Source organism: Pseudomonas sp. BC42 (genome assembly GCF_021560055.1).
GTDB lineage: Bacteria > Pseudomonadota > Gammaproteobacteria > Pseudomonadales > Pseudomonadaceae > Aquipseudomonas.
Genome location: NZ_CP091067.1, coordinates 3,441,406 through 3,499,076 on the forward strand (window position 1 = coordinate 3,441,406; position 57,671 = coordinate 3,499,076).

13 protein-coding genes (2 of these 13 only partly in view) are annotated in these 57,671 nt (G+C 66.8%); 3 read left to right on the plus strand and 10 right to left on the minus strand.

The genetic code is table 11. The features are described from left to right. On the minus strand, positions 1–948 hold the 5' portion of the coding sequence (locus L1O02_RS15800) for a sensor domain-containing diguanylate cyclase (RefSeq protein ID WP_235758233.1). The gene continues 585 nt to the left of window position 1, outside the view; only the first 948 of its 1,533 coding nucleotides appear in the window; the start codon lies at positions 946–948; its stop codon lies beyond the left edge, outside the window. A 176-nt stretch (positions 949–1,124) separates the two neighbouring features. Further along, the gene (locus L1O02_RS15805; protein WP_235758236.1) at positions 1,125–1,874 is read right to left on the minus strand and encodes a TIM barrel protein; all 750 of its coding nucleotides are present in this window, start codon (positions 1,872–1,874) and stop codon (positions 1,125–1,127) included. Positions 1,875–2,052: 178 nt separating this feature from the next. Between L1O02_RS15805 and L1O02_RS15810 the strand changes: the two genes are divergently transcribed. Continuing rightward, positions 2,053–2,943 (plus strand): LysR family transcriptional regulator, encoded by an 891-nt coding sequence (locus tag L1O02_RS15810; RefSeq protein WP_235760252.1) that lies wholly within the window; start codon positions 2,053–2,055, stop codon positions 2,941–2,943. A 76-nt stretch (positions 2,944–3,019) separates the two neighbouring features. Here L1O02_RS15810 and L1O02_RS15815 read toward each other — a convergent pair whose 3' ends face one another. Next, complete coding sequence (locus tag L1O02_RS15815; RefSeq protein ID WP_235758238.1) at positions 3,020–3,643, minus strand: glutathione S-transferase family protein; 624 nt, start codon at positions 3,641–3,643, stop codon at positions 3,020–3,022. A gap of 232 nt (positions 3,644–3,875) precedes the next feature. Here L1O02_RS15815 and L1O02_RS15820 point away from each other — a divergent pair, with 232 nt between their 5' ends. Next, complete coding sequence (locus L1O02_RS15820; RefSeq protein WP_060839247.1) at positions 3,876–4,592, plus strand: YafY family protein; 717 nt, start codon at positions 3,876–3,878, stop codon at positions 4,590–4,592. A 137-nt stretch (positions 4,593–4,729) separates the two neighbouring features. On the opposite strand, the gene L1O02_RS15825 is transcribed toward L1O02_RS15820, so the two are convergent. Both L1O02_RS15825 and fabD read right to left on the minus strand, forming a co-directional pair. Continuing rightward, positions 4,730–11,704 (minus strand): beta-ketoacyl synthase N-terminal-like domain-containing protein, encoded by a 6,975-nt coding sequence (locus L1O02_RS15825; protein ID WP_235758240.1) that lies wholly within the window; start codon positions 11,702–11,704, stop codon positions 4,730–4,732. A gap of 26 nt (positions 11,705–11,730) precedes the next feature. Further along, complete coding sequence (fabD, locus tag L1O02_RS15830; RefSeq protein ID WP_129406090.1) at positions 11,731–13,707, minus strand: ACP S-malonyltransferase; 1,977 nt, start codon at positions 13,705–13,707, stop codon at positions 11,731–11,733. Between the two features lie 164 nt (positions 13,708–13,871). Between fabD and L1O02_RS15835 the strand changes: the two genes are divergently transcribed. After that, entirely contained in the window at positions 13,872–14,738 is an 867-nt protein-coding gene (locus L1O02_RS15835; RefSeq protein WP_108543691.1) for a class I SAM-dependent methyltransferase, read from the plus strand. 37 nt (positions 14,739–14,775) lie between these two features. Here the strand turns inward: L1O02_RS15835 and L1O02_RS15840 are convergent, their stop codons facing one another. The 5 genes from L1O02_RS15840 to L1O02_RS15860 all read right to left on the minus strand — a co-directional run. Further along, the gene (locus tag L1O02_RS15840) at positions 14,776–22,422 is read right to left on the minus strand and encodes an SDR family NAD(P)-dependent oxidoreductase (protein ID WP_235758242.1); all 7,647 of its coding nucleotides are present in this window, start codon (positions 22,420–22,422) and stop codon (positions 14,776–14,778) included. A 65-nt stretch (positions 22,423–22,487) separates the two neighbouring features. Next, positions 22,488–34,961 (minus strand): SDR family NAD(P)-dependent oxidoreductase, encoded by a 12,474-nt coding sequence (locus L1O02_RS15845; protein ID WP_235758245.1) that lies wholly within the window; start codon positions 34,959–34,961, stop codon positions 22,488–22,490. Between the two features lie 66 nt (positions 34,962–35,027). Next, complete coding sequence (locus L1O02_RS15850; RefSeq protein ID WP_235758247.1) at positions 35,028–36,437, minus strand: cytochrome P450; 1,410 nt, start codon at positions 36,435–36,437, stop codon at positions 35,028–35,030. Continuing rightward, entirely contained in the window at positions 36,434–48,514 is a 12,081-nt protein-coding gene (locus L1O02_RS15855) for an SDR family NAD(P)-dependent oxidoreductase (RefSeq protein ID WP_235758249.1), read from the minus strand. The genes L1O02_RS15850 and L1O02_RS15855 overlap by 4 nt, the downstream gene beginning before the upstream one ends. Then, positions 48,511–57,671 carry the 3' portion of an SDR family NAD(P)-dependent oxidoreductase gene (locus L1O02_RS15860; protein ID WP_235758251.1) on the minus strand. 5,716 nt of this gene lie beyond the right edge of the window, so only the last 9,161 of its 14,877 coding nucleotides appear in the window; the start codon falls outside the window, past its right edge; it ends in the stop codon at positions 48,511–48,513. Before L1O02_RS15860 ends, L1O02_RS15855 begins: the two co-directional genes overlap by 4 nt.

Sequence of the window (57,671 nt, forward strand, 5' to 3'; positions counted from 1 at the left end):
TGTTCCGAACACGACTATCAGGCTGATGGACAGGGTATAGCTGTTGGCGGCGAGAAATGTAGCGCCGGGTCGAAACTGGACCAGGTAATCCTGGTCGGCGACTTTCAGCAGCCGCTGCGCGTACAGCGCCGAAGGGGCTGCGGGAGCCAGGCTCTGATAGATGTCTTCCCCTTGCTGCTGGTTGTCGATCAATGAAAGCGTCACGTTCAATCGTTGCAGGCTGGGTAATGGAATGCCCTGTTCCATCAGGGACGCCAAGCGCACGCTGGAGACAACGAAGCCCTGCAAATCAGCATCGTGCAATGGCACCTCAGGCGGCGTCTTGAACACCGGTGCGACAAAGAAAACCCCCGATTGCCCATTGGTCATTTTCAAGGGTTCCGACACCACGATTTCGCCTGTTTCCCGGGCCTTGTTCATCAAGGCCTGGCGACCCGGGCGAGCCAGAATATCCATGCCGGGCAAGACCTTCACGTCATCGCGCTTCAATAAATAGAGCAATATCCAGTGCTCCGGCCGGCTGCTAAGCGGGACTCTGTCACCGCTGACGGGATCAATTTCATGATATGAAAAATCACCGGTGCCGTTGAGCAGCGCCTTGGCACGAAACCCTTGCAGATCCTTCTCGGGAATCCTGGCCACCCAGCTATAGGCTTCGTCCTCGCCAACCAGAGGCGTGACAAATCCCAGAAACTCCTTTTCAGTGACATCGTCGGCGTTGACAAAGAAACGCCGCACCACGTCCAGTTTCAAGACCTGAATATTAAAGCGTCGTTGCAGGCGACTGAATCTTTCGTCGACCTCCAGTTGAAAGGCAACGCTGACGGTACGCTGCTCTGCCCCGACAAACAGGATCAACACCAATAGCGTGATGGCCACCCCGGCCAGGCACACCAGGGCGCAAAGGGTCACGTCCGATGCTTTGAGCACATTCCCACGAGTAGACATTCGTTTGTGTTCCTTGCTCATCGCCAAAAACAGCATGCCGTGACCTGAAGTACTGTCGAAGTATCGGCATGCTTGTCGTGATCTTTATCAATCTGGCGTGAGAGCAAGGGGCTTGTTCTTCGGCTGATGCTGGCCGGTGCGGTCGTTCGCGACGGCCAGCCACCCGCCATCAAGTGCTAGGCATCGTGCAACTTGAGCCAATCCAAGCTTGCCGCAGTCGTGCTGGAAGGCCGGTATTCACAGCCGATCCATCCCGCGTATCCACGGTGTTCCAGGGCGGCAAACAATGACGCAAAGTCAACCATGCCGGTCCCCGGCTCATGGCGACCTGGGCAGTCCGCAACCTGTACGTGGACCGTTCGCTCATAAAACTGATCCAGAACAGTTGCGGCGTCGCCGGTCAAAAGCTGTGCATGGTACAGATCGAGAATCAGCCCCACACTCGGGAAGGTTTCCAGCACCTGGAGCGCCTTGCCGAAATCCGACAGGTAGTACCCCGGGATTTCCCTTGGGCTAATCACTTCGATCAGAGGCTGCAACCCCTGATCCTGAAAATAGCCGACGGCATATTCCAAGTTGCTCATGAAACGCGGCGCAGCCGAAACCTGTTCAGTAATCCCGGACATGACGTGCACCTTCGAGCAGCCCAAGACCTTTGCATACCTGGCGGCCAAGGCCAGACCCTCACGAAACTCTTCTTCCTTGCCTTGCAACGCAGCCAAGCCCTTGGTGACTCCGGCCGGGGCCGCGAACTGGATCAGGGGCAGGGAATATTGAGTCAAATGTGCGGCCAGTTGACTGGCTTCAAATGCATAGGGTGAAGGAAACTCCACCGCCTTGAATCCGGCCGCCGCTGCCGCTTCGATCCGCTGGAGAAAGGGCAAATCGTTGAACTGGAAGCCGAGATGAGCGTTGAACTTGAGCATTGAGTAAAAATCCGTTTTGAAAGAGGCAAGTCATCGGCCTGGGCGCGAGCCTCGAAAAGGCGTCAACACCGTTAGCGCCGGCATATTAGTCAGGCCCATCCATCACGAAAAATATTATGTTGTGATTGTTTTCATCACTGATTGTTATGCTTCGGCTTTCGATCCGAGCATGACTGGCATGAATCTCAAAGCGTTGATGTGCTGCGTAGAAGTTGCGCGGCAAGGCAGTTTCACCAAAGCCGCGCAGAGCCTGCACATTGCCCAACCGGCATTGAGCATGGCCGTTACTCGATTGGAAGAGGAACTGGGCGTTACCCTTTTCAACCGCGCAGCACGAAAAATCACCGTCACCGCTGAAGGCAAAAGCTTTCTCGCCCGTGTCGAAGTCGCTTTGCTGGAACTCGACATGGCCCGCCAGGAGCTGCGGGATCTGTCGCATTTGCAGCGTGGCGAGATTCGTCTCGGCGTGCCTCCCATGTACGGGATCAACTACATTCCGCAGGTACTCAACGCCTTTGGCAAAAGTTATCCAGGTATCGTCATGACGGTGGTCGAAGGCAGTGCGGATGACATCAGCCAACGCCTGGAAAACCGTGACATCGATGTCGCTCTGCTGGAGTCCCGTCGAGTGGCGAGCGGATGGGACTCGGTTGTGTTGGGCACCGACGAGATGGTCATGTGCATGAACGAAGACCACCCACTTGCGCGCGAGGCCTTTATCGAGGCCTCGCGTCTGCAAGATGAAAAAATGGTGCTTTTTGACCAGACCTTCCTGCAACGCCATATGTTCGATGCCTTCTGCGAAGCCGCCGGCACCCGCTATCGAATAGCATTGCAGAGCAATTTCGTCTCGCTGGTCATCCAGGCAACACTGGATGGAATGGGCGCCTCTACCCTGCTGCGCTCCATTCAACACTCCGTACCCGGCTTGCAGGGGGTTCCCTTCAAACCGGCACAGGTCATGAGTTTCGGTCTGTGCTGGCGAGCGGACGAATACCTGTCCGTGGCAAACCGGCGATTCGTCGAGTTTGCCCAGACAACCGGTTTCTTCGGTAAGGATCCCGCCTGACAGTCAATGGAGTTGCAACGCACCACGCCACCGAGAGGGGGTGCCAGCCCTCAAGCGCCCAGCGGACGCCTTGAGCTTACAGGGCTTGTGCTGCCGTCTGCTTCCAGGCATCAAGCGCCTGGACTTGCATGAACCAGCGCTGGAGATTGGGCAGATGCGTCACCGGGAACTTGGCCCGGTGCTGATCAGCCAGCGGTGCGGCTATCGCCAGGTCGGCCAGCGAAAGACCGCTGTCGCAAATCCATTGGCGATGACTGAGGTGCGCCTCAAGAATGTTTGCAGCCTCAGTCACCCCTTGTTCTGCGCGAGCGACCTCAACGGGATCGGGCGCCCCCATTCCAGCCAAGGACTTGTTCGAGTTCTCCCAGTTAAGAATGCCGATGCCCGGCATGAAGGACTGCGCGCACCAGAACAGCCAGCGGTTGACGTCTGCGCGGCCACGGGGTTCGCCGGGATAAAGGGTCTGACCAGGCACCAGATCCGCCAGGTACTGCATGATGGCGCAAGACTCCCAGAGTACCCATCCATCATGTTCGAGAACCGGAACCCGATGATTCGGGTTCAGTTGCAGAAACTCGGGAGCGTTCTGCTCCCCTTTGAACAGATCCACCTGCACCAGGTCGAGCTCGATTTCGAGGTCATGGGCGGCCATCAGCACTCGGCGGCTGCAGGTCGACGCTGGATGGTAGTGAAGACGCATGGTTCTAGCTCCTTTGGGGTGATCAACGCTGCCATTGTCTTTCTGCGCACTGACAGAAAATGGCAGCAGTGATGCCGTGCCTGGATCGGCGCTCATCAGGCGGCCAGGAACGTTGCTCCTGAAAGGTCGCTGCCGTTGAGCATCACCCACCGCGCGATGCAAACAGTGCTTTGAGTCACTGCCGGATAATGGCAGGATCTCGCGCAAATCACGCCGCCAGCTAAGCCTCGCCATGTCCCGCACCGAAAGATTATTTGCTCTGATCCAGACCCTGCGCAGCCATCGTTTTCCGGTGACGGGCCGTCAGTTGGCCAAAGAACTGGGGATCAGCCTTCGTACGCTGTACAGGGATATCGCAACACTGCAGGCGCAAGGAGCCAACATCGAAGGAGAGCCTGGGCTCGGTTACGTGTTGCGCCCCGGCTTTATGCTCCCGCCGCTGATGTTCACCGAGGAGGAAATAGAGGCCCTGGTCCTGGGTTCTCGCTGGGTGTCCGAGCGTGCCGACCTGCAACTGAGCAGCGCCGCAAAGGGCGCATTGGCAAAAATAGCCTCGGTGTTGCCCCAGGATCTGCGCACCGCGCTGGACGCCAACTCTCTGGTGGTGGGCAAAGGCGATCAGACACAAACAGAGGCCATCGATCTGTCGCAGATCCGAAGGGCCATTCGAGTCGAGCACAAGGTACTGATCCATTACCTGGATCTGAAAGGAACGCGTTCAGAGAGAACGATCTGGCCCGTTGCCCTGGGCTATTTTGACCGTGCTCGAATGCTGGCCGGGTGGTGCGAACTGCGGCAAGAGTTCCGTCACTTCAGGACGGATCGCATATCGGCATTGCAGGTAACGGCCGAGCGCTACCCGCGGCGCAGGCAAGCCCTGCTCAAAGAATGGCGCGAGGTGGACAGGCTCGAGCGACAACAACGGCCGCCGCTGCAGCAGGTGCCTTAGGATCGGAACCTCGGCCAGGCTCCGACAACCGATCCGCATTTCACCGAAACTCACGGACTCGCGCCCAGCCCCACAGGCCTTCAGGTCCGCAATCGGTCGAGCTCATTGCGCCCCCTGCCACGCCCTCTGCCTGGGCCTCATGAACCTGAATCAATGCCTGTCCACGCCCACACCCCCTCATCAACCGCCAGCCTCTCCAGTAACCGGCAATAGTCGCCAAACATCGCCTCCACCCGTTCCGGTGCCAGTCGGTCGGCTGCAAGGTCCCAGTGGATCAACAAGGTTTCCCGGGTCTCGATACCGAGGTTGTCCAGCGCCACGCCATGGGTGCGGCTGGCGCCTTTGACCAGCCTCGCGCCCGCCGGCAGGTCCAGCGCTCCCTGTGGATTGAGCCGGGTAAACACCACCGGAAAATCCAGCTTGCGTGGTCGCTGCTTGTCCGTGGCCATCTTGCGCAGCGCCTGCAGGCCGCTGGTGCCGCTGCGTTGCTGGTCTTCGCTGAAGATCCGATCGCAACGTCGGGCCTGCTCCAGGAGTGTCAGGGGCTCGCTGTCGAAATCGATCCAGCTCAAGGTGGTGAAGTCGCCCACCAGGGTATCGATCTGCGGATGCACCGGTGGCCGCGTCCACCCCGGGGCCACCAGGGTAAAGCCTGGCGTGGCGCCGTGTTTTGCCAGGCTCCAGGCATAGGCGCTGATCAGCAAGGCGTCGGCCGAGACGGCGGCTCGCTGCAGGCGCTCGCGCAGCGCTGGCCAACTGTCCAGGAGGTACTCGTATTCCAGGTACGGGCCATGGCCGTCCTGGCGCTCATGCACCTGCGGCCCCTGGGGCAGCCGGCGGAACTTTTCCTGCCAGTAAAGCGCGGCGTCCCGCGCTGCGGGCGAACGCTGGTACTGCCCCAGCGCTTCGATGTAGTCGGCGAAATGCAGGGTCAGCGCTGGCAGTGACTGGCCGTGGTACAGCGCGAGCAGTTGCCGGATCAACAGGTCCCGGCTGGGCAGGTCGACCAGCAGCAGGTCCACCCCCAGGTGCACCAGGCTATGGGCTTCATCCAGCCGGCTGACCTTGAGTTCGGCATGGGGCCAGTCGCCCAGCGCCGTCACCCGGCCGAGCATCGCGTCGGCGATCCGGGCACAACTGACGCCCTGCTCCAGGGTTTCCAGTGGCACCTCGGGCACTGTTTCCAGGGTCTGCTGGGTGCCATTGGGCAGAATCCGCGTGCGCAGCATCGGATGCCGCGCCACCAACTGTTGCCAGGCCCGGGCCAGCCGCGAAACATCGAGGGCCTCGATGCTGACCGCCAGGTAGAGATGCGAGCTGCCCTGCCCCCGGTGCAGCGCTCGGCTGAAGGCGTAGGCCTGCTGTTGATCGGTCAAGGCGAAGGGCTGTGCCGGCGCAGCAGCGGGCGTCAGATGAAAAGGCGCCGCAGCTGGCAATCCGCAGGCGCTGACCCCTCGCCAGTCGGCGTCTGCGTCCGCCAGGCTGACCAGCAACCGGCAATAGTCGGCAAACAGCTGCTCGATCAGGCCGTCGGGATAGCAGTCGATGGCCACGTCCCAGCTGAAGTTCAGTGCACCGCCCTGCTCCCGCATCTGGTGATCGAGATTGACCTGCGGCGTCTGGGTCACGCAGTAGTGCTGGGCATCGCCAAAGCTCGGCGCGCTGTCGATCAGCGGGTTGTTGAGCATCGAGGTGAAGACCACCTCGCCGCTGCACAAAGGCACTGCCGGGGCACCACGGCGGCGGACTTCCCGCAGCGCGGCGACGCCGCCGACGCTGGCGTGGTCCAGGTCCTCCAGCAACTGGCGCTGCACCCCTTGCGTCCAGTCGGCGAGGTTCGCATCCCCCGCAGCGGCAAAGGCAAAGAACTGCGTCGAGATCAACGGCCCGACCAGGCGCTCAATCCCCGGGTGCAGGGGAAATCGGCCATAGCTGGTGCAGATCAGGGAAAACCCCTGACCGGCATTGGCCTGCTGCAGGATCAAGCCGAACAGGCCAAGCAGCAGCGCAGTGCCGGACACCTGCAAGGCGGCGCCCTGCTCCTTGAGTCGCTGCCAGCGGTGGCGCTCCAGGCTCCAGGCCAGCCGTCGACGCTCGCGGCCCGCAGGACGCGATGCCTTGGGCAGCAGCAGGCCCGCAGGGGCCCGCGCCAGTTTGTCGAGCCAGTACTGCAGGTCGCGCCGGTAGCGCGGCGAGTCCTTGAACGCTTCCAGCGCCTGCTGATAGTCGCGGAACGTCACCCCCAGGTCCGGCAAGCCGGCAGCCGGGTCCTGATAGATCATCAGCCACTGCTGCAGCAGCACCTCCAGCGAAGTGGCATCGACAATCAGCTCGTCGATGCTCAGGTGCACCCGGCTGACTTGCCGGTCCAGCAGCGACACCGCGACCTCAAAGAGTCGGTCCTGGCCGACGTGGTAGACCTTGAGCGACATCGCGGCGCGAAGATCGGCCAGGGTGCGTTCGCGCTCCTCGGCGGTGCTGCGTCGCAAATCACGGGTCTTGAAGCGATAGCCAGCCCCTGGCGTGACCTGTTGACGGCCATCTTCCAGCAGCCTGAGCCGCAGTGCGTCGTGGTGCAGCACCAGGCGATTCCACGCCTGATTGAGCCGGTACAGGTCCAGGTTCGGCCAGTCGAACTCCAGGTAGATATGACACCCCACCCGTTCCGCCTCGGGTAGCAACTGGCGCCCCGACAGGAACGATTGCTGGATGTCGTTGAGTGCAAAAGGCTCTTGGGCAGCCTCGGGGGCCGGTTGCAACAGCGGCCCCTGCGCAGCCTCGTCATGCCGTGGGAGTGCCGACAGGCTGGCTTCCACCTCGGCAAGGCTCAAGTAAGGGCTCAACTGCGCCAGGGAGAGCGACAGGTGCAACTCCTGCTCGAGCCTGGCCTTGAGGCCCAAAGCCCCCAGGGAATTCAGGCCCAGGCTGGCCAGGCTGCGGGACGCGCAACCGGCGAGCGTCTGCGGATCACAGCCCAACACCTCGGCGAGTACCTGGCGCGGGCTGTTCTGCGACGGGCTGGCCTGTTTCAGGGCCTGGGCCTGGGCCTGGCGCGGGGCCAGCCAATGACGTTCCTGCGCGAAGGAGTATCCCGGCAGGCTCACTCGCTGGGGTTGATCCAGGCGCCGCAGCGCACGCCAGTCCAGGTTCGCACCTTGGCGCCAGGCATCGGCCAGCGTCGGCCAGTCGCGGTCCGCCAGGGCCCGGGCCACCGCGGCAGCGTCCTCTGGCACCGGCTCCGCCACCGGCAACAGCTCGTCCCCCACGCCCAGGGCCAGTTCATCGAGCCGTTGTTGCAGGCAGGCCCTGCTGTCCACCACGCAGGCCCAGCGGCACTGAAGGGCCGTGCGCCCCACTTGCAAGGTATGGGCGATGTCGGCCAGCGACAGCTCTGGACGCTGGTCGATCGCCTGGCTCAGGCGCCTCGCCTGCGCCCGCAGCCGTTGCCCATCCAGCGCCGACAGCAGGATCAGTTGCGGCCCGACAGCCGCCACAGCCTCCCGGGGACGAGCGACAAACTCCTCCACCACCAGGTGGGCATTGACGCCGCCGAAGCCATAACTGTTGATGCTCGCCCGACGCGGCAAGGGTTCACCTTGTGCATCCCGAAGCGCCGGCCAGGGGCGGTTTTCAGGCTCGAACGCCAGTAGCTGCGGATCGACGCTGATGGTCGGGCTGAGCTGCCGATAGCCGGGGATGCCCGGCAGATGCTGGCGTTTCATGGCATCGATCACCTTGAACAACGCCGCCATGCCGGACGCCAGTTCACAGTGCCCGATCAGTGGTTTCAGGCTGCTGATGTTCCAGGGCGCACCGGCTGGCGCGTCGCCGCTCAACAGGCGGCGCGCGGCCTGGATCGCGTCGACTTCAATGGCATCGCCCATCGTCGACCCGGTGCCATGGGCTTCCACATGGCTGACGGTGTGTGGCGCCACTCCAGCGGCGCGGTAGGCGGCGACCATCGCCGCCTGCATGCCGTGGTGATCCGGCGCGGTCAACGAAAGCCCGCGTCCGCCATGGCCCACGCCACTGCCGATGATCTTCAGGTGAATCCGATCACCGTCGCGCAGGGCATCGGCCAGGGGCTTGAGCAACAGCACGCCCACCCCTTCGGAACGCACATAGCCGTCGGCCCCGGCCTGGAACGACCGGGTCTGTGCCTGTTCACTGAGCAAGCCCATTTGCCGGTAGCCGGCGGTTTCAGCAGGCGACAGCAGCAGGTTGACCGCGCCAACCAGTGCCTGCCGGCACTCGCCGGCCCTGATTGCCTGCATGGCCCGATGCAGCGCCACCAGCGTCGATGAGCAAGCGCTGTTGCAGTATTCGCTGGGACCGCGCAGATCGAGGAACCAGGAAATCCGGTTGGCGTACATGCACGGCGCCGACGAGGTCAGTCGAAACGGGCTGGCCTGGGGCGCCTCGACGAGGTCGCGGTACTCGCTCGGCGCGGCGGCGATAAACACCCCCGTAGGATGACGGGCAAACTCCGGGGCGCTGATCGCGGCATCTTCGAGTGCCCACCAGGCGTGCTGCAACAGCAACCGTTGCTGTGGGTCCATCAGCGCCGCTTCCGCCGGCGAAAGGCCAAAGAAGCCGTGATCGAAATACTCGATGCCATCGAGATAGCCGCCCGGCGGCCCGTCCATCGCGCGTTCGGGCGGTATCGGCCGCAGCTGGCTGACGCCGTCGCCAATGGCGGCCCAGAACCCCTCCAGGTCGCCACCGGGAAAGGCCCCGCTGATGCCGATCACCGCCAATGCATGCTCCGCGCTGGCAGGCGTCGGCTCAGACGTGGCCGCCGGGGTCGCCTGGACCGCGATGGGGGCCGCCCCCTGGGGCGTTGCGAGGCGTTCCTGCAGCGCGGCGACGATCTTTTCGAAGTGGTTGTAGCGAAAGAAGAAGCTCGGCTCCAGGGCCAGACCCAAGCTCATGGCCAGTTGTTCACTGAGCGCCAGCAGATCGGCGGAATCCAGCCCCAGCTCCATCAGGCTGTGGCGTGGCGAAACCCGGCTGTCCAGGGCCAGGCCCAGGCAACGATTGACGCCCTGGCGAACCGCTTCGTCGATGGCCAGCGTCGGTGTGGCAGCCAGGGTCGGGGGCGGCGTCAGTTCCTGACGCTGGCGGCTGGCCAGGTCATAGCGCACCAGGACCCCGTGCCCGTGGTTGTCGGCATCGGCGGGACGATAACCGGGCACCAGGCGCTCGATGCGTGCACCGTGCAACTCGTGGAAGCGCAACACCGGGTCCAGCAGCACGCCGCGCTCGTCACGGCCATGGAGGTAGTCCGCCTGGGCCAGGTGCCGGTGCTTGGGATAGTCCTTGCAACGGGTGACGCCGACCACCGTGTCGACACCGTTGCGCAGGGTGCAGTATTGCAGCATGAACTCCAGCAACTGATCGCCATAGCCGCTGTATTGATGTTCCGGCAGGATGTTCAGGCTCTGGATCTGCACGGTACTGCCCTGGCCGTGAAACAGCTGGTCGACCGTGGCGAAGTTCACCGCGAACAGCTCCTCGATGCGGGCGATGCGCTGGGAGTAGATCACCCCGACCAACGCCCCCTGGAACTCCAGCGCCAGTTGCCCGGCGGGGTCCTGGCTCAAGCGGCGGCGCAGGATGGCCGCGTCCACCCGCCCGCCTTCGGGCCAGCAGGCCTGCTCCAGCGCCAGCAGTGCCGGCATGTCCGCCAGCGTCACCGGGCGCACACGGTAATCACGGGCCCGGTAGCAGCCACTGCTGGCCTCGCAGTCGATGCCGTCCAGGGGCCGCGGGTGCAAGCTCCCCGGGTCGGCAAACAACCCGGCGCCTGCCAGCGCCATCAGGTACTGCGCCGCCTCCACCGGGTAGTCACGGGCAAAGTGATCGGCCCGGGGCCCGTTCGGGCGCCAGTGCCGCTCGCTGAGCAGGATCGGTTGATCGCCGATCAGGCTCGCCAGTGCGTGGGCCGAAGCATCGAGGCTGCCAAGCACCTGGGCGCCTGTCAGCGGCTGGCCGTCGGCCCCCAGGTAAAAGCGCGACGGGGCCTGGGCCGTTGCTGGCGGCGAGCTCGGTTGCGGCGCTCGGCGGTTGAGCTGGCCAATGCCCAGCCACAGGATGCGCGCATCGGCCCCTACACCCGCATCCCGCAGCCGCTGGCGCAGCGCCGACGGATCGCCGGGCACGGCGTGCTCAAGCGTCAGCCATTGCAGGGGGTAGCTGTCCAGCGCCCGGCCCCGGGCCGTGTGTTGGCGCAGCCACTGGCGTAGTTCGTTCAAGCAAGTGCCGTCCTGGTCGCCGAGCTGGACGATCCAGTCCGGCTGTGCCGACAGCGGCTGGGCATCGAAGACCTTGCCCAGCAACTGTTCCAGCGCCGGCCGATCCCCCGGCCAGAGCAGCGACGCCCCTGCCCCCTCAAGCCAGTGCAGCACCTCGGTCCACGGCTGGCCCTGGCTGAACAGCAGGTCGTCGAGGATGGCGGGCAAGCTGGCGTAATACTCCAGGAACGGCGCGCTCAACCGCTCGGCCAGCAGCGCCCGCCGTTCGGGGTTGAGCACCAGGTGCCGTTCTTCCCGACGCACCCACTGCTGGCTGCGCAGGAAATCACTCAGCCGCCGGCTACCTTCGGCGTCGCTCTGCTGAACGTCGATGCGGCGCGGGTCGACCCGGCCCGTGCCGAGGTCCAACCCGCCGTTGAGTTGCAGCCGGTGCAGCAGCACCAGGGCCAGCAACTGGTTCAGGCCCTGAACAAAGGCCGGACAGTGCAGGTTCCAATCCAGCGCCGCGCACTCCAGGCAACGCCACAGGCCGGGCATGTCCTCGGTGCGCGGTAGCTGCTGCGGCGCCAACCGGGAAAACAGCTCGGCCACTTCCATGGGCAGGGTGCCGATGGCCGATGCCCGGCCGCTGAAGAAATACTCGTCCTCGGCGGGCTGGCTCAGCCAGCCAAACGCCTTCAGGCCATCAAAGGCCACCCGCAACGGGCCGTCGTTGATCGAGGCGGCGGCGACAAAAGGCGCAAAGCCGAACGGTCGGTTGATGCCTCGGCGCGAGATCAGTTGCCGGCTTTCCAGGCTCAGCACCGTGGCGATGAAAAACAGCTGATCGGTGAAGCTGGGGTGCAGGGGCTTTTCCATGACAGGGCCTCCAGTGGCGTGTGCCGTCACGAAAAGGCCGCGGTGCTTTGCACGCTCTTGACCAGTTTGGTCAGCACCTCACCCGGTCCGAGCTCCTCGAACTCGAACCGGCCCTGGCGCATCAGGTACTGCACGGTATCGAGCCAGCGCACCGAGCCGCAGATTTGTTGGGTCAGGGTCTCCACCAGCGCCTGGTCCCGATAAGGCGCGGCGTTGATGTTGGCGATCACCGGGGTGTGCAGCGGCGCATAGTCGAACATCGCGAGGTAGTCGCCAAAGGCCTGCATCGCACCTTGCATGTAGCGCGAATGGAAAGGCGCGCTGACCGGCAGCACCACGAAGGTGATGTCCAGCGCCTGGAAGATTTCCCTGGCTTCGCTGAGCGCCTCCACCGGTCCGGCGAGCACCACCTGGGATGGCGAGTTGTAGTTGGCAACGTCCAGTGCATCGAGCCCGTGCTGCGCCAGCAGCGAATGGACCTCATCGGGGCTGCGGCCAATCACCGCGGCCATGCTGCCGCCGGTGGCGAGGGCCATCAGTTCGCCGCGCTTCTTCACCAGTTTCAATCCGGTTTCGAAGGAGAACGCCCCCGCGGCAAACAGCGCGCAATATTCCCCCAGGCTGTGGCCGGCGAGAAAGTCGGCTTTACGCGGATCCGCCTGCTGCTTGGCGAGAAACGCCAGGGCACCGACGGTGTAGAGCGCCGGTTGGGTGAAGCGGGTGTTGGACAACTGCTGGTCGGGGTCCTCCAGGCACAGGGTCTTGAGGGAGTACCCCAGAATGGCGTCGGCTTGCGCCACGTGCTCGGGGAACTGCTCGAACAGCTCGGCGCCCATGCCCAGCCGCTGCGAGCCCTGGCCCGGAAACACATACACCCGTTTCGGCCCGGCCGGTGCTGGCGTGGCGGGACGCTGGACCAGCCGCGGCGTCGGCACCTCAACCGCTGGCACCGCCGCTGCGGCGGGCACGGCCTGTGGCACAGGGTTGGCCGGCAAGGGCTGCAAGGCTCGGCCGAGGGTCAGCACCTCGTCGAATTTCTCCAGGTCGCGGCCGAACGGGCTCAGCACCGAGACAATCGTCGGCAAGGCCCGATCGCGAATATTCTGTTTGATCAGGTTGGCCAACGTGCCGCTGGGGCCGAGGTCGAGGTAGATCATCGCCTCGCCGCGCTCGGCGGCCTCGGCCTCGATCCGCGCCAGGGTCTGGGAGAAACGGATCGGCTGGCGGATGCTCTGCCAGTAGTGGTCGCTGTCGAAGCGGTGCATGTCCGGGGTGTCCAGGCAGGAGATCACCGGGATCTGTGCCGGGTTGAAGCGGGTCTGGCCGAGCAGCGCCTCGACCTGGGGCTTGAGAAACTCGATATGCCGCGAATGAAAGGCCTGATTGACCGGCAGGCGCTGGAACACCACATCCTGCGCACTGAGCTGGCGCTCGGCCTCGGCAATGGCGCTGGACGGGCCGGCCACCACCATCAGCGACGGCGCATTGTAGGCGGCGATATCACAGTGCTGGTGCAGCGCCGGCAGTTGCTGATACAGCGATTGCGCGGCCAGGATCGCCAGCATCGCGCCCTCCCCCGAGGGGGCCTGCTGCTGGTGGAACAATTGCCCCTGGCGTACCGCCAGGCGGATCGCCTCAGGCAGCGACACGACCCCGGCCAGCGCCGCGGCGGCCAGTTCGCCGAGGCTGGCGCCCAGCAGATAGTCCGGGGTGATCCCGTGCTCGATCAGGGTCTTGCCCAGGGCGTATTCGATCATGAAGATCGCCGGGTGGCTCAGGCGCACATCATCGAACACCTTCGAACGCGGATTGTTGTCGTGATAGATCCCGGCGATCAGCGATTGCCCCAGCTCGGCGTGAACCAGGCTGTCGAGCTCGTTCATCCAGTGGTGGAAGCGCGAATTGTTCTGATAGAGCTCGCGGCCCATTTGATAGAACTGGCAGCCCTGGCCGGGAAACATGAACACCACGCAAGACGTCTGTCCCTGAAAAAGATACGGCATAAATTTCGTCCTGAAATGGATGGCTGACGTGACGGCTCGCAGTATAGGAGCCGATCTGAAACGGCCTGCGACGTCGACAAAAAAAATCTTCGGGGGCCTTCGCCCGCGCCCGCTATGCTCCTCGGGCGGCCACATCTGCAGTTATTTTTGACACGGAGGTAGACATGACGACAGCAGGAACCGAAACCGTATCGCCGATCAGTCAGTGGTACGACATGATGACCCGGATGTTTCCCGACAAGCGCCTGACCTTCCTCAACTACGGCTACCTGGGCCAAGACAGCGACTTCGACTGGATCAACGACGAAGACCTTGAGCAGAAGTGCTCGGCGAACCTGATTCGCACCTTGCTGGGCGATAGCGACCTGAGGGGCAAGAAGGTTCTGGAGATCGGCTCCGGACGCGGCGGCAATTGCGCCTACCTCATCCGCTATACCGGCGCGGCGTCCGTGACCGGGCTGGACTTCTGCCCGGCGCACATCGAGCTGTGCCAGCGGGTGCATCCACTGCACGGGCTGACCTTCGTCGATGGCGACGCCATGGCACTGCCCTTTGCCGATAACCAGTTCGACGCGGTCATCAACATCGAGTCGTCCCACTGCTACCCCGACCTCAACACCTTTGGTGAAGAGGTGCGCCGTGTGTTGAAGCAGGACGGCCGGTTTTTCTACGCCGACACCATGAAGGGCGACAACACCAGCGCCCTGTCCGAGCGCGACAGCATTGGTGTCGACTTCTTCAGCAACGTGCTGGAGCAGCACCAGGCAATGATTGAACACGCCGGCTTCAAGGTGGAGGAACATGCCGACATTTCCGATGGCGTGATCAGGGCCTTCGAAAGCGACCAGGGCCATCTCAAGCACCTGCTCAAGCAACTGGTGGCCGAGAAGAAACAGCAGAGTGAACCGCTGCCGCCCGAGGTCTGGCACGCCTTCGACACCATGCTGCACTTCTTCGACGACAGCGGGGTCAAGGCCTACCGCAATGGCCATCTGGCGTACAAACTCTGGCGTTTGAAAAAAGCCGCCTGAGCCCTTCACCCCAAGGGTGGAGAGATCGCTCGCGGCCCTATCCAACGGCATTCTCCACCCGCTTCTCGGCATACAGGGCCGCGCAGAACCGAGCGATCACCCTGAACACGTCCGGCTGGGTCAGCAACGTCATGTGGTTGGCCGAAGCCACCTCGATCATTTCGAAGTTCGGCAGTTGCCGCTGCCACGTCTGCCAATAGTCGGCGTGGTTGAAGGCGGCGAACTCCTGGCTGTCGGTGGAGAAAAACGGCTCCAGTTCGCCCATCCACAAGCCACTGGCGTTGCGGAAGTAGTAACAGGCCACTTCCGATGCCCTGGGCAGGGGCTCGATCCGATAGTGCTCGACCTGATACGCCTGCTGCAGCCGGGTGACTTGCGCCATCAGCTGCTGCAAGCGCTCGTCGCTGGCCTTCAGGCCGCGCTGGCGGGCCAGCGTGGTCAATTGCTGCAGATAGTCTGCCGGCGGCAGCGACAGGTCGATCGCGTCACGGTGGATCAACACCTCGGCGAAGCGCTCGGGGGTCTGGCCGATGGTCATCTGCAAGGACATGTTGACCGTCTGCAGCAACCGGGTCTTGTCGGCCAGGCGCGCGGTACGCTCACCGGTCACGTCCGGCGAGTCGAGCATCACCAGGCTGCTGACGGTATCCCCCAGCTCCTGCAACTGGCGGGTCACTTCATAAGCCAGCATGCCCCCCAGGGAGTACCCGCCCAGGTCATAGGGCCCCTGCTGCTGGACCGACTGGATGACCTGAACGTAATAGGCCGCCATCGCCTGGATCCCCTGCAACGGCGCGCGGTCGGTCATCCAGCCCCTGGCCTGGAGGCCGTAGAACGGGCGCTGAACATGCTGGGCCAGGCCCTGGTAGATTTCACAGCCCCCCAGGGCGCCATGGAACCAGAACACCGGCCGCCCCCCAGGCGCCGCATTGAGCCGTTGCAGCTCCGGAAAGCGTGAGCTCGAACCGCTCAACAGATCGAGGATCTGCGCAGGCAGCGCCGGGTCTGGGGCGCTGGCCGGCGTGGCGTGCCGGCCGAGCAATTGCAGGGCCTCGCCCAGGGTCGAGCACTGCTGGAGGTCGGCCAGGGCCACCCGCGGATCAATCCGGGTCTGCACCTGCATGGCCCACTGCAGCATCACGATGGAATCGGCACCGTAGGCGCTGAGGGGCTTGCCCGGTGACAGCTCCTTGGGTTGCATCCCCAACAGCTCGGCGAGCAGGCGCCGGCCCTGTTCGGCGGCGGTCTCGGAGGGGGCTCCCGTAACGTGCAAGGGGGTATCGGCCTCGGGCAGCGCATCCTGCTGGGCCTCGGGCGCGCCGGGTGGCTCCAGCCAGTAGCGCTTTCTGTCAAAGGCATAGGTGGGCAGCGCGATCAGGCGTGCCCCGCTGTTCTGCGCGAGCCTGTGCCACGGCACCTCGCCGCCCTGGGTCCAGAACAGCGCCAGCTGTTGCAGGTCTTGGGCGACGATCAGCCCCTCGCCCAGGGCCTCGCCCCCCGGGCCGCACAACAAGCTGGCCAGCGCCGCCGGCACCGCCTCGACATCGCCATAGGCCAGGGGCCAATCGGTTGCGGACAGGGCGGTCATGGGTTGCCCCGGCTCCAGCGTCCCCAGGATCTCGGCCAGCAGCTTGCGCAATTCGGCGCAACTGCCGACACGCAACGCCAGGCGCAGCGGCATCGCTTCACGTCCGCTTTGCAGGGTATGGGCCAGGTCCTTGAGCCGGACCTGGGGATGCCCGTCCAGGTGCTCCGCCAGGCGGACCAGGGCCTGCTGCAACGAAGCACTGCTGACGGCCGACAGCGGCACGATATGCACAGCGCCCTCCTCCTGGGCTGGCGGCTCGGGCGGGCTCGGGTATTCCTCGATGATCAGGTGGGCATTGGAGCCCCCGGCGCCAAATGCGCTGAGGGAGGCCCGGCGCGGCACGCGTTGCCGCACGCCATCGATGTCCAGCTCCGGCTGCGGCCAGTCGGCCAGCGTGCGTTGCAGCACGAACGGCGACTGTGCAAAGTCCAGCTTGGGGTTCAGAGGGCCCAGCAGCAGCGACGGCACCCACTGCCGGTGCTGCAGCTGCAGCACCAGCTTGCTCAGCGCCGACATGCCCGAGGCGGCTTCGGCATGGCCGATGTTGGACTTGACCGAACCCATGGCGCAGCTGTGGGGCGCGACCCCCGCCTCGCTGAACACCCGGTTCAGCGCACTCAGCTCGATCGCGTCGCCCATGGCCGAGCCATTGGCCGCCGACTCGACATAACTGACGGTGCGCGGGTCGATCCCGGCGCGCTCGAAGTTGCTGGCGATCAGCGCAGCCTGGACCTTGGCGCTGGGCACCGAAAAACCATGGGTATGGCCACCATGGTTGGTCGCGGTGGACTTGATGAGCGCCAGAATCGGGTCGCCATCGCGCTCGGCGTCGGCCCGGGTCTTGAGCAGGACCGCGCCCACGCCTTCGGCCGGCAGATAGCCGTCGCCGTCGGCGAAGCTGCGGCTGCCGGCATGACTGCCCAGGACCTGGCCAACGCTCAGGCCAATGTACTTTTTCGGGTGCAGGGTCAGGTTGACGCCGCCGGCGATCGCCAGCCGGCAGTCGCCATTGCGCAGCGCCTCGCCGGCGGCATGGATCGCCGAGATCGACGATGAGCACATGGTATCGATCGCCAGGCTCGGCCCTTGAAAGTCGAAGAAATAGGACACCCGGTTGGCAATGGCGCTGTAGGACGTCACCGAGACCAGGGATTCGCGCACCAGATCGGCCTCGAATGCCTGGTATTGCTGGTACATCACCCCGACAAACACCCCGACCTGCTGCTGATAGCGCTGCTTGACCTGCTGCCGGGTGATCCCGGCGCTTTCCAGCAGGTTCCAGCAGGTTTCCAGGAACAGCCGGTCATTGGGGTTGATGATCGGGGCCTCTCGCGGCGAGAGGTTGAAAAACAGCGGATCGAAATCCTCGACCCCGTCGAGAAAGCCGCCCCACTTGCAGTAGGTCTTGTCCAAGCGCTCGCGGGACGGGTCGAAGTACGCCTGGTGATCCCAGCGCGAGGCCGGCACCTCGCCGATCAGGTCCTCACCCGCGGCCAGCTTGCGCCAGAACACTTCCAGGTTTTCAGCCCCCGGAAAACGCCCGCTGATGCCGATGATCGCCAGGTCGCGGTGGTTGGCCGCCGACGGCGCCTGGCGTTGCTGGCGGCTGCGCTGCCGCTGCACTGCCGGGGTTGGGGTTGGGGTTGGGGTTGGGGTTGGGGTTGGTGCATGACGCGACGCCAGGCTGGCGTCCTCGGGCGTGCGGGGCGTGGCCCGCTCGGGCACCAGCAACTGGCGCAGGGCCTGCGGGTGCTGGCGGCTGAAGTAGGCGCTCAGCTCGCCCACCGTCTGGTACTCGTACAGCAGGCTGCTGGGCAGGGAGCCGAAGGTGCGCTCCAGTTGGCTGGTCAGCTCGGCCAGCATGATCGAGTCGGCCCCGTAGCGTTCGAACGACGCGTCGCGGTCGATCTTCTCCAGGGGCCGCTTGAGGGTGTTGCACAGCAGTTGCTTGAAATAGCACACCGCCAGCGCCTCCAGCTCATCCGGCATGGCCTGCGCCGCCGCTGGTGCTGGTGCTGGCACAGGGGCCACGGCTGCGGCGGCGGGCTCATCGAACAGGAGCGCTTGCGGCTCGTGCCAGCGCTCGGCAATGAAGTGCCTGATCCGGGCGATATCCCCCTCCAGCACCATCCAGCGTTCGGCGCCGCTGGTGTCGGCCAGCACCCGCTGCAGCAGGTCCAGGCCGCCACGGTCACTCAAGGGCTGGATGCCGGTCTGCTGGATCATCAGTTGTTCGCGTTGCCCGTCGATCTGCAGGCCGCCGTTGCGCCACAGCGGCCAGTTGATCGCCAGCGTGCGGCCCTGGCGGCGGCCGGCCTGTACCTGAGCGTTGCGCCAGCCGGTCCACTCGTCCATGAACGCGTTGGCCAGGGCATAGTCGCCCTGCCCCGGATTGCCGATCAGCGCGCTCACCGATGAAAACAGCACGAAACAATCCAGCGGCAGATGGCTGCTGGAGCGGTCCAGGTTCAGCACCCCCGCCACCTTGGGCGCCAACACCGCCGCCAGATCGGCCGCGCTCTTGTTCTGCAGCAGGCTGTCGCGGGTAATACCGGCGCAATGGAAAATCCCGTTGAGGCCGCCCGATGCCTGCTCGCACCGAGCAATCAAGGCTTCGACCGCGGCGGGGTCGGCGACGTCCAGGGTCTCCAGGCGCACGTTGCTGCCCAAGGCCTCGATTGCGGCGATTCGTCCGGCGGCCTCGGCCGACAATTGTCCGGCCGAACGGCTGGCCAGGATCAAGCTGATGCCCAGGCCTTGCTGCGCCATATGCTCGGCCAGCAACAATCCCAGGCCACCGGTGCCGCCGGTCACCAGGTAAACCCCGCCAGCACGCCATGCCGGGGCGGTTCCCCGGGCCGGCGAGGCCTGTTGCCAGGACGCCACCTGACGTTGGCCGTTGCGGTAGCGAATCCGCTCATCGTCCTCCCCGGCGTTGTCCACCAGCCACTGCGGGCTGAGGCTGCCCTGCAGCTCGATGACCTGGGCGGCGGCGATCAGGCCTTCGTTCTTCGCCGTTCTCAACAACGCCAGCAGCGCGGTGTGGCTCGCGGTGGCCTGCTCAGGGTCGACCAGCACCAGTTGCACCAGGGTGTCCGCCGGGCCGGCGCGCAAGCGCTCCAGCAGCCACCCGGCCAGGACCGGCAGCGCCTGCGCGGGGTCCTGCGCGACCGCCGGCAAGCACTCGATGCGGACCTGCCGGTCCGTGCCCGCCAGGGCCTGGCATTGCTCGGCCAATGGCACAAGGTCAAGGGAGGGGGCGGCGGCCAGCACCACCAGTTGCCGAGCCAGGTGATGTTGGGTGGGATTGGCCAGGGCCTTGTCGCGCCACAGCGGCGTCATCACCAGTTGGGGCACGCTGGCCGGTTCCAGTGTCCGTGACGAGAAACCTTGCAGGCGCAACGCGACGCGGCCCTGTTCATCGCAGATGTCCAGGTCGAGCTTGCTGATGCGCCCCGGCTGATGACTGGCGCTGTAGCGCACCCAGGCCCGGCAGGGCTGCTCCAGCAGTTGCAGGTCGCCAAGGATCATCCTGTCCAGTGCAAAGGGGACCAGCGGCTGGTGTGCGGAGTGCGCTTGATCCGGCTCCAGCAACGCCAGCCCCAGTGCCGCCTGCAAGGCGCTGTCGAGCAGGCCGGGAGGCATGCGGCACGGATCCCTGGCCGCTTGCCACTGCAACCGGGCCAGGACCTGGCCATTGCCCGCCTGCAAGCTGCCGAGCCGGCGAAAGGCCTCGCCATAGGCCAGTCCCATCTGCTCAAAGTGCGTGTAGCACTGCTCCGGCGCGATCCGCTGCTCCTGGGTGGCGGCTTCGATGGCATGAAGGTCCAGCGGCGTCAGGTTCTCGGCGCTGCCAACCAGGGCGACACCGGTGCAATAGCTCGGGCCGTCGGCCGTGGCGCCCCGAATCTCGAAGCGGATTTCGCCGTTATCCTGCTCGGTCAGCTCGATATCGATGTCCAGGTCGGCGCCGGCATGCCCCATGGGCTGGCGCCAGGCGATGTTTTTCAGGCTCACCAGCGCGCCCTCGGCGGCCAGTGACTGCTCAACCGCCGCCCTGGCCATTTCCAGGTACGCCACCCCCGGCAGGACCCTCAGGCCGTTGACCCGGTGTTCGCTGAAAAACCATTCGTTGCCGCTGAACCGGCTGCTGAAGCGCTGCCCCGAAAGGTCCGAGGTGTTGCGCTGCAGCAACGGATGCAAGGCCGCCGGCCCCCTGTGCTGCAGTGCTGCAGATGCACTGATCCAGTAGTGCTCGCGGCTGAACGGGTACGTCGGCAGCGAGAGGCGCCGTGGCAGCGGCTGCGAATAGAGCGACCGCCAGTCCACGCTCGCGCCCTGCTGCCAGAGCTTCAGCAAGGTGACCAGGTCCTGGCGTTGCAGGGCGTCAAGCACTTGCTGCGGTGCGATCTGGCCGACGGGGCTGGCGCCCTCGCCCGGGCCGCTGGCCCGCAGCTGGCTCAACAGGCTGTCGCGGCTGTGGGCGATGATCGCCAGCCGATACTCCATCGCCTCGCGGCCCAGCTGCAGGCTGGCGGCCAGCTCGGCCAGGGGCAGTTGCGGCTGGCGCTGCATCAGCTCGATCAACTGTTGGACCCGCGCCTGCAGGGCTTCGGCGGTTCTGGCGGACAGCACGAATGCGGTTGCCGCCACGCCCGGCTCCACCCCCGTGGTCGGCGCCGGCACCGCCTCCAGCACCACGTGGGCATTGGCCCCGCCAAAACCGAACGAGCTGACCCCGGCCCGGCGTGGCAGCGGCTGCCCGCGCTGGTCGGTCGCTGGCGGCCATTCCCGCCCGGTCTGCAACACCTCGAAGGGGCTGGCGCTCAGATCGATATAGGGATTGAGCTGCTCGCTGTGCAGGCTCTTGGGCAGGTACCCCTGCTTGAGGGCCAGCAGGGTCTTGATCACCCCCGCGACGCCGGCCGCCGATTCCAGGTGGCCGATATTGGTTTTCACCGAGCCCAGGTAACAGCGCTGCTCAGGCGCGGCCCCCAGCTCGGCGAACGCCTGCTTGAGCCCGCTGATTTCGATCGGATCGCCCAGGCGCGTGCCGGTGCCGTGGACTTCGATGTAGCCGATGCTGCTGATATCGATGCCGCGGCAAGCCTGCTTGATCAGCTCGGCCTGGGCCCTGGGGTTGGGGGCGGTCAGCGAGTTGGCATGGCCGCCATGGTTTTCCGCCGAGCCGATGATGGTCGCGACAATGGCGTCGCCGTCGGCCAGGGCCTGCTGATAATCCTTGAGGATCAGGATCCCGACGCCTTCGCCCCGGACATAGCCGTCGGCGTCGGCGGCGAAGGCCTTGCAGCGCCCCGTGGGGCTGAGCATGCCGGCCTTGAGCGCGCCAATGAACACCATGGGCTCGAAGCACAGGTTGACCCCGCCGGCGACCGCCAGGCTGCAGTCGCCGTTGAGGATCGCCTGCGCCGCCCGGTGTATCGCCACCAGCGAACTGGAGCAGGCGGTATCGATGGGGGCGCTGGGGCCATGGAAATCGAACAGGAAGGAAATGCGGTTGGCGATGATCGAATGGGCGTTGCCCGTGGCGTCATGGGTGCCGGCCTCGGCACGGGCCAGCAGCCCGTTGTAGTCGGCGGACGACACACCGATGAACACCCCGGTGTTGCTGCCGCGCAAGGCGTGCGGGCAGAGGCCGGCGTCTTCGAACGCGGCCCAGGTCTGCTCCAGCACCAGCCGGTGCTGGGGGTCCATGGCCTCGGCTTCACGGGCGGAAATCTTGAAGAAGTCGGCATCGAAAGCGCTGGGATCGTTGATGAAACCGCCGGGGCAACTGAAGGTTTCGCGCAGGTGCGCGCGCTCGGCGATGCCCGGCAGGTGCCAGTACGGCAATTCGCTGATGGCGCAACGCTCCTCCATCAGCAACTGCCAGAATTGCTCGGCATTGTCGGCGCCGGGAAAGCGCCCGGAAAAGCCGACAATCGCTACTCGCGGCGTCTGTGCGGGCGCCGCGTCCCGGGGTCCGTCACCGATCTGTCGCCGCGGTCGTGGCGCCGACGTAGCCGATGCTCGCTGGGCCGGCCGCTGATTGGGCAGGCGGATGTCCTGTGTAGCCTTCGCTGGGGTGATATCCATTGTTCTGAATGTCCTTACCGTCCTGGTTTACCCGGCGGCGTGTCCCGCCGGGTCAATGTTTCAGATCAATGCAATGGCGCCTGGACGGCTTGCAGCTTGGCCGCCAGTTCGCCCAGGGGTTGCTGTTCATAAAACAGGTCGGGCATCAGCTTGGTGCCGAAGCGCTTGTTAATGCTGTCCGTCAGTTGCATCACCATGATCGAGTCCAGGCCCAGGTCGTGGACCTGGACCGAGTGGCCGATCTCCTGGGGTGCAAACCCCAGCTTGTGCTGCAACTCCTGCTGGATGAACGCCAGGATCCGTTGGCCGAGGGCGGCCTCGGTTGGGGCGTTCGGCTCCTGGGGTGTGGCGTCCAGCGGCTGGCCCATGGGCAAGGCCGTCCGGGGTACAGCGGGGGCGTCAGCCCCGGCCAGCCACGGGTGATGCCGATGGACAGCGGCCCGTTCCTGTTGGTCCAGGTACAGGCTGACCCGATCGGCCTTGAGGCACACCCGCGCTTGCGGGTCCAGCACCAGCAGGCAGAACGACAACCCGTCGTCGTCGAGGCCGATCCGGGTCAGGACCACCGAGAACACCCCCGCAGGCTGCTCGTAGCAACACAGCTGCTCGATATTGCGCACGATGACCTGTGCCTGGGGCAGCCCCAGCTCGGCGAGCAACAGGTAGATCGCCTTGTCCAGGGTGGTCGCCAGGTAAGGCGTCAGCAGCAGGTTGTCGGCGTGGTGATTGTGCCGGTTGATCGGTGGCCGGCCTTCGAGCAGCAAGCCATGGGCACTGATGACCCGCTGGCCCTGGTTGTCCAGGTAGGGCAGGAAATCGTAGCCGGCCTCGGCCAGTCGCTGGCTCACGGCGGCGGCGCCCAGGTGGCTGTCTCCCGGGCTGGATGCACGGTTCAGCAGCTCGCTGGCAGCGTCCAGCACCGACTGGGCCAGTACCGGCTCGTTGCCGGTCAGTGGGTTGACCAGGGCAAACCCCAGGTTCAGCGACGGCTGGCCCTGGCGCTGGACATCGAAGTCAAGCTCCAGTTGCCCCTCATCCACCTCCAGCAGGCGATACGCCAGGGCGCTGACCGTCGCCCAGTCGGCGATGAAGTGCTCGAACGCACAGGACACCGACAGCGTGCAGCCGGCGAACCGCGAGACCAACCCCGGCATCGCCAGTGCGACATCGGCCAGATTGAAGGCACTGATGCGTTGCCCGCCCGGCGCCCGGTACAGGTAATCGAGCAATTGCGCCGCCACGAAATCGGTGCGAAACAGCGCCCCCGCTTGCGTTGTCGAGCAGTTCTCGGCCACCAGCGGGTGCAGTTTGCCGGTGAACATCAGCGGGTTGATGATCGCCGACTCATAGCCCGGCGCGGTGTACCAGCAACGATTCTTTTCGAACCCGTAGGCCGGCAGGCTGATGCGCTGCGGCTGGCGCTCATACAGGCCGGCCCAGTCCGGCAGGTTCTCGCCCTGCAGCCACTGGTTCAGCAGGGACGCCACAGGATCATGCGCCGTGGGCAACTGCGCGGCATCGGTTTCCTGAAAGCGATAGAACGCCGCGTCGTGGTCTTGCCCGTTGATGCAAGCGGTCAGCGCCTCCAGCAGCGTCTGGCGGTTGGCACAGCGGATCGCCAGCCGATTGCGCAGGTTGTTCTTGCCCACCTGCAGGGTGTAGGCGATCTGTGCCAGCGACGCCTGGCTGGTGGCCAGCCAGTCGCGGAAACGGCTGAGGTTGTCCGCCAGCACCGACAGTTTGTGCACCGAGAACACAAACACCAGGCGTTCATCGGCAATCTGTCCGGCAGGGTCTTCGAGCTGCGGGTACTCCTCGACGATCAGGTGAGCGTTCATGCCACCGGCGGCGATCGAAGTCAGTCCGGCCCGCCGTGGAAAGTGCTGCATCCGGCCGTCGACCAGCCGCTGCGGGCGATGCCAGGGGGTCAACTGCTGCGGCACCTTGAAGGGGCTGTCGGCAAAGTCGATGTCCTGGTTGAGCTGGCCCGAGTGGATCGACGGCGCGATCTGCCCATGCTTGAGCTGCAACAGGGTCTTGGTCAGCCCGGCCACCCCCGAGGCGGCCAGCAGGTGGCCGATATTGGACTTGATCGAGCCCAGGTAGCAGAACTGCTTGTCGTCGGTGGCGCCGGCAAAGGCGTTCTTGAGCCCCAGCACCTCGATCGGGTCGCCCAGGCGGGTGCCGGACCCATGGCCTTCGACATAGGAAATCGACGCCGGGTGCACCTGGGCCTGCTCCATGGCCTGACGGATCGCCAGGGTCTGCAGGTCCGGGTTGGGCACGTTGAAGCCGTTGCGTTCGCCGGCATTGGTGATGGCCGAGCCCTTGATCACCCCGTAGATCTGATCGCGATCGGCAACCGCCCGGTCCAGGCGCTTGAGCAGCACCGCCCCGACGCCCTCGCCGATCACCGTACCGTCGGCGCCGATGCCATAGCTGTTGACCGATTCGGAGGTGATCGAGGTGAAGTTGCCCTGTGAGGTGTTGACCACCGTGTACGGGTGGTACATCAGGTTCAGGCCGCCGGCCAGCACCATCATGGTTTCGTCGTGGCGCAGCATGTGGAAGGCCGTGTGGATACAGGTCGAGGACGACGAGCACATGGTGTCGATAAACAGGCTCGGGCCGGTCAATCCGTAGAAATAGGACACCGTCATCGGGATGGTGGCCATGCCCGAACCCGAGGCGATGGCGCCTTCGGCCAGATTGTGTTCGAAACCGTAGTAGTGATAGTCGTTGCTCATGGCCCCCATCAAAACCCCGACATTGCCGCCATAGCGGCTCTGCAGGGTTTCCCGGGAATAGCCGGCGTCTTCGAAGGTGTGCACCGCCGCCTGCAGGAACAGCCGGACTTCCGGCGACATGTGGTCGGCGTAGACCTTGGGCATCTTGAAATAGCTGTAGTCGAACTTGTCCACGTCCTGGATGAAGGAGCCGTTGAGGCAGGTGGTCTTGCCCAGCACCTCACGATTCTTGTAGTACAGCTTGCTGTGGTCCCAGCGCTCGGCGGGGAAATCGCTCATGCAGTCGACGCCGTTGGCCAGGTTCTGCCACAGCTGGTCGATGCTTTGCGCACCGGGGTAATAGCCCCCCAGGCCGATCACCGCCACGTACTGCGCCAGGTCACTGTCCGGCTCCGGCTTCGGGGCAGCCTCCAGGACTGGCGGCGTGGGCGCAGCAACGGCCGCCTGAGCTGCGTCCGGCGCCGCGCTCCAGGGCGCCGCGGCCACGGCGGGCGCCGGCGGTTGCCCGTCCCCCGCCAGGATCGCCATGAAGCGTTGGCGATACTTCACCGCGAAGTGCTGCACCATGCCGGCAATGTTGACGTGTTCGAACAGCAGGGTCTTGGGCAGCGAGCCAAGGTGTTTTTCCAGCTCCTGGGTCACCCCCACCGCCATGATCGAATCAAAGCCGTAGGCTTCGAACTTTTCCGCCGGATGGATTTTCGCCGCATCGATCTGGGTCACCTTGGCAATGATCCGGGTGACGAACGCCTCGATGTGCTGCTTCAGGTCGCTGTCGCTGAGGCTGGCTGCCCCGGCGGTCTGCGGCGCTGGCGCGGTGTCCGGCCCGGGAACGGCGACGGGGGCCTGACCGATGCTCGCCAGCCGCGACCGCTCGCCATACACCACCCAGGCCTGCGCGCTGAGCGAATGACTCAACAGCTGGCACAAACTGGCCAGGCCCTCTTCCCGGGGCAGTGGCACGATGCCGAACTGTTCACGCATCTGCTGCTCGATCACCGGCGCCAGGCCCATGCCGCCGTCGCGCCACAACGGCCAGTTGATGCTCAGCGAACGGCCTTTGCGCTTGCCTTCGGCAGCCAGGTGCTGGCGGTAATGCATGTAGGCGTCCATCCAGGCATTGGCGCAGGCGTAGTCCGCCTGCCCCAGGTTGCCCAGCGCTGCCTGGGACGAGCAGCACACCAGGAAGTCCAGCGGCCGCTCGCCGATGGCCTGGTCCAGCGCCTCGATGCCGGCGACCTTCGCCGCCAGCACCTGGGCGAAGTCGTTGGCGGACTTGTGCATGATCAGGCTGTCGCGGATCACTCCAGCGCCGTGGATCACCCCGTGCAGTTCGCCCTGCTCGGCATAAATCCCATCGATCCACTGGCGGACGGCCCCCGCGTCGCTGACGTCCAGGGGCTGATAGAGCACCCGCGCGCCCAGGGCCTCCAGCGGCGCGAACAGCGCTGGCCCGGCGGCCCCCAGGACCGAGCGGCCGGCCAGATACAGCACCGGGTGACGGCAACGGCTGGCGATCTGTTGCGCGAACACCAGACCCAGGCCGCCGGCCCCTCCGGTGATGGCATAGACCCCGGCATCGCGAAATGGCTCGGGGCCGGGGCCGGGCGCCGGCGCCGCGGGCAGCTCGCGCCAGTGGCAGGCGTAAAGGCTGCCGCTGGCAAAGACCCGCACCCGCTGCCGATAGTGCAGGCGACTCTGCCGGGCAATCACCTGGCTCATCGCCGCGTCGCCCATCTCGGGGTCCAGCGCCACCAGCCGCGCCTGCAACTCGCAGTTCTCCAGCATGGCGCTGCTCAGCAAGGCATCCAGGGCACTCAGGCGCAGGTCATCCTGGCCCTGGCCGACATACAGCTGCAGATAGTCGCCGGCTTCGGGGTCCCGCTCCTGCAGGCACTGCAGCAGCGCCAGGGCCGCGCTCTGGTACAGCGCGGCGTCGGTCTGCCCGGGAGCTCCGGGCAACACCCGGACCTGGGCGCCGAACTCGCGGCGCACCTGGGCCACCACCGCCTCCGGCAGCCCCAACAACAGCAGTTGCGGCCGGGCATCGGCAGGCAACGCCTCACCGGGGCTGTCCAGGGGCTGCCAGAACGGGGTACGGATCAGGCGGCCGAGCGCTACACCCTCCGCCCGCGAGGGCGCTTCCGTTGCCGTAGCCGCTGCTGCGGTCCCTTGCGCGGCCGGAGCCGCTGCGGGGGCTTCGCCGACGGTACGCCGCGAGCTGAAGCCCTGCAGTTGCAACAGGCATTCACCGGCGCGGTTGTACACCTGCAGATCGACTTTCTCCAGGGCCGCGCCGCTCGCCCTTCCACGGCTGGCCACCACCGTCAGCGGGCCCTGGCGCAGGGCCTGTTGCAGCGAACCGTACAGACGCAGGCTGTCCAGGGCGAAGGGCAGTGCCGGGGCGGCGGTCTGTTGCCCGCCCCCCAGGGAGGCGGCGATGTGCAGCGCGCTGTCGAGAAGCCCCGGAGGCAGCGCCACGCCATCCATCTGCGGATCCGGTGCGGTGTCGGACAACTGCCCCAGCACCCGGTCGCGACCGATGAGGATCTGCCCGGCGGCGCGGAAGCTGCTGCCGTAATGCACCCCCATGGCCTCGAAATCTCGATACAGCGCGTCCTGGCTGCGCTCGCCCAGGTTGCACTCAGCCTCCAGCGGCGCCCGGTCAAGCACCGGCGGTGCGGGCTCGGCAGCATTTGCCAGGAGCGCGTCGCCCTGGGCGTGCAGGTGCTGCTTGGTGCCCTCGAGGCTGTAGATCTTGAATGACAGGCTGTCGCCCGCGTTGCCCGTCAGCTCACAGAACAGCTCGACCTCGCCGGCGTCTGCGGCCCGGGCAAAGGTCAGGGGCCGCAACCACACCATGTTGCGCAGCGTGACCTGCTGCATGGGCCGCTCGCTGGCCCGGACAATCGCTTCACGGGCCATTTCCAGGTAAGCGGTGGCGGGGAACACCCGTTGCTCGCCTATGCGGTGGTCGGCCAGGAACCGCTCCCGTCCGCTGAAGCGGCTGACAAAACACTGGCGTGCCAGGGTCGAGATATTGTCCTGCAGCAGCGGGTGGCGGTGCTGTGTGTGCGGCCCGGCAGCGGCCGCTGCAGACCGGCGGGCCTGGGGCCAATAGCGCTCGCGGGCGAACGGATAGCCCGGCAGCGAGACCCGGGCCGGGGGCTGGGCAAACAGCCGCCGGCCGTCGATGTCGTAGCCTTGGCGGTAGCAGTCCGCCAGCCCCGACAACAGTTCGCGAAGTTCGTCCTCATGCTCGCCCAGGCTGTCGTCCAGCAACTGCTCGATGTAGCGCAGCACGGTTTTGCGCGGGGCAAACTCGCGATCCACTTCACCGCCAAACAGGTTCGGCCGCTTCTCGCCGGCCAGGTACCGCTGCAAGCCGTAGCGCGCCTCCTCCAGGTCCGCCGCCACCAGTGCCAGACGATGGCGGAAGTGATGCCGGCCTTCGAGCAGCGTATGGCTGATCGCCGGCATCTGCTCGTCGCAGTACCCGCCCTGCTCCAGTGCCCGGTTCAGTTGTGCGGCTTTCTCCTGCAGGGCCTCGGCGGTCTTGGCCGATAGCACCAGCAGGTAGCAAGGGCGCCGCCGTCCAGTGCCTTCAGGCCGTTGGCTGTAGCTTTGCAGCACCACGTGGGCGTTGGTGCCGCTCATGCCAAAGGCGCTGACCGCGCCGATGCGTTGCTGTTCGCGCCCGGCCTGGGGCCAGGCCTTGTTGGCCTTGTTGACGTAGAACGGGCTCTGTTGCCACTGGATATAGTCGTTTTCCTGCTCGCAATGCAGGCTCGCCGGAATGGTTTCGTGGCGCATGGCCTGCAACAGGCTGATGACGCTGACCAGCCCCGAGGCGGCAAAGGTATGGCCCAGGTTGGTCTTGGTCGACGTCAGGGCGCAATGGCCGGCGCGGTTGCCGCGAAAGGCATCGTTGAGGGCATTGATCTCCACCGGGTCGCCCAGCTGGGTGCCGGTGCCGTGGGTGACGATGTAGTCCACCGCCTGGGTATCGATCCCGGCGCGGCGATAGACGTCTTCCAGCAAGCGTTGCTGGGCCAGCCCGCTGGGGGCGGTGATGCCGTTGGTCCGGCCGTCATAGTTCAGGCCGCTGGCGCGCAGGGTGCCGTAGATCCGGTCACCATCGGCCTCGGCCCGGGCCAGCGGCTTGAGCAGCACGCAGCACACCGCTTCCCCCGGCACCATGCCATTGGCCCGGTGATCGAAGGTGAAGCACTTGCCATCCGGCGAGAGCATCCCGGCCTGGGTCATGCCGATGAAGGCATCCGCCGAAAAGATCAGATTGACGCCGGCGGCGATGGCCATTTCGCATTCGTTGTTACGCAGGCTGGAGGCCGCCTGGTGCAGCGCCACCAGGGCCGACGAGCAGGCGGTGTTGATCGCCATGGTCGGCCCGGTGAGGTTGAGAAAGTACGCCAACCGTGAGGCCAGGATGCCGTTGTGGCTGGAGGTCAGGCTCTCGTCCCCGGCCAACCGCTGGAAGTCGCCCTCCTCGACCCCGACGAACATGCCGACCCGCTGGGTGGCCAGCTGACGGGGGCCAATCCCGGCGTCTTCCAGGACATTCCACGACTCCTGCAACAGCAGCCGCTGCCGGGGATCGAGGTGGGTCGCTTCACGGGGCGAAATCTCGAAGAACAGCGGGTCGAACTCGTCGATCCCCGGCAAGCTGGCCATCCAGATGCAGCGGGTCTTGGCCGGGTTCTCCCGGGGGTCGCCATAGTGCTCGCGCCAGTCATAGCGCTGGGCGGGAATCTCGTCCACCAGATCACGGCCCTCGGCTAGCACTTGCCACAGCTCATCCGGCGTGCGAGCGCCGGGAAAGCGCCCGCTGATGCCGATTATGGCGATGGTGTCCGTGGCCGGGCCCGCAGAGACGGCGTCGGTCGCTGCCGCTGGCTGCTCCTGCTCCTGCTCCTGCTCCTGCTCCGGCGCCGAGGTCACAGGCTGCAGGTAACAGGCTTCGACGGCCTGCCGGTGTTGGTCCAGCAGGTGCGTGGCGAGTTTTGCCAGGGTCGAATGGCTGAAAAACACCTCCGGGGTCAACTTCAGGCCAAAGTGCCGGCTCAGCAGCTCGGCATATTCCGCCAGGCTGATGGAGTCGAAACCGAAGTCGGCCAGGTTGCGCTGTTCGTCCAGGCTCTGCCGTTCGGCCTGCAGCGGCCGGCTCGCAAGCTCCCGCAGGTCCCATGCCAGCGCCTGTTCGAGGCTCAGGCCCTTGAGCTCGGGACGGCGATGGGCCGGCGCATGCGGGGCAACCGCCAAGGGCTGTACGGCCCTGGGGCGTGCGGTCGGTTGGTTGATCCCCGCGATGCACTGCTGCAGGCGCACCGGTTGCCCTGCCAGCACCAGCACCTGGGGGATATCACTGCTGACAATCCGGTCCAGCAAGGCCAGGCCCTCGGCACTTTCCAGCATCCGCTGGCCGCTGGACTTGAGGTAGAACTCGGTGGACTCGCGCTCGCCCAGCGCCATGCCGCCCTCGCGCCACAGTGGCCAGTTGATCGCCACCACGCGCCGGGCACGCCCGCCCTGGACATGGCGGGCATAGGCCTGCTGGAAGCGGTTGGCCATCGCATAGCTGCACGCGCCCATGTCCCCCAGCAGTGCCGAGCTGGAGGAAAAATGGCAGATCAGCGCCAGCGGTTGCTCCGCCAAGACCTCGTCCAACACCTGGGTCGCGGTGATCTTGGGCGCCAGCACCGCGGCAAATGCCTCGGGCGAGCTGGCCAGGACACTGCCGGCGGCCTTGAGGCCCGCGGCATGGATCAGGCCGTCGATGGGCCCGCTCTGCCCCAGGACGCGGGCCAATGCCGCCGTCAGTGCCTGACGATCGGCACAGTCGGCCTGCACGTGGAACACCCGGCAGCGCTCATGGTTCAGCGCAGCGACACGCGCCTGGGTGGCCGGTGACAAGGGGGACCGACCGTTGAGCAGCAGGTGCAACCGACCGCCGCGGCGCTGGCGTGCCCGCTCCGAGAGTTCGCCGGCCAGCAGCAGGCCCAGCTCGCCGAGCCCGCCAGTGATCAGCAAGGTGTCGAGCCGCTCCAGGGCCAGTGGCGCGACAGTGGCCTCGACCGGCACGGGCGCAAGGACGGGCCGCCGCACCTCGCGGTCCTGGTACAAGCGGCTGCCTGCCGGCTCACCGCTGAGCTGCAGCCATAAGCGCTGCAACCAGCGGTGCTGGTCGGCGGTGCCTTGGGGCACGTCGATCGCCACCTCGACGGGGCAGTCCAGCAGCGGGCCAAGGGAACGTTCGAAGCCGATCCACGACTCCAGGTGACAACGGGCCAGCCCATCCCCGGCGCGGCCCGCCAGCAGCAGTCGTTGCAGCGGCGCTGCCGTCACCGCCATGGCCTTGAGCAAGGCGACGATCGGGCCGCTGTCGCCGAGCCAGCGAGCGTCGTCCATGCTCCACAGATACAGGACCCGGGTGGTGGACTCGCCGGCCAGGACCTGTTGCAGCCCGGCCTGCAACTGCTGCGGATCATCGGCCGCAACCTGGTAATGGCCTTCCCGGTCGCGTTGGTTGGCCGCGCCCGCGGCGACAAACACCAGCTCGGTGTGCGGGCTCTGGGCGTGCACGGCACGGGCCCATTGCCGGCGCAGCTCGGGGTCGGCCAACAGGCAGACCACCCGCTGGGGGCCGCTGCCGCCGCGCGGTTCCTCGGCCTCCAGCCATCGTTCGGTGTAGGTGCCCAGTGCGCTGGCGGGCACCGCCTCTTCCGCCCCGACGGTGCCGCCTGGCGTCGGCGCCTCCAGCCAGTAGCGGTCCCTGGCAAAGGGGTACCCCGGCAAGCTGATGCGTGCGGGATGAGGCCCGCTGCCATAGAGCCCTGCCCAGTCGCTATCGGTTTCATCGTCCGTGGCGGCCAGCCACAGCGCCGCCAGTTGCTCCAGGTCGGCAGCGGCCAGGGCCTGTTCCCAGGTCATGCTCGGTGCGGCCAAGGCATCCATCCGCTGGCCATCGAGCCAGGCTTGCAGTTGCTGTTGCAGTTGCAGCTGGCTGTCGACGCGGAAAATCGCCCGGGCCGCCATGGCTTGCCGACCGGTCTGCAGGGTGTAGGCCAGTGCGGCAAGGTCCGGGCTGTGTTGCTTGATAAATTCCAGCAGGCGCAGCACCTGCTGTTGCAGGCGCTGCTCGTCGCGCGCGGACAAGGGCACCAGCAGCGGCTGGCCCTGGTGTGTGACGAACAGGCGCTGCTCGCGATACTCCTCCAGCACGGCGTGGGCGTTGGTGCCGGAAAAACCGAACGAGCTGACCCCGGCTCGGCGCGGTGCGCCGTGCTCCGGCCAGTCGCCGCCCTGTGTGTCGATCACCAGCGGCGAGTCTTCGAGCTTGATATGGGGGTTCTGCTGCGTGAAGTGCCCCAGTGCCGGCAGCTTTTTGTGTTTCATCTGCTGCAGCACCTTGAGCACCCCGGCAATGCCGGCTGCGCCCTCGGTATGGCCGATGTTGGCCTTGACCGAGCCGATATGGCAGAAGCCACGGTCGTCGGTATAGCGGGCAAAGGCGCGCTTGAGTGCATTGATCTCGATCGGATCGCCGAGCCGGGTGCCGGTGCCGTGGGCCTCGATGTAACTCAGGGTACGTGGATCGATCGCGGCGTTCTGCCAGGCCTGGACGATCACGTTCTCTTCCCCGGCCACGCTGGGCGCCGTCAGCGACGGTGTGTAACCGCCATGCAGCGCCGCCGACCCCTTGATCACGCCGTGGATCGGATCCCCCTCGGCCAACGCCTGGGCCAGGGGCTTGAGCAACAGCGTGGCCACGCATTCGCCCGGCACATAGCCGTCTGCACGGGCGTCGAAGCTGTGGCAGCGGCCCGTGGGCGACAGCGCCCGGATGGCCGAGAAATAGCGGTAGTGCCAGGACGACAGCAGCAAGTTGCTGCCGCCGACGAACGCCATCGCGCACTCGCCGTTGCGCAACGCCACGCAGGCCGCGTGCAACGCCACCAGCGACGAGGAACAGGCGGTGTTGAACATCAGGCTCGGACCTTTGAAGTCGAACCAGAAGGAAATCCGGTTGGCGGCGATGGTGCCGCTGCCGGTGGCGATGTAGGGGTCCATCGGCAGACCGAGTTCGCCGATCTTGTCGACGTACTCGTTGAAGCAGGAGCCGATGAACACCCCGGTGTCGCTGCCACGCAGGCGCGAGATCACCCCGGCATTCTCGGCACTCAGGTACGCGCTCTGCAGCAGCAGCCGCACTTGCGGGTCCATCCACTGGGCTTCGCGGCGGGACAGGTTGAAAAAACCGGCGTCGAACTTGTCGACATCGCTGATAAAGCTGCCCCAGCGGGAATAGGTCCGGTCCTTGGCTTGCGGGTCGGCGTCGAACCAGGGCGTGATGTCCCAGTGATCCGCCGGCACGGGCTTGATCAGTTCCAGGTCGTGCCAGATGTTGCGCCAGAACTGATCCAGGTCCTCGGCTTCAGCGAACTGCCCGTGCATACCGATGATGGCGATATCGCCCGGGGACTGCGGGTTCATCTGCAGCGTGGCCGGTACTTCGCGGCTCAATCCGGGCTCGGCCCGCGGGGCGGCTTCGGCCGGGCCCTGCTCTCCCAGCAACCGGGTGCACGCTGCGGGGTGCTCCTGCCAGAGGAAGGTCGCCAATTCGGCAAGGCTCGGGTACTCGAAAAACACCGTGGCTTCGAGCTCGATCTGCGCCGCACTGGCAATTTGCTTGGCCAGAGCGACCAGTTGCACGGACTCCAGCCCCAGGTCCATCAGGTTGCGCAGGCGTTGCTGGCTCCCCACTTGGAGGGCGCCAAGGGCGTGCAACTGGGCCAGCAGGAAGTCTTCCATTGCCGCGCTGCCGGCGGCGCGGATCACCGGCGACGCCGCCGCGGCCGTGAAGCGGGCGCCGCGCAGGCGCTTGAGCGAACAGCCCTGGAGCTGGGCAATCATGGCGCCGTCATCGTCGTACACGTCCGCGTCGAACAGCACCAGTTCGCCGGAGTTCTTCAGCAGTCGGGCATGGATCCAGGCGCTGGACGGCGCCTGGCGCCGATGCAAGGTCAGGGACTTGATGCCCATGGGAATGTAAGGGCTGGCCAGTCGCTCGGCGGCCAACAGCGGAACCAGGGTCAGAAAGGCGCTGTTGATCAGCAGCGGATGCACAGCGTAGTGGCGCTCATCATCCAGCACCACCCGCGACAACGTCTCGGCGCCACCGGCCTGCTGGTAGAGCGCCTGCAGGGTGCGATAGCTCGGGCCAATCTGCAGTTGCTCGCTGATCCGGTAGATCGACGCTGGCTCCAGCGCCGTCATGCCGGCAACAAGCCCGGCCGGCAGCGCCGGCGGGGGCTGGACCCGGACCGCCGACAATTCGCCGCTGGCCGCCACCTGCCAGGGCTCCAGCGGCGTGCGGCGGCACACGGCCTCGAAGCCGGGCGCGGCGGCACGGATCGCCACCTCAAGCTGCTCGCCTTCGGCCACGGCCACCGGTGCGGCAAAGGTCAGCGCGTTCAGGCGCAGCGCTTCGCCGTCGGCGAGCTGGCCCAGCCCCTGTTCCAGCGCCAGGCTGGCGTAGGTCAGGCCGAGGAGGATCTGCTGGTGATCGAACTGATGATCGCGCAGGCACGGCTCGTCGTAGCGATACACCGCGGCCGCCTCCAGCCCGGCGCTGGCCGCGGGCACCTCGATCCGACGCGTCGCGCTCGCCTGCAGCAGGCTGGCCCTGAGGGCCTCGAATTCCAGCGCCGCTTGTTCGAGGCTGATTTCCTGCCGTTGGATCTTGCCATGCAGAACCCTGATTTTACTGTCCACTGCTCTCTCCAATCCCTGGTTCCGTGTGTGCCTGCAACAGCCCGTCAGGCTGTGTTCCCTGCCCGCTCAGGCGCCGCTGAGGTCGAGGAAGGCCTTGCTCGAGGGCCGTAGAAACGGCAGGTAGGCCGGCGGCGGCATCTTGCCGACCAAGCGCGGCACGATGCCCTTGGGCCCCAGTTCCCGCGCCAGCATGGCGATGAACAGGGTGATTTCCAGGGCGGCCACGTGCCGCCCGAGGCAGGCATGGGGACCACCGCCGAACTGGCAGGTCTCCACCTGGTTCAGCGCCCGGTCCAGGCCCAGCCAGCGCTGCGGCCGCCAAGTGTCGGGATCCGGGTAGCGCTCGGGGTTGCGCGACACATGCAGCAGGCTGACCCCGGCCATCACACCGGCGGGAATCCTGCGCCCCATCAGCTCGAACTCGGTGTGCACCTTGCGCATCTCGAAGGGGGCCGGCGGGTACAGGCGCATGGTTTCGCGGAAGATCCCTTCCGCCAGCGGCACCTGCCTGATCAGTTCTTCGTGGGTCACGGGCATCTCATCGAGCCCCGCCGCCTGCTCGCACAACGCCTGCCAGATGTCCGGATGCTGCGACAGCATCAGCGCGGACCAGGCCATCACCGCCGCGGTGGTTTCCGAGCCGGCGAACCCCAGGCCAAGGATGTTGTGCACCAGTTCCACTTCGGACATGCCGTTGCCGTGCTCGTCGCGGCCGAAGATCATCGCCCCCACCAGGCTGTCGTGGTCATTGTTGGCCCGGGTGGTCGCGACAATCTGCGCCACCCGCTGCTCCAGCCAGCCCCGCGCCTTGCGACAGCGCCACGCCGGAAAGCCGGGCAGATTGACCTTCAGCGGAATCATGCCGAGGAAGAATTCTTCGTACTGGTGGCGCCACAGCGCCAGCTCGTGGGTCTGGATGCCGAGGATGCGAAACACCACTTCCAGGGCGATGTCCTTGGTTTGCGGAAAGATCGCCAGCTGGTTTTCCCGGCTCCAGTGCTTGAGCCGCTGCTCGATGGTCTCGATGATGAACTGGCCCACCTGGGCCCGCGTCAGCCCCTTGGGGGTAAAGGCATCGGTGCTGGCCTTGCGCGCATTGCGGTGGCGCGGGCCATCGAAGGCGTTCATCGCCTCGCCGGTAATCACCGGCATCTGTTCGCGCAGGTAGGAATTGTCGGTGTACTTGTTCTGCAGGATCGCCAGGCCGGCCTCGTCCATGATCTGCAGCACCGGCAACTGGGTGCCGAAATAGGTCCAGAAGATCGGCCCGCACGCCGCTTCGGCCCGACGCAGTTCGCCGAGGGCGTCCCTACCGATCCGGTGCACGTGCCCGAGCAAGGGGATCTTGCCGGGCATGACCGCAAAGCCATCCTTGAGCTTGACCCCGGCCGCCAACGGCCGGGGCGCCTTGATCGCGGGCGCGGTGGCGTCGACATGCTCCGGCGCGGGCACCCTGGTGTCTTGAATCTGGCTCATAACATTCCCTGTTCGTTGGTTGAGCGGGTGAGCAACTGGGCAAATTGCCCGACGTCCAGCTCGCCGCCGCTGATGCGCCGGTACAGATCGCTGGAAAACAGCGCAGAAGAGCTTGAACCGGACTTCGGCGGTGTCAGTGGATGCTCGAATTCATAACCAGGCAGCGTCATGCGATTGCCGCCCTGCGGATACAGCGTCGAACTCTGCAGATCGGCACCGCGACACCAGGCCTGGCCTCTTTGTGCCAATGACCCCGAGGCGATTTGCGGCGCGATCTCTTCAATCCCGGTCGGCGCAGATAGCCAACAGCCATCGCCCGCCACACCGGTCAGCAACTGCGCCAGCCGTGCCCGTACTTGCTCCCTGTCCGTGGCCACCAGCGCGGCGCGGTGGGCCAGACGCTGTTCACGCAGGGCTAAACTGTAGGCCAGATCTGATAAATCGATAGGACAATTCCTATCGATAAAGGCTTGGAGTTTTTTCAGATAAGCCAACAGGCTGCCCCGGCTGGCCGCGGCGACGATCAGCAACTGCTCGCCGGCACTCCCGCGCAACCTAGGTCGAGTGTCCTGGTACTCCTCCAGCACCAGGCTGGCGTAGGTGCCGCCCGCGCCAAAGGAGTTGATCAGGCAACGGCGCGGCTGGCCGCTGTCGTCCGCGGCCCAGGGCGCGGCCTGTTGTTGCAGGTGGAAGGCACTGCCATCGAGGCGGATATGCGGGTTCAGCGGCTCGGCATTGATCGAGGGAGCCAGCTGCCGATGCTGCAGTTGCAACAGCACCTTGGTCAGCTGGGATATCCCCGACGCGGCCTCCAGGTGACCGATGTTGGATTTCACCGTGCCCAGCGCGCAACTGCCCGGAGGCAGCTCGGCAAAGACTTTTTTCAACGCCGCCACTTCTATCGGGTCGCCCAGCTCCGAGCCGTTGGCCGCCGCCTCCACGTAGTGGATCTGTGCCGGCAGCAGGCCCGCGCGCTGGATGGTCTCGGCGATCAGCCGGGCTTGCTGGCGGGTGTTGGGTGCCGAGTACTGCAGTTGCCCGCCGCCATGGTTGAGCCCGGTGCTCTTGATCACCCCGTGGATCCGGTCGCCGTCGGCCAGCGCCGCGGCCAGGGGCTTGAGCAGCACGGCACCGGCGCCCTCGCCCGGCAACATGCCGTCGCTCAGGCCGAAGCCGCGACTCAAGGGCGAACTGCCGAGAAACTGAGCCAGCTTGAGGGTCTGGTAGCGGGACGGGTCGAGGATCAGGTTGACCCCGCCGGCCATGGCCATGGTGCATTCGCCCTGCAACAGGCTCTGGCAGGCCAGGTGAATCGCCGACATCGAGCTGGCGCAGGCGGTGTTCACCGCCAGGCTCGGGCCCTTGAGATCGAAACAGTGGGAAATCCGGTTGGGCAGTTGCCAGTCGGTGACATTGGCCCGGATCGCCGCGTGTTCGCCAGCGCTGTCGCGCAACGATGAGGCGTTGTACATCGACCCGATGAAGACCCCGATGGCGCTCGTTGCGTCCTGCTGGAAACGGGCCAGGGCATCGCGGTTGTAGCCGGCGCTCTCGAACGTCAGCCACGCCACCTCGAGCATCTGCCGCAGCTCGGGCGAAAAGTGCCGGGCTTCGTCGTCGCTGATCCCGAACACCTGGTGATCAAAGGCCTCGACCTGTTCGAGGAAGCCGCCGTAATAGTCCGCATTTTCCTTCAAGGCACCTGACCAGCGCTGGCCGTCGGCCTGGGTGACGCAGTTGCGACCGCTGCGCAGGTTGTCCCAGAAGCGCTCCAGGTCCGCGGCCATCGGGTAACGGCCATTGACCCCGATGATCGCAATGTCTCGGTTCAGCGGCTGGGGCTGCGCCTCGACCCTGGCAGAGTGCGACGCTGTCGGCATGACCGGGTCCGGCCCCGCGGCGGCAGGCATGACCACGGGCGCCGGCGCCACCGGTGGCTGAGCCTGCACCGGGGCAAAATGGCCGACCAACGCCGCACGGTGTTCGGCCAGCAGGTAGCCGGTGAGCTGATTGACCGTGTTGTGTTCAAACAGAATGGTCCGCGACAGTTCGCCAATGCGTTGCTCCAGCGCCTGAATCAGGCTGATCTGCAAGATCGAATCGATGCCGTAGCGATCAAACGCGGTGTCGTGCTGCAACCGTTCGGGGGCCATGTTCAGCAGTTTCGACAGCACCTCGATGATCAACTGCCGGCATTGCCCGGCCAGCAGCTGATCGGCGCCCTCATCCGTGCCTTCGGCTTGCGCAACGGGGGCTGGGGCCTGGGGTTCAAGCGCCGTCGGCTCCTCGCTAGCCCTCCCGGGCAGGCAGACCACGCCGTCGCTGGCGGCGACGATGATCTGCTGCCCCAGCGAATGGCTGGCCGCCGCCGGGAAGGCAATGCCGTCGAAACCCTGGGCTTGCAGCAGCTGTCGCCAGCGCTCGGGGTACAGGCCGGGGCAGCCGGGAATGCGCAGGGCCGTGTCGTGGTGCAGCCACCAGCCTTCGAGCAGGCCGAAGGTCAAATGGGTGAACAGCGAGCGGTCGCTGATTTCATTGAGCAGTAACAGGCCGCCGTGGCGCAGCGCGGTCTTGGCGTTCTGCAGGGCGCGCCGCAGGTCGGGGGTGGCATGCAGCACATTGGTGGCGATCACCAGGTCATAGTGCTGCAGGGCAATGCCTTGCTCGGCGCAGGGTTTGCCGACATCGAAAATCGCCGTGCGCAGGTAAGGCGCCAGGGGCAGGAACTGCGTCTGGGCATGCTGCAGGAACGCCTGGGACAGGTCGGTGTAACAGTATTCGGCGATGTCCTGCTGCCACGGCCGCAGGCTCTCGATCAGCCCGGCAGTGGTGCCGCCGGTACCGGCGCCGATCTCCAGGATCCGCAGCGGCCTGCCGTTCTGCGCCTGGCGCCGGGCCACATCCACCACCACCTCGCCCAGCACCGCATTGAAGTAGTCGCTGACCCGGTTGTTCTTGTAGACGCCCTCCACCAGGGCCATCGAGCCGTTCGGGAACATCACCGCGGTGGCCGACTGCTCACCGCGCAGGATCGACGGCAGGGCCTGGACAAAGGTCTGCAGCAGTTGCACTTGCGCCTGCAGATCGGCGTCGCGGCGCCATTCTTCGCTGGCCTGCTGCCACTGTTGCGACAGCGCCGCCGGATCCGGCAGCGCCGACAGCACCCGGCCCTGTTCATCGATATCGGCGCTCTGCACCAGCAGCTCCAGGCTCGCGCGCAGCCAGCGGCGATAGAACGGCCGAGCCAGCAGATTGGCGGCCACCGCTGGGTCGGCGGCGATCCGCTGCTCCGTCAGCGGCCCGCCCGCCGCCAGTTCGCCGAGGCAGGCCAAGGTCTGCGCCAGCAACAGCCGGTTCATCTCGCCGGCCGCCGGGTGCTGCGCCGGCGCCGCACCAGCGCCCAGGGCCACCGGCGCCCAGCTGTCGCGGGCCAGTGACGGCTGCGCCGGGTAGCAATCGAGCTGCCACTGGCTGTGGATCCCGGCAATGGCCTGGGGCTCGCGCAACTTGATCAGCCCCAGCTGGGGCAAGGGGCTGGCCAGCAACCGGTCCAGCGCCGCCATGCCCTCCTCCGGTTCGATGGAACCCAGGCCCTGGGCCGCCATTCGCGCCCGGTAGCCAGGGTCGGCGACCACCCCCACCGAACCCCAGTAGCCCCAGTTGATGACCTTGACCGGGCAGCCGGTACGCTGATCGAGCGTGGCGGCCAGGGCGTCGGCAAAAGCGCAGCCGGCGGCGTAGTTGCCCTGGCCGGCAGCGCGGCTGAAGGCAATCATCGACGAGAAAAACAGCACGAAGTCCAGTGCCGGGTTGTCCGCCGCGGCACACACCTGCGCCAGGGCGATGCTGCTCAGGCGCTTGGCGTCGAAAACCGCGCTGAAGCGCGCCTCGTCCAGCTGCGCCAGCCGCCCATCGTCCAGCACCAGGGCCGAATGCACCCAGCCATTGATCGGCCCACAGGCCTCCTGCACCTGCTGCCGGGCCCGGGTCAGTTGCCCGATGTCCGTGGCGTCGGCCTGGATGTAGCGCGGCGGTGCGGCATGGTGCTGCCGGGCCAGCGAGGCCAGCTCCGCGAGGGCCTGATCGATCCGCTCGTCCGCGGCGCGGCGGCCGAGCCAGACCACCTGCGCACGCCAGTGGCGGATAAGGTGGCGTGTCCACACCTGGCCGATCCCTCCGGCGCCGCCGATCACCACGTACACCCCGCCTTCGCGGTAAGCCACCGCGCCAGGCGCTGCCGGTCCAGGCTCGGCCAGCGGCAACAGGCGTTGGCAGAACCACTCGCCGTCGCGCCAGGCCAGGCACTCGCCCGCCAGCTCCGGCTCGGGCAGGGCCTGGGGCAGCGCCGGTGCGCCCGGCGGCAGGTCCAGCAGTTCAACCCGCCACAGGGCCTGCTCTTTGGCCAGGGCACCGGCCAGCCCGTGGCAGGCGGCCTGCTCGGGGTCCAGGGGCTCATCGGCGCGCAGCGCGACGCTGGCGTTGAACAGCAGTTGCAGCTGCAAGGGCTGTTGGCCAAGCTCCCGTTGCAACAGCGCCTTGATCAAGCGCAACAGCGTCAGGCTGGCGTGTTCGGCCGGGGCCAGCCAGATCAGGCGCTGGAATGCGGCACAGGCGCCCAATTGGGCGGCGATGCCTGGCACGCTGCCAGCCAGCGGCTCCATGAACTCGATCTGCGGGTACAGCGCGGCCAGCCATTGGCGGTACTCGCCGGACGCGCCGATGGCCAGGGTCGGTACGTCTTCCAGCGTCCGCGGCGAACGCTCGGCAATCAGCCATTGCGCTGCCAGCAGGCTCAAGCCGGCGGGCAACCGCTGATCGTTGCCGGCCAGCAACGGCGCGGCGCGCCCCTCGCGCAGGGGCCGCGAGCTGAATCCATGCAGCGCCACGGCCACCTGGCCCTGGGCGTCGCACACCTGGATATCGATGCGCTGTACGGCGCTGCCCGGGTGACGGCTGTCGAGGCTGATCAGGGCCCACATCGACGGCTGGCAGCGCCCATGGATGTTCAGTTGCTCAAGGGCAAAGGGCAGCAGCGTCTCCCCCGTGGCCTCACGCTGCAGCAGCAGGCCGATGGAGGCCTGTACGGCGCAATCGAGCATGCCGGGATGCAACACCCAATCGCCCTCCAGCCGCTCTGGCGCCAGTTCCAACCGGGCCAGCACCCGGCCTTCGCCGAGCCACAGCTGGGACACACCGCGGTGGCCGGGACCGTAGTCGATGCCCAGCGCCTGGAACCGCGCGTACAGCTCGGCGGCGTCGACGCTGCGTTGCCAGGGCCCGGCGCACAGGGTGGCCAGGTCCAGCGCCGCCACAGCACTGGCCGCCCCCGCCTGGGCACTGCCCTTGCAGTGCTCAAGCTCCACGCCCTCGGCCCGGGAGTAGATCCTGAAGTCGAGCTGCGACGCCTGCAGCGTCAGGTCGATGTGCAGTTCGCCGTGGGGCGCTGTCGGTGTGTAAGGCGTCAACCAGACGATGTTGCGCAACTGCAGCAAGGCGCTGTCCGCCGCCTGCCCGGGCAGCGCCCGGGCGATCGCCGCCCGGGCCATTTCCAGGTACGCGACCCCGGGCAAGGTGCCCTGGCCCTTGACCCGATGGTCGGCAAACCAGCTCTCGTCGCCCTGCCAGCGACTGCTGAAACGCTGCTGATGCAAGTCCGAGGTGTTGCGTTCGAGCAGCGGGTGCAACCAGGCCGCCGCCGGGCCCTGGCTGGCTTGCGGCGCCGCGGCCAGGTCGGTGACCCAGTAACGCTCCTCGGCAAAGGGATAACCCGGCAGGCTGAGGCGGCGCATCGGACGCTCCACGGGGTAGAAGCGCCGCCATTCGATGTTCAACCCCCGGGCCCAGAGTTCGAGCAATTTGGGGTACTTGCGCTGCTCGATCCAGGCCGCCAGTACGGTGGCCATGTCCTCGTCCTGGCGAAACAGTGCCAGCGCCGGGTTGTCGCCCTCGCACGTACCGCGATAGAGCGCCTCGCCGCTGGTCGCGAACGCCTCGAGCTGGCGTTGCAGATCCCTCGGGGAGTCGCTCAGCAGCGCCAGTCGCTCCTGCATCGCCTCGCGGCCCACTTGCAGCGTGTAGGCCAGCTCATCGAGGTAGCGCTGGGCCTCCGGGCCGTGGGCGAGCGGCGCCGCAGCAAGGTGCCCGGCCAGGCGCCGGGCAGACTCTTGCAGTTGCTCCGGGGTCCTGGCCGACAGCAGGAACGCCCTGGCGCCCGGGGTCACGGGCGTCTGCGGCGCCTGGGGCGCGCGGTATTCCTCCAGCAGCACATGGGCATTGGCCCCGCCAAAGCCGAACGAGCTGACCCCGGCCCGGCGCGGCAACTCATTGCCCTGAGGGTCCTTGATGGCGGCCCATGGCCCCGTGTGCTGGACCACATAGAACGGGCTGTCGGCAAGTTCGATATAGGGATTGAGCTGCTCGCAATGCAGGCTCTTGAACAGGGTCTGGTGCTTGAGTTGCAGCAGCACCTTGACCACCCCGGCAATCCCCGCGGCCAGTTCCAGATGGCCCATGTTCGACTTCACCGAACCGACGCCGCAGTACCCCTGCCCCGGTGCCGCGCCGCCCAGCTCCTGGCTGAGTTCGGCGAAGGCCATTTTCAGGCCGTTGATTTCAATCGGGTCGCCCAACGCCGTACCGGTGCCATGGGCTTCGATGTAGCCAACGCTGCGCGGATCGACCCCTGCCTTGCGGTAGGCCGCCTTCAACAGCTCGGCCTGTGCCCGGGGGTTGGGCGCGGTCAGCGAGTTGGCCTTGCCGCCGTGGTTTTCCGCGGTGCTGCGCACCAGCGCGTAGATATGGTCGCCGTCGGCCTCGGCCTGGGCACGTTTCTTCAGCACGATCATGGCGACGCCTTCGCCCCGGGCGTAGCCGTTGGCCTGGGCCGAAAAGGTCTTGCTGCGCCCGTCCAGGGCCAGCATCCCGGCCTTGCTGAAGCTGATCTGCGCCTCGGGCGCGATCAGGGTGTTGACCCCGCCCACGACCGCCATGGCGCAATCACCGCTGCGCATCGCCTGAACCGCACGGTGGATCGCCACCAGTGACGACGAACAGGCGGTTTCCACCGGTTCGCTGGGGCCGTGGAAGTCCAGCAGGAAACTCATGCGATTGGGGCCGACCGAAGGCACCATCGCCGTGGCGCTGTAGCCTTCCACCGGTACTCCGGCCTTGGCGATCAGGCTGCTGTAGCCGGTCACTCCGGTGCCGACGAAAATCCCCGTGTCGCTGCCCGCCAGCTCAGAGGGGGCGTAGCCGGCGTCTTCGATGGCCAGCCAGACATAAGTCATCAGCAGGCGCTGCTGCGGGTCCATCAACTGCGCTTCCCGTGGCGAAATGGCGAAGAACAGCGGGTCGAAGTGATCGACGCCGTGGATGAACCCGCCCCACTTGACGTTGGTCTTGTCCACTTCGCGGTGCGGGTCGCCGTAGTACTCACGCCAGTCCCAGCGGTTGGCGGGAATCTCGCTGATGCAGTCGCGCCCGTCCTTTAGGTTGTGGAAAAACTGCTGGATGTCCTCGGCCATCGGAAAACGGCCACTGATGCCGATCACCGCGATCTCGTCATCCTCCAGGGTGGCGGGCGCTGTCGGCCGCGCCAGGGTGGCGTCGGGTTGCGGACGCGGGGCCGCCTGAGCCGATTGCGGCCGGGGCGGCGTGGTCGGCGTGGCGGTCGGCACAGCAAACCTGGCGGCCAGCGCCGCCGAGTGCTCGCGCTGCAGATAGGCCGCGAAACGCCCCAGCGTTGCGTGTTCAAAGAAGATCGTCGGCGCCAGGCTGAGCCGCCATTGCTGTTTCAGGGTGTTGGCCAGGGTGGTCAGGCTGATGGAGTCGAAACCGTACTGGCTGAACTCCACATCCGCACGGATATCGCCGGCAGGGATTTTCATCTGCGCCGACACCAGCTCGGTCAGTGCCCGCAACAGGGTGTCAGTCAAGGGCGCCGCCGGCGAGGCAGCGGCCACCGGCGCCAGCGAGGCCCGGGGAGCACCGGTCACCAGGGCGCTAATCGGCTCAGGCTGCCCGTGCATCACCAGCACCTGGGGCAATGCCAGCGCCACACATTGGCGCAAGGCATGAATCCCGGCGTTGCTGGGCATCGCCTGCAGGCCGGCGCTGTCAGCCATGTGCTGCGCGGTGGCGGCATCGACCTGCATGCCGCCGTCTTTCCACAGCGGCCAGTTGATCGCCAGGCTCAGGCCACGGCGCAGTCCCCGGGCGGTGAGCTGCTGGCGGTAAGCGGCGTAGCGGTCGATGAACCCGTTGGCGGCCGCGTAGTCCGCCTGGCCGACATTGCCGACCACGCCGGTGCCCGAGGAAAAGCCGATCCAGAAATCCAGTGCCAGGCCGGCGGTGGCGCGGTCGAGGTTGCAGGTCCCGGCCACCTTGGCGGCCATCACCTGCCGGAGTTCGTCGTCCTGCTTGTTGATCAGCAGGCTGTCGCGGATCACCCCGGCGCTGTGCAAGACGCCGTCAAGGCTCCGGTATTCGGCGACGATGGCGTCGATCAGGCGTTGGACCGCCGGTGCGTCGCTGACATCCAGTTGCCGGTACTCGATCCGGTTGCGCCCCGGATCCAGCCCGGCCAGGCTGTGCGCCGCCAGGGGCGAACGGCCGGTGAGGATCAAGGTGGCACCGCTGACACTGGCCGCGATGGCTTGGGCGAACAGCCGGCCGAGGCCGCCCAGGCCGCCGGTGATCAGGTACACCCCACGGTCCTTCCACGGCGCATCGATCGCCAGATCCACCGGCGGACAAGGCTGCCAGTGCTGCACCTGACGCCGGCCGTCCCGGTAGCGAATCCCCACCTCGGCGGCCGCGGCATTCTCCGTCAGGCGTTGCACCAGCGCCTGCTGGTCATCCAGTTCGAGCACCTGGCCCGTCACTTCCGGCAGCTCCAACTGCAGGCTGCGCAACATGGCCGCCAGGCCACCGACCAGCCGGTCACCGGCCGGGTCGTGCACCGCCAGCTGGAGCAAACGCCGGCCGCTGCCCGCCAGCAATGGACGGATGTGCTGCAACAGCAGCAGGGCCAGCTGTTGATAGTCCGCAGCGCAATCGGCCTCGACAGGCTCCAGCACCGTGCAACGGCACCTGGGGTCCTGGGCGGTCAGTTGCTGCTGCGCCTGGGCGGCGATCTGCGGGTCAAAGCCACTGAGCAGGATCAGGCGCTGGCCCACGTCCGCGGGCGCCCCCGCCGGTGCCGCCTGCTCCAGCCAGCGGGGCTGGAACAACAGGGTCTGCGGCGGCTCGGACGCGTTGTCGGCCGGGGCATCCACGGGGTTGAGCACCCGCGAGGTGAAGCCCTGCATCACCACGCAGGGGGTGCCGTGCTGATCCAGCAGCTCGATGTTCAAACGCTGCAAGCCGCTGTCGACCTGCTGGTCGGCGCGGCGCTCGGCATAGCTCACCCGCGCCCACATTCGTTCGCTGCAGCGCTCCAGGACCTGCAAGCCTTCCAGGGCAAACGGCAGGGTTGGCCGGGCCAGGGACGGCAAATGCTCGCGCTCGTCTTCGCTGAGCACCACCTCGGCGCCCAGGCTCAGGGCGATGGCGGCCTGCAGCGCCGAATCCATCAGCGCGGGGTGCAACACGTAGTCCGCCAGGCTGTCGCGCTGGCAGTCGGGCACTTGCAGTTGCGCCAGCACCTCGCCGTGGCCCAGGGCCACCGATTGCAGGCCCTGGTAGGCCGGACCGTGCTCAAAGGTCATCACCCGATAGGCGTCGTAGCACTGCCGGGCGCTGAGCTGGCCGCCGTTCATGCGTGCCTTGAGCGCCGCCAGATCGACCTGCGGCGGCTGCGGCGACGGGGCCAGACCGACCAGCCCCTGGCTGTGCAGCAAGGGCTCGCCGCTGGCCTGCCCGGAGAGCGGGTCCAACTCGCGGCTGGAGATTTCAAAACGCAGTTGCGCGTCCTCGTCCCGGATCAGCTCGATATCCACCTGCCGGGGCCGGGTGCCGATGATCAAGGGCCGCAGCCACACCACCTGGGTGAAGGACGCAGATTGCCCTCCCGTGGCCAACGCCACTGCCGCCCGGGCCATTTCCAGGTGGGCGACACCGGGGAAAATCCGTTGCCCGCCCACCACGTGCTGCTTGAGGAAAAACTCCTCGCCATCAAACACGCTGCTAAAGCGCTGGCAGCGGGAATCGGAAGTGTCGCGCCCGAGAAAGGGATGCAGGGGCCGGGGATCGGCCGTACTTGCGCTGCTGGCCGCGCCGCCTGCCGCGCCCCGTTGCGCCGGGGCGATCCAGAAGTTCTGCCGGGCAAACGGATAGACCGGCACATGCACTCGGCGGGCGTCGCCGGGGTGCTGACGATGCAACCCGGCCCAGTCGAGCGTGCCGCCCGCGGCCCAGGCCACAGCCAGCGATTGCAGGCTGTCCTGGTCGACGCTGGCCGGCAGCGCGATCTGCGCGCCGGGCCCCGCCTCCGCCTGCCCGACCCAGCAATGCCGGGAACTGCGGCCGTCCAGCCAATCATTCAGCAAGTGGCGCAGCTGGTCCTTGTCGGCACACAGGAATATCAGCCGCTGGGCCTGGGCCATTCGCCCGGTTTGCAGGGTGTAGGCCAGGTCCTTCAGGCGCAGCGCCGGATCCAGCAAGGCCTGGCGCACCCGCCGGGCATAGCGCTTGAGGCTCTCGGCGGTGCGGGCCGACAGGGGCACCAGGCAGGGTTGCGCGGCGTCGTCGAGCGCTGTCGCGACCGGGTCGGGGGCTTGGCGGATGACCATGTGCACATTGGTGCCGCTGTGGCCAAAGGAGTTCAGCGCGGCCATCTTCGGCGCGCTGGCGAGCCACGCCCGGGGCTCGCGATGGATATGGAACGCCGAGCCGGCCAGTTCGATCCGCGGGTTGAGCTGCTCGAAATTCAGCAGCCCCGGCAACTGCCCGTGCTTCATCGACAGCAGGATCTTGATCAGGCTGACCACCCCGGCCGCCGCCGACGCATGGCCGATGTGCGCCTTGGCGCTGCCCAGGGCGCAGAAGCCGGTGTCGCCGGTGAACTGGCGGAACGCCCGGACCAGGGCGTTGACTTCCACCGGATCGCCCAGTGGCGTGCCGGTGCCATGGGCCTCGACATAACTGATCTGCCGCGGGTCGATGGCGAAACGGCGGTACAGCTCGCTGATCAAGCGTTCCTGGGCCTGGCCGCTGGGGGCGGTGATGCCGTTGCTGGCACCGTCCTGGTTCATCCCCGAGGCGCAGATCACCCCGTGGATCGGATCGCCGTCGGCCAGGGCCCGGGACAGGCGCTTGAGGGTCAGCATGCCCACCGCTTCGGACAGCACAATGCCGTCACTGCGCTGATCGAAGGTATGGCAGCGGCCGCTGGGCGAGAGCATGTCCATTTGCGCCAGGCTGATCAGCCCGGGCTCGCCCAGGGTGGCGAACACCCCACCGGCCAGCGCCAGGTCGGCCTCCTGGTTGCGCAGGCTTTCACAGGCCAGGTGAATGGCCGTGGCCGAGGAGGAACAGCCGGTGTTGACCACCAGCGCCGGCCCCTTGAAGTCCAGGAAATAGGAGAGCCGCGAGGCAATGAGCGCGTCGGACGCGCCAATGAAAGTTTCGTGGAAATAACCGCTCGGCTCCGCCCCGACAAAGATTCCCACCGCCTGGTCGCGAAAGCTTTTCGGGTTGTAGCCGGCATCTTCCAGGGCTTTCCAGCTTTCCTGCAGGATCAGCCGCTGGTGGGGGTTCATCGACTCCGCATCCCGGGGCGAAATATTGAAGAACAGCGGATCGAAATCGTCGCGCTGCTCCAGGATGCCGCCCCACTTGCAGTAGGTCTTGCCGGGCTGGCGCTCGGCCGAATAGCTGCGTTGCAGGTCCAGATAGCGCTCGCCCAGCTCGCCCACGCCGTCGGCTCCGGTGCTCAGGTTGTGCCAGAAGCGCTCGACATTCTCGGCACCGGGAAATTGCCCCGACATGCCGATCACGGCAATGTCCTCGTGGGCCGGCGCGGTGGCGCTGGCCTGGGTCCGCGCCTTGAGCTGCTGCAGCAGCTGCCGAGCCTCGTCGGCGCTGATCTGGCCCTGTTGCAGCCGGGCAATGATGGATTGAAATGCTTGGCTGCTCATGAGTGTCCTTTCCTGGCTGTGGCCTGTGCGCTGCCGTGGCTGGCCGCGGTGCTGTGGTTGACGAGGGTCAGCAATTCTTCGATTGCCAGTTCGCCGCTGAGAAACGCGGCCTCCAGTTGCTGCCCGGATGGCACGGGCATGGCGGCCACCGGGGGCGCTGCACCTGCGCCCAGGCGTGCGCACTGCGCCGGGTACTGCTCCAGCAGATAGCCCACCAGGCTCTCCAGCGATGGATAGTCGAACAGCAAGGCGGTGTTCAGCGACGTCTCCAGCGCCTCGCCAATGTGGCTGACAAAGCTCACCCCGAGGATGGAATCGATGCCGTAGTCGGCAAAGGGCTGATCGGCCTGGATCCGTCCGGGCTCCAGCTGCAGTGTCTTGGCCAGGCCATCGAGCACCAGGGCGTTGAGCACCTCGCGCCCCTCGCCGCCAGCAACAACGGGCACCGGGCACGGGGCCTGGGGCATGGCCTGCGGCGCTTCGGCCGCAGCCGGCAGCATCAGGCCTGCGGAGCCATCGCGCTGGGCCACGACAATCTGCTGGCCCAGGCCGTGGGCGCATTGCGCCGGAAAGGTCACGCCGTGGAAGCCGCTCTCGCCCAGCACCCGGGCCCAGCTCTGCGGATACAGGGCCGGGGTGCCGGGGATGCGCAGCTCGGGGTCTTCATACAGCCACCAGCCCTTGAGCAGGCCGAATGTCAGGTGGGCGAACAGCGACCTGTCGCTGATTTCATTGAGCAGCAGCACCCCGCCGCTGCGCAGCAATGCCGCGGCATGGGCCAGGGTGCGCCGAATGCTGCTGGTGGCGTGCAGCACGTTGGCGGCAATCACGATGTCGTAGCTGCCCGGCTCCAGCCCCTGGGCCTGGGGCGACTGTTCGACGTTCCACAGCTGATAGCGCAGGAACGGATGGGCCGGGCCATAGGTTTTCCTGGCGTACATCAGGAACGCCTGGGAGATGTCGGTGTAGCAGTATTCGGCGATCCGCTCACGCCAGGGGTGCAGGGCCGGCAGCACGATGGAACTGGTGCCACCGGTGCCGGCGCCGATTTCCAGGATGCGGATCGGCCGCTGCGGCTCGCGGCCGGACAAGGCCGCCAGGTGTTGCTGCACCACACCGGCCAGCACTTGGTTGAAGTAGTCGGACAAGGCGTTGTGGCGATAGACGCCCTCGACCTTGTCCATCGAACCGTTGGGGAACATCACATCGGTGGCCTGGGTCCGCCCGCCGAGTATCGCCGGCAGCTGTTGCAGGCAGGCGTCGACCAGTTCCACCTGGGCCCGGCGTTGCGGCTCGGCGAGCAACCGATCCCTGAGCTCGCACCAGCATTGCTCCAGTGGCTCCAGGTCCGGCGTCTCGCTCACCGCCACCTGGGTGCCCTGGCGTTGCACCAGCCCCTGCTCGTGCAGGAGGTCCAGGCTGGTGGTCCACCAGCGACCATAGGCCTCGCCGATACCGGCCTGACGGCGCAGCGCCTGGCTGTCGGCAAACTGCCCGGGCTGGCTGAACAGGCCCATGCGCTGCAGTTGCACCAGGGTCATGGCCGCCAGGGCGCGGTCGAACGGCAACGGGTCGTGGGCCGCCAGCAGGGGCGCTGCCGCCTCGCGGTAGGCGGCACAACCGTCGTCGTCAGTGGCGGGCTCGCCGCTGCGGCCAAGGACCACGGGGCGGGGTTGCAGTTGCATCAGTTGCTGGACGGGCGCCGAGGCGGCCATGCACAGCACCTGATCGAGCTGGCCGTGGCGCAGGGCCTCGACAAAGCGCGCAAAGCACTCGAAGCCTTCGCGGTCCTCCAGCGCCCCGGCGTGGCGGCTCATGGGCTGCGCAGTCGGGTCCAGCGCCTGTTGCTCGGTCAGCGACGACAGCCAGAACCCCCAGTTGATCGCCCCTACCGGGAATGCCGCCTGCTGTCGCAGGCTGCGCACCAGGGTGTCGCCGAAGGTGATCCCGGCAGCATAGGCCCCCAGCCGTGCCGCGCCGGAGAAGGCAAAGCTCTGCCCGGACGAGAAGTAGCAGAGGAAATCCAGCGGCTCCCGGGCCAGGGCCCGGTAGAACTCGATGCCGCCGCGGCTTTTTACCTGCAGGATGGCGTCGAACTGCGCTTCGGGAATGCGGCTGATGGGGTCTTCATGGTTGAACACCACGGCGGAATAGATCGCCCCGCTGATCGCCCCGTGCTGCTGCTTGATCTCGGCCACCGCCCGTTGCAGCGACGCCGGATCGTTGGCGTCGGCCTGCAGGTAGTGCAACTGCCCCGCCCCGCCCTGGCCCTGCGGCAGGCAGCGGGCAAGCCGCTGCTGCACCTTGGGATCGGCGGCATCACTGCGCCCGAGCCAGATGACCCGGGCCTGATAGTCGGCCAGCAAATAGCGGCTGATGATGCTGCCCACCGTGCCGCCGCCCCCGAGAATCACATAGACACCGCCCTGCTTGAGCGCCGCAGTGACAAAGCGGCCGTCGGCCAGCGGCGGCTGGGGCTGCCAGTTCAACGGGAAAATGCGCTGGCGATAGCGCACGCCGTCACGCAGGCCCAGCACCTCGCCCCGGGCCAGCCCGCCCTCCTCCTGCAACTGTTGCAGCAGGCGCGGGCGACGGCGGTTGTCGGCCAGTTCAGCGCTGGCGACGTCCAGGTTGCGCACCCGGAAGCGGTGTTCGCCCTGGGCAAGCGCATAGGCCATGCCCGTCAGGCCGCCGCCCATGGCATTCACCGTTTCACCGCTGATGTCGAAGTTGTCCTGGCTGACGATGTAACTGTCGATGGCCTGGCATGTGCTGTGCGCCTTGAGCCACTTGATCAGGCGCAGCAGCAGGCGTTCATGGGTGATCGGGCTGTCGAGCTGGGCCTGCCAGTGATCGGCTGCGGCGTGATCGCCGAAGAAATACAGGCAGTCGATGGCCGTGCAGGCGCCCAGGCATTGCTCCAGCGCCTGTTCGTCAGAGGCGTCCAGTGACCAGTGATCCGGCGCCAGACGGAGCGTTTGCGTACCCGGTTCCAGGCGGATCACCCGGCCTGCGCCGGTGACAAAACCGGCGCTGAGCAGGTAGTGCGCGGTGAGCGCCTCGGCCACCGGGCTCAGCGCCGCGGCGCCGACGATCAGCACGCAGCGGTGCTCGCTGCCTGCAAGGGACGCGGCCGGGGTCTCGCCCGCCTGCCCTTCGGCCTGCCAGCGAGCCACATAGCTCAGGCGGTCACTGGCGCTGGTGCCCGGCGCCGGGGCGTGCTCAGGCGCAACCACCGCTGTCGCTGCCGGCGGGGCCAGCGGCAACCAGAACCGTTCCCGGGCAAAGGGGTAGACCGGCACGCTGATCCGGTACGGCAGCGCCCCGCTGCGCCGGGCCAGGAGCTGCGACCAGTCGATGGCCTCGCCTGTGACCCAGGCCTGCAGCAGCGCCTGCAGTTCGCCGTTGCGGGCCCACTGCTCGTGCTCTGCCGCGCGCTCTGCCGCGCGCTCGGCATCGGCCCGGACGGCCGGGCGCTTGCCCTGCAGGTCGCCGCTGTACAGGCCGGGCTGCGAGGCGTCGGGGGCGTCGATGAAGCCGCGCAACCGGCTGGCCAGCGCGGCGGGGGAATCAACGATCAGGCCGAGTCGCGCCGTCATCATTTCCCGGCCGTGCTGCAGGGTGTACGCCAGGTTCGCCAGATCGGCGCCCGACAGCGCCGGCCGCGCCTGCACATAGGCCAACAGCGCCCGGGCATAGTCGACCAGGCGCGCCATGTCCCGGGCCGACAGCAGAATCACTTCGGCATCGCCGGCATCCGGCGGCTCGCGGTATTCGTCGTGTTCCTGGAGCAGCACGTGGGCGTTGGCGCCGCCGGCACCAAAGGACGACACCCCGGCAATACGCGGCCCGGCGCCTGGCGGGCACCAGTCGCCCAGGGTCTGTTGCAGGTAGAACGGCGTGGCCTCCAGCCGCAGGTTGGGGTTGAGGGTGGCGGCATGCAGGCTGGGCACCAGCTGCTTGTGCTTGAGCTGCAGCACGACCTTGCTGACCCCGGCGATGCCGGCGGCACCTTCCAGGTGGCCGATATTGGCTTTGACCGAACCCAGTGCACAGTGGCCCAGGGCCACGCCGTCCTGGGCGAACGCCTGGGTCAGGCCGCTGACTTCAATGGGGTCCCCCAGCTCGGTGCCGGTGCCATGGGCCTCGATGTAGCTGATCTGGCTGGCATCGAGCCCGGCCTGGTCGATGGCCAGGCGAATCACCCTGGCCTGGGCCTGGGGATTGGGCACGGTATAGCCGTTGGTCTTGCCGCCGTGGTTGACCGCCACGGCGCGGATCAGCGCATGGATGTTGTCGCGGTCGGCCAGGGCCTGGGACAAGGGCTTGAGCAGCACCGAGCCGACCCCCTCGCCCGGTACGAAGCCGTTGCCGCCTTCACCGAAGCTGCGGCAGCGGCCGTCCTTGGAGAGCATCTGCCCGGCGCTCAATTCCACGTAGTTGGACGGATGCAGGTACAGGTTAACCCCGCCGGCGAAGGCCATCCGGCACTCGCCCCGGCGCAGGCTTTCGCAGGCCCGGTGCAGCGCAGTCAGGGACGACGAACACATGGTGTCCACCGGTTCGCTGGGCCCGTTGAGGTCCAGCACGTAGGAAACCCGGTTGGCCGTGGAACTGAACGAGGTGCGCGGAAAGACCTGTTGGCCCTGCTCACGCAAGGCCGGCCCATAGAGGCCGTAGCCGGTCTTGGTGATCCCGGCAAACACCCCGACCTGGCCCTGATACTGTCGAGCCAGATCGGCCTTGGTGATCCCGGCGTCCTCCAGGCACTGCCAGCAGGACTGCAGGAACAGCCGCTCCTGAGGGTCCATGTTGACCGCCTCACGGGGCGAGATATTGAAAAACAGCGGATCGAAATCGGCAAAGCCGTCGATGAAACCGCCCCACTTGCTGTAGCTGCGGGCCTGCTTCAGCGCCTCGGCGACCGAGTCCACGTAGAAACCTTCGAGCGGCCAGCGCTGGGGCGGGATCTCGGTGATGCTGTCGCGGCCTTCCTTGAGGTTGTGCCAGTACTGGTCGAGATCGGCCGCCTGCGGATAGCGCCCACTGATCCCGATAATGGCGATGGGCTCGGCGGCGGCTGGAGCGGCTGGGGCTGGCGGCTGGGCCGGGGCCGACACGGCTTTGGGCTCCTGGCCGAGCCCGCTCCACACCAGGCAGGCACGGTGATGCTCGGCCACCAGGTAGGTGCTCAGCGCTTCCAGGCTGTGGTACTCGAAAAACAGCGTTTTCGACAGCAGGCGCTCTGCCGGACGCAGCGCCGGCATGCCGGCGAACACCTCCTCCAGCGCCCGGTTGAGGCGGATGATCATGATCGAGTCGATGCCGTACTGCTCCAGCGGCGCGTCGCTCTCGACCCGCTCCGGCGGCAGTTTGGTGACGGCACAGAACTGCGCCTTGAGTCGTTGCACAATCGCCGCTTTGAGCTGCCCACGGTCGACTGCCTGCTCCGGCACATCCGGTGCGGCCGCGGCCGCCAGCGCCTCGGTGGCGCCAAAGTGACTGCGAATCTGCGCCAGATCGCCTTCGATCACCAACAGCCGTGACAGGCCGGCCCTCAGCCCCTGTTGCAACGCCTGCAGGCCATGTACCGATTGCATCGGCACCATGCCGGTGTGGCGGCGGATATGGGCCTGGTCGGCGGCACTGACCTGCATGCCGCCATCGCGCCAGAGCGGGTAGTTCAGCGACAGGGTCTGGCCAAAGCGCAGGCCCTGTTCGACGCGCTGGTTGCGCAGCTCGGCAAACTGATCGAGGAAACCGTTGGCCGCGGCGTAATCGGCCTGGCCAATGCTGCCCAGTACCGCCGAGCAGGAGGAAAACAGCACGAAGAAGTCCAGATACAGGTGACGGCAGGCGCGGTCCAGCAGGTCGGTGCCCAGCACCTTGGCGGCGAACACCTCGACCATGTCCTGCGGGGTCTTGAGGGCCAGCAACCGGTCGCGGTTGACGCCGGCGCCGTGGAACACGCCGTTGAGGCCACCGTGGGCCGTGCAGATGCCGGCGATCAGCTGTTCCAGCGCTTCGGCGTCGGTCAGGTCGAGCGGGTGATAGGCCACGCGGGCACCGGCGTCACGGATCGCCTGCAACTGCGCCTGCTGGCGCGCATCCAGCAGCGAGCGCCCCACCAGGATCAAGGTCGCCTCCCGGCATTGCTCGGCAATCGCCCGGGCCACGATCAGCCCCAGCCCCCCGGCGCCACCGGTGATCAGGTAGACCCCGCGGTCTTTGTACAGTGGGCGGGCGCCGGCATCGCCGGCGGCGACATCGTCCGCCAGTTCCTGCCATTGCAGCTCCTGGTGTTCCCCGAGCAGGCCGATGCGCTGCAATACCGAGCTGGCGCGCGAGTGGCGGGCCGCAAGGAGCGCCGGCAGCAACGCCAGTTGCGCGGCGGACAACCCTTGGCCGGGCTCGGCCCTGACCAGCAGGCAACGGGCACTGAGCGCCGGTTGTTCCAGGCACGCCGTCTTCAGCAGGCCGTCGAGGCCGGCGTAGAGCCGATCCTGCGGTGTCTGTTCGGCGATCATCAGTTCCACGTGGACCCGGCCCTTGAGGGCCTGCACCCGCAGCATCAGCGCCAGTGCCAGCGCCTGATAGCAGGCCGCCGGGCCACTCCCGGCGCCGGCCAGCACTTCGCCGCTGATGCCGGCGGCAGCGCTCAAGGCTTGCAACTGCGCCACTTGCGCCGGGTTGAAGCCGACCCACAACAGCAACGACTGGCCCACGTCAGCCTCGGCATCGACGCAGGTGCCGAGCGGTTCCTGCCAGACCGGGCGGGCCAGGAACAGCCCACTGGCGGGCAGCTGCAGCGGTGCTGCTGCGGGCGCGTCAGGCTGCAACAGCGCATGGGGCGTCTGCTCGACCCAGTAGCGCTCCTTGGCAAACGAGTAGGCCGGCAGATGAATACGCCGGGCCGAACCGGCCGGCCACAGCGCCGCCCAGTCGATAGCGGCACCGTCCACCCATTGCCTGGCCCACTGCCCGCTGGCGTCGGTGACCTGCGTCGGCGCCTGGCCGTTGGCCAGACGCTGCAGTTCGCTGCGCAACTGCCCCAGGTCGCTGACCACCAGCGCCGCCCTCACCCGCATCGGCTCCCGGGCGGTCTGCAGGGTAAAGGCAATATGGCTCAGCGGGGCGTCGCCGCGCTCCAGCCACTGGGCCAGGGCCTGGGCGTTGTCGCGCAGGCTCTCGGCGGTCTTGGCCGACAGGGGAATAACCCGGCTGACGGCGTCCGGCGCCGTGCTCGCCTGGGTGATCGGCGGGTTCGAGTATTGGCCGATCACCAGGTGCGCATTGGTACCGCTGTGGCCAAAGGAATTGAGCGCGGCGAGCAGGCGCGCGCCGCCCGGGGCCTGCCAGGCTTGGGCCTGACGGTTGATGTAGAACGGCGAATGTTCGAGATCGATCAGCGGGTTGATCTGCTGGAACCCCGGCATGGCCGGCAAGGTGCGGTGGCGGATCGACAGCAGCACCTTGATCAGGCCGATGACCCCGGCCGCTGCGGCCGCGTGGCCGAGGTTGGCCTTGGCGCTGCCCAGCGCGCAGTAGCCCTGGGCGTCGGTCGAGTCGCGGAACGCGCGGATCAGGGCGTTGGCTTCGACCGGGTCCCCCAGCCGGGTGCCGGTGCCATGGGCCTCGACATAGCTGATCTGCGCGGGGTCGATGCCGTACCTGTGCCAGGTGTCGCGCAACAATTGCTCTTGCGCCTCGCCATTGGGCGCGGTGATGCCGTTGCTGACCCCGTCCTGGTTGATCCCCGAAGCCTCGATCAGCGCGTAGATCGGGTCGCCGTCGGCCTCGGCGTCTTCCAGGCGCTTGAGTACCACCATGGCCACCCCTTCGGAAATCACCGTGCCGTCGGCCGCCGCGTCGAAGGCATGGCATTGGCCGCTGGGGCTGAGCATGTCAATGGCGCACAGGCTGATCAGCCCGCGCTGGTCCAGCAGCGCATAGACCCCGCCCGCCAGGGCCATGCGGCTTTCACCGTGGCGCAGGCTTTCACAGGCCTGGTGGATGGCTACCGCGGACGACGAGCAACCGGTGTTGATCACCATCGCCGGGCCTTTGAGGTCGAGAAAGTAGGACAGCCGCGAGGCGATGATGGCCTCGGAGCTGCCGGTGAAGGAGTCGTGGTGATAACCGCCCGGCTCGGCACCGACGTACAGGCTGACCGCCTGCCCGGCCAGTGCCATGGGGTTGTACCCGGCATCCTCCAGGGCCTTCCAGCTTTCCTGCAGCACCAGGCGCTGATGCGGGGTCATCGACTCCGCTTCGTGGGGGGTGAGGTTGAAGAACAGCGGATCGAAGCAGTCGCGATCCTCGAGTATGCCGGCGCGGTTGCAATAGCTTGTGCCCGGCCGTCTGTCGGCGCTGTAGGCATCGGCCCGCAGGTAGTCCGGCCCCAGTGCCTGCACGCTGTTCTTCCCGGCCAGCAGGTTGTCCCAGAGTTGCTCGACGTTTTCGGCGCCGGGGAACTGCCCAGCCATGCCGATCACCGCAATCGGCCCGCCACCCGGCGGCGCCAGTGGGCTTGGGGTGTCGCCGCCGGCCAGTGCCGCGGCCATCACCGGGTTGTCCAGCGTCGCGCTCATCGCGGCCTGGGGCGGGCTCGCAACGCTCGCCAGTGCCTGGGCAATCTGCGGGCCATGGGCCTGTTGCAGGTAGCGGTGGAGCTTGCTCACGGTGGCCTGCTCGAACAGGATCGCGCTGTTGAGCTTGATCCCCAGCCGGTTGCCCAGTTGCTTGACGAAGCCGACTCCGAGAATCGAGTCCACGCCGTAATCGGAAAACGGCGTGCGTACCCCGATGCCCTGGGCATCGGCCTTGAGGGTCTTGGCCAGGGCCTCGATGATCACCTGCTGCAGTCGGTCTGCAACGTCTTCGGGGGCTGGGGTGCCGCTGGCAGGATGCTCGTTCACTCTGGACTCCTTGTCGGGTGCCGGCGCGGCGGGCCGGGGCGGCGCAAAAGCGGGCAGCGCCAGGGCGTCGCCGTGGGCGGTGATGATCTGTTGCCCCAGGGCGACTGACGCCGGGACATGCAGCTGGACCTGCTCGAAGCCGCTGCTCCACAGCAGCTCGAGCCAGGTCGGCTCGGCAATCAGCGGCGAACCGGGGATGCGCAGCGCCGGGTCCTCGTACAGCCACCAGCCATCGAGCA

Excerpts from the sequence above, each read along its gene's own strand:
- L1O02_RS15810 (WP_235760252.1), top strand. The coding sequence starts at position 2,053 with ATGAATCTCAAAGCGTTGATGTGCTGCGTAGAAGTTGCGCGGCAAGGC.
- L1O02_RS15835 (WP_108543691.1), top strand. The coding sequence starts at position 13,872 with ATGACGACAGCAGGAACCGAAACCGTATCGCCGATCAGTCAGTGGTAC.
- fabD (WP_129406090.1), bottom strand. The coding sequence starts at position 13,707 with ATGCCGTATCTTTTTCAGGGACAGACGTCTTGCGTGGTGTTCATGTTT.
- L1O02_RS15805 (WP_235758236.1), bottom strand. The coding sequence starts at position 1,874 with ATGCTCAAGTTCAACGCTCATCTCGGCTTCCAGTTCAACGATTTGCCC.
- L1O02_RS15815 (WP_235758238.1), bottom strand. The coding sequence starts at position 3,643 with ATGCGTCTTCACTACCATCCAGCGTCGACCTGCAGCCGCCGAGTGCTG.
- L1O02_RS15820 (WP_060839247.1), top strand. The coding sequence starts at position 3,876 with ATGTCCCGCACCGAAAGATTATTTGCTCTGATCCAGACCCTGCGCAGC.
- L1O02_RS15825 (WP_235758240.1), bottom strand. The coding sequence starts at position 11,704 with ATGGAAAAGCCCCTGCACCCCAGCTTCACCGATCAGCTGTTTTTCATC.
- L1O02_RS15850 (WP_235758247.1), bottom strand. The coding sequence starts at position 36,437 with ATGAGCCAGATTCAAGACACCAGGGTGCCCGCGCCGGAGCATGTCGAC.
- L1O02_RS15840 (WP_235758242.1), bottom strand. The coding sequence starts at position 22,422 with ATGGATATCACCCCAGCGAAGGCTACACAGGACATCCGCCTGCCCAAT.
- L1O02_RS15855 (WP_235758249.1), bottom strand. The coding sequence starts at position 48,514 with ATGAGCAGCCAAGCATTTCAATCCATCATTGCCCGGCTGCAACAGGGC.